General features: G+C 72.9%; 48 protein-coding genes, 1 pseudogene and 1 riboswitch (1 of these 50 running past the window's edge). Of the genes and pseudogenes, 29 read left to right on the forward strand and 20 right to left on the reverse strand.

Features of this window, described 5'->3' with window-relative positions:
* Positions 1 to 448 precede the first annotated feature (448 nt).
* The 3 genes from AB0E02_RS21030 to thiO all read right to left on the reverse strand — a co-directional run bounded on the left by AB0E02_RS21030 (position 449) and on the right by thiO (position 2,727).
* On the reverse strand, positions 449 to 1,291 hold the full coding sequence (locus AB0E02_RS21030) for a thiazole synthase (RefSeq protein WP_362141502.1): 843 nt from the start codon (positions 1,289 to 1,291) through the stop codon (positions 449 to 451).
* Between the two features lie 6 nt (positions 1,292 to 1,297).
* A complete protein-coding gene (thiS, locus tag AB0E02_RS21035) occupies positions 1,298 to 1,519 on the reverse strand; it encodes a sulfur carrier protein ThiS (protein ID WP_362141504.1) in 222 nt (73 codons plus the stop codon).
* The gene (thiO, locus tag AB0E02_RS21040) at positions 1,516 to 2,727 is read right to left on the reverse strand and encodes a glycine oxidase ThiO (RefSeq protein ID WP_362141507.1); all 1,212 of its coding nucleotides are present in this window, start codon (positions 2,725 to 2,727) and stop codon (positions 1,516 to 1,518) included. The genes thiS and thiO overlap by 4 nt, the downstream gene beginning before the upstream one ends.
* A riboswitch (TPP riboswitch) is annotated at positions 2,725 to 2,837 on the reverse strand. It overlaps the preceding gene by 3 nt.
* 155 nt (positions 2,838 to 2,992) lie before the next feature.
* Here thiO and AB0E02_RS21045 point away from each other — a divergent pair.
* The 5 genes from AB0E02_RS21045 (at position 2,993) to AB0E02_RS21065 (ending at position 7,855) form a co-directional block, all read left to right on the forward strand.
* The gene (locus AB0E02_RS21045; protein WP_362141509.1) at positions 2,993 to 4,276 is read left to right on the forward strand and encodes an FAD-dependent oxidoreductase; all 1,284 of its coding nucleotides are present in this window, start codon (positions 2,993 to 2,995) and stop codon (positions 4,274 to 4,276) included.
* A gap of 145 nt (positions 4,277 to 4,421) precedes the next feature.
* Positions 4,422 to 4,787 carry an Rv2175c family DNA-binding protein gene (locus AB0E02_RS21050; RefSeq protein WP_030807602.1) on the forward strand — a complete coding sequence of 122 codons (366 nt, stop codon included), beginning with the start codon at positions 4,422 to 4,424 and terminating at the stop codon, positions 4,785 to 4,787.
* 127 nt (positions 4,788 to 4,914) lie between these two features.
* Positions 4,915 to 5,565 carry a thiamine phosphate synthase gene (gene thiE / locus AB0E02_RS21055; protein ID WP_362141511.1) on the forward strand — a complete coding sequence of 217 codons (651 nt, stop codon included), beginning with the start codon at positions 4,915 to 4,917 and terminating at the stop codon, positions 5,563 to 5,565.
* A gap of 109 nt (positions 5,566 to 5,674) precedes the next feature.
* Positions 5,675 to 6,592 (forward strand): methylenetetrahydrofolate reductase [NAD(P)H], encoded by a 918-nt coding sequence (gene metF, locus AB0E02_RS21060; RefSeq protein WP_310727685.1) that lies wholly within the window; start codon positions 5,675 to 5,677, stop codon positions 6,590 to 6,592.
* Positions 6,593 to 6,628: 36 nt separating this feature from the next.
* A complete protein-coding gene (locus tag AB0E02_RS21065) occupies positions 6,629 to 7,855 on the forward strand; it encodes a hypothetical protein (protein WP_362141514.1) in 1,227 nt (408 codons plus the stop codon).
* An 86-nt stretch (positions 7,856 to 7,941) separates the two neighbouring features.
* Here the strand turns inward: AB0E02_RS21065 and AB0E02_RS21070 are convergent, their stop codons facing one another.
* From AB0E02_RS21070 to AB0E02_RS21090, 5 genes and pseudogenes are all read right to left on the reverse strand, one after another.
* Complete coding sequence (locus AB0E02_RS21070) at positions 7,942 to 9,465, reverse strand: NAD(P)/FAD-dependent oxidoreductase (protein ID WP_362141516.1); 1,524 nt, start codon at positions 9,463 to 9,465, stop codon at positions 7,942 to 7,944.
* Between the two features lie 68 nt (positions 9,466 to 9,533).
* Positions 9,534 to 10,154 (reverse strand): DUF4126 domain-containing protein, encoded by a 621-nt coding sequence (locus tag AB0E02_RS21075; protein WP_362141518.1) that lies wholly within the window; start codon positions 10,152 to 10,154, stop codon positions 9,534 to 9,536.
* Between the two features lie 417 nt (positions 10,155 to 10,571).
* A complete protein-coding gene (locus AB0E02_RS21080) occupies positions 10,572 to 11,195 on the reverse strand; it encodes a TetR/AcrR family transcriptional regulator (protein WP_362141520.1) in 624 nt (207 codons plus the stop codon).
* A 35-nt stretch (positions 11,196 to 11,230) separates the two neighbouring features.
* Positions 11,231 to 13,438, reverse strand: coding sequence for a YhgE/Pip domain-containing protein (locus tag AB0E02_RS21085; RefSeq protein ID WP_362141657.1), 2,208 nt, complete (start codon positions 13,436 to 13,438; stop codon positions 11,231 to 11,233).
* 306 nt (positions 13,439 to 13,744) lie between these two features.
* Positions 13,745 to 14,545 (reverse strand): annotated as a pseudogene (locus tag AB0E02_RS21090) (ATP-binding cassette domain-containing protein); the annotation flags it as partial.
* Here AB0E02_RS21090 and AB0E02_RS21095 point away from each other — a divergent pair.
* From AB0E02_RS21095 to AB0E02_RS21105, 3 genes are all read left to right on the forward strand, one after another.
* Positions 14,544 to 15,059 carry an SAV_6107 family HEPN domain-containing protein gene (locus AB0E02_RS21095; RefSeq protein WP_362141522.1) on the forward strand — a complete coding sequence of 172 codons (516 nt, stop codon included), beginning with the start codon at positions 14,544 to 14,546 and terminating at the stop codon, positions 15,057 to 15,059. The pseudogene AB0E02_RS21090 and the gene AB0E02_RS21095 sit on opposite strands and share 2 nt — an antisense overlap.
* A 247-nt stretch (positions 15,060 to 15,306) precedes the next feature.
* Complete coding sequence (locus AB0E02_RS21100; protein ID WP_030415501.1) at positions 15,307 to 16,062, forward strand: methyltransferase; 756 nt, start codon at positions 15,307 to 15,309, stop codon at positions 16,060 to 16,062.
* A gap of 259 nt (positions 16,063 to 16,321) precedes the next feature.
* Positions 16,322 to 16,717 (forward strand): DUF3040 domain-containing protein, encoded by a 396-nt coding sequence (locus AB0E02_RS21105; protein WP_030415502.1) that lies wholly within the window; start codon positions 16,322 to 16,324, stop codon positions 16,715 to 16,717.
* 936 nt (positions 16,718 to 17,653) lie between these two features.
* On the opposite strand, the gene AB0E02_RS21110 is transcribed toward AB0E02_RS21105, so the two are convergent.
* From AB0E02_RS21110 to AB0E02_RS21125, 4 genes are all read right to left on the reverse strand, one after another.
* Positions 17,654 to 20,104, reverse strand: coding sequence for a DUF3488 and transglutaminase-like domain-containing protein (locus AB0E02_RS21110; protein WP_362141525.1), 2,451 nt, complete (start codon positions 20,102 to 20,104; stop codon positions 17,654 to 17,656).
* Positions 20,105 to 20,186: 82 nt separating this feature from the next.
* Entirely contained in the window at positions 20,187 to 21,575 is a 1,389-nt protein-coding gene (locus tag AB0E02_RS21115) for a DUF58 domain-containing protein (protein ID WP_362141527.1), read from the reverse strand.
* The gene (locus AB0E02_RS21120) at positions 21,575 to 22,594 is read right to left on the reverse strand and encodes a MoxR family ATPase (RefSeq protein WP_030415505.1); all 1,020 of its coding nucleotides are present in this window, start codon (positions 22,592 to 22,594) and stop codon (positions 21,575 to 21,577) included. The genes AB0E02_RS21115 and AB0E02_RS21120 overlap by 1 nt, the downstream gene beginning before the upstream one ends.
* A 243-nt stretch (positions 22,595 to 22,837) precedes the next feature.
* The gene (locus tag AB0E02_RS21125) at positions 22,838 to 23,398 is read right to left on the reverse strand and encodes a carbonic anhydrase (protein WP_362141529.1); all 561 of its coding nucleotides are present in this window, start codon (positions 23,396 to 23,398) and stop codon (positions 22,838 to 22,840) included.
* Positions 23,399 to 23,824: 426 nt separating this feature from the next.
* On the opposite strand from AB0E02_RS21125, the gene rsmH reads away from it, so the two are divergent.
* The 16 genes from rsmH (at position 23,825) to AB0E02_RS21205 (ending at position 42,118) form a co-directional block, all read left to right on the forward strand.
* Entirely contained in the window at positions 23,825 to 24,826 is a 1,002-nt protein-coding gene (gene rsmH, locus AB0E02_RS21130) for a 16S rRNA (cytosine(1402)-N(4))-methyltransferase RsmH (protein ID WP_362141531.1), read from the forward strand.
* Positions 24,823 to 25,518 carry a septum formation initiator family protein gene (locus AB0E02_RS21135; RefSeq protein ID WP_362141533.1) on the forward strand — a complete coding sequence of 232 codons (696 nt, stop codon included), beginning with the start codon at positions 24,823 to 24,825 and terminating at the stop codon, positions 25,516 to 25,518. The genes rsmH and AB0E02_RS21135 overlap by 4 nt, the downstream gene beginning before the upstream one ends.
* A 7-nt stretch (positions 25,519 to 25,525) precedes the next feature.
* Positions 25,526 to 27,529: a penicillin-binding protein 2 gene (locus AB0E02_RS21140; protein ID WP_362141535.1), complete on the forward strand. Its 2,004-nt coding sequence runs from the start codon at positions 25,526 to 25,528 to the stop codon at positions 27,527 to 27,529.
* 18 nt (positions 27,530 to 27,547) lie between these two features.
* Entirely contained in the window at positions 27,548 to 29,335 is a 1,788-nt protein-coding gene (locus AB0E02_RS21145) for a UDP-N-acetylmuramoyl-L-alanyl-D-glutamate--2,6-diaminopimelate ligase (protein ID WP_362141537.1), read from the forward strand.
* A gap of 62 nt (positions 29,336 to 29,397) precedes the next feature.
* Positions 29,398 to 30,849: a UDP-N-acetylmuramoyl-tripeptide--D-alanyl-D-alanine ligase gene (murF, locus tag AB0E02_RS21150; RefSeq protein WP_362141539.1), complete on the forward strand. Its 1,452-nt coding sequence runs from the start codon at positions 29,398 to 29,400 to the stop codon at positions 30,847 to 30,849.
* Between the two features lie 5 nt (positions 30,850 to 30,854).
* Positions 30,855 to 31,919 carry a phospho-N-acetylmuramoyl-pentapeptide-transferase gene (gene mraY, locus AB0E02_RS21155; RefSeq protein ID WP_261957163.1) on the forward strand — a complete coding sequence of 355 codons (1,065 nt, stop codon included), beginning with the start codon at positions 30,855 to 30,857 and terminating at the stop codon, positions 31,917 to 31,919.
* Between the two features lie 41 nt (positions 31,920 to 31,960).
* On the forward strand, positions 31,961 to 33,382 hold the full coding sequence (gene murD / locus AB0E02_RS21160; protein WP_362141659.1) for a UDP-N-acetylmuramoyl-L-alanine--D-glutamate ligase: 1,422 nt from the start codon (positions 31,961 to 31,963) through the stop codon (positions 33,380 to 33,382).
* A gap of 58 nt (positions 33,383 to 33,440) precedes the next feature.
* Positions 33,441 to 34,892: a putative lipid II flippase FtsW gene (gene ftsW / locus AB0E02_RS21165; protein WP_362141542.1), complete on the forward strand. Its 1,452-nt coding sequence runs from the start codon at positions 33,441 to 33,443 to the stop codon at positions 34,890 to 34,892.
* A gap of 6 nt (positions 34,893 to 34,898) precedes the next feature.
* A complete protein-coding gene (gene murG / locus AB0E02_RS21170) occupies positions 34,899 to 35,990 on the forward strand; it encodes an undecaprenyldiphospho-muramoylpentapeptide beta-N-acetylglucosaminyltransferase (RefSeq protein ID WP_030415220.1) in 1,092 nt (363 codons plus the stop codon).
* Between the two features lie 22 nt (positions 35,991 to 36,012).
* Complete coding sequence (locus tag AB0E02_RS21175) at positions 36,013 to 36,828, forward strand: FtsQ-type POTRA domain-containing protein (RefSeq protein WP_362141544.1); 816 nt, start codon at positions 36,013 to 36,015, stop codon at positions 36,826 to 36,828.
* Positions 36,829 to 37,110: 282 nt separating this feature from the next.
* Positions 37,111 to 38,367: a cell division protein FtsZ gene (ftsZ, locus tag AB0E02_RS21180; protein WP_362141546.1), complete on the forward strand. Its 1,257-nt coding sequence runs from the start codon at positions 37,111 to 37,113 to the stop codon at positions 38,365 to 38,367.
* Between the two features lie 14 nt (positions 38,368 to 38,381).
* On the forward strand, positions 38,382 to 39,128 hold the full coding sequence (gene pgeF / locus AB0E02_RS21185) for a peptidoglycan editing factor PgeF (RefSeq protein WP_362141548.1): 747 nt from the start codon (positions 38,382 to 38,384) through the stop codon (positions 39,126 to 39,128).
* Positions 39,125 to 39,859 carry a YggS family pyridoxal phosphate-dependent enzyme gene (locus tag AB0E02_RS21190; RefSeq protein WP_362141550.1) on the forward strand — a complete coding sequence of 245 codons (735 nt, stop codon included), beginning with the start codon at positions 39,125 to 39,127 and terminating at the stop codon, positions 39,857 to 39,859. Before pgeF ends, AB0E02_RS21190 begins: the two co-directional genes overlap by 4 nt.
* A 122-nt stretch (positions 39,860 to 39,981) precedes the next feature.
* A complete protein-coding gene (gene sepF / locus AB0E02_RS21195; RefSeq protein WP_030415215.1) occupies positions 39,982 to 40,602 on the forward strand; it encodes a cell division protein SepF in 621 nt (206 codons plus the stop codon).
* 66 nt (positions 40,603 to 40,668) lie between these two features.
* Positions 40,669 to 40,962: a YggT family protein gene (locus tag AB0E02_RS21200; protein WP_030415214.1), complete on the forward strand. Its 294-nt coding sequence runs from the start codon at positions 40,669 to 40,671 to the stop codon at positions 40,960 to 40,962.
* Positions 40,963 to 41,011: 49 nt separating this feature from the next.
* Positions 41,012 to 42,118 (forward strand): DivIVA domain-containing protein, encoded by a 1,107-nt coding sequence (locus AB0E02_RS21205; RefSeq protein WP_362141553.1) that lies wholly within the window; start codon positions 41,012 to 41,014, stop codon positions 42,116 to 42,118.
* A gap of 230 nt (positions 42,119 to 42,348) precedes the next feature.
* Here the strand turns inward: AB0E02_RS21205 and ileS are convergent, their stop codons facing one another.
* Positions 42,349 to 45,510: an isoleucine--tRNA ligase gene (gene ileS, locus AB0E02_RS21210; RefSeq protein WP_362141554.1), complete on the reverse strand. Its 3,162-nt coding sequence runs from the start codon at positions 45,508 to 45,510 to the stop codon at positions 42,349 to 42,351.
* A gap of 657 nt (positions 45,511 to 46,167) precedes the next feature.
* Here ileS and AB0E02_RS21215 point away from each other — a divergent pair.
* From AB0E02_RS21215 to AB0E02_RS21230, 4 genes are all read left to right on the forward strand, one after another.
* Positions 46,168 to 46,896, forward strand: a complete 729-nt coding sequence (locus tag AB0E02_RS21215; RefSeq protein ID WP_362141556.1) for a TraR/DksA C4-type zinc finger protein — start codon at positions 46,168 to 46,170, stop codon at positions 46,894 to 46,896.
* A 128-nt stretch (positions 46,897 to 47,024) separates the two neighbouring features.
* Entirely contained in the window at positions 47,025 to 47,630 is a 606-nt protein-coding gene (gene lspA / locus AB0E02_RS21220) for a signal peptidase II (protein WP_362141558.1), read from the forward strand.
* Between the two features lie 73 nt (positions 47,631 to 47,703).
* Positions 47,704 to 48,645 carry an RluA family pseudouridine synthase gene (locus AB0E02_RS21225; protein WP_362141560.1) on the forward strand — a complete coding sequence of 314 codons (942 nt, stop codon included), beginning with the start codon at positions 47,704 to 47,706 and terminating at the stop codon, positions 48,643 to 48,645.
* Between the two features lie 130 nt (positions 48,646 to 48,775).
* Positions 48,776 to 50,368, forward strand: a complete 1,593-nt coding sequence (locus tag AB0E02_RS21230; protein ID WP_362141562.1) for a Na+/H+ antiporter — start codon at positions 48,776 to 48,778, stop codon at positions 50,366 to 50,368.
* A gap of 21 nt (positions 50,369 to 50,389) precedes the next feature.
* Here the strand turns inward: AB0E02_RS21230 and AB0E02_RS21235 are convergent, their stop codons facing one another.
* Entirely contained in the window at positions 50,390 to 51,460 is a 1,071-nt protein-coding gene (locus AB0E02_RS21235; RefSeq protein WP_362141661.1) for a mechanosensitive ion channel domain-containing protein, read from the reverse strand.
* Positions 51,461 to 51,570: 110 nt separating this feature from the next.
* On the opposite strand from AB0E02_RS21235, the gene AB0E02_RS21240 reads away from it, so the two are divergent.
* A complete protein-coding gene (locus tag AB0E02_RS21240; RefSeq protein ID WP_362141564.1) occupies positions 51,571 to 52,176 on the forward strand; it encodes a dienelactone hydrolase family protein in 606 nt (201 codons plus the stop codon).
* Between the two features lie 45 nt (positions 52,177 to 52,221).
* Here AB0E02_RS21240 and AB0E02_RS21245 read toward each other — a convergent pair whose 3' ends face one another.
* The 6 genes from AB0E02_RS21245 to AB0E02_RS21270 all read right to left on the reverse strand — a co-directional run.
* The gene (locus AB0E02_RS21245) at positions 52,222 to 53,865 is read right to left on the reverse strand and encodes an alkaline phosphatase D family protein (RefSeq protein ID WP_362141566.1); all 1,644 of its coding nucleotides are present in this window, start codon (positions 53,863 to 53,865) and stop codon (positions 52,222 to 52,224) included.
* A gap of 90 nt (positions 53,866 to 53,955) precedes the next feature.
* Positions 53,956 to 54,906 (reverse strand): thioredoxin domain-containing protein, encoded by a 951-nt coding sequence (locus tag AB0E02_RS21250; protein WP_362141568.1) that lies wholly within the window; start codon positions 54,904 to 54,906, stop codon positions 53,956 to 53,958.
* A gap of 43 nt (positions 54,907 to 54,949) precedes the next feature.
* Complete coding sequence (locus AB0E02_RS21255; protein WP_362141570.1) at positions 54,950 to 55,663, reverse strand: hypothetical protein; 714 nt, start codon at positions 55,661 to 55,663, stop codon at positions 54,950 to 54,952.
* A gap of 102 nt (positions 55,664 to 55,765) precedes the next feature.
* Positions 55,766 to 56,632 (reverse strand): thioredoxin domain-containing protein, encoded by an 867-nt coding sequence (locus AB0E02_RS21260; protein WP_362141572.1) that lies wholly within the window; start codon positions 56,630 to 56,632, stop codon positions 55,766 to 55,768.
* 117 nt (positions 56,633 to 56,749) lie between these two features.
* On the reverse strand, positions 56,750 to 57,409 hold the full coding sequence (locus tag AB0E02_RS21265; protein WP_362141573.1) for a hypothetical protein: 660 nt from the start codon (positions 57,407 to 57,409) through the stop codon (positions 56,750 to 56,752).
* Positions 57,410 to 57,511: 102 nt separating this feature from the next.
* Positions 57,512 to 57,671, reverse strand: the 3' portion of a protein-coding gene (locus tag AB0E02_RS21270) for a DUF2252 domain-containing protein (protein WP_362141575.1). Its footprint extends 1,196 nt past the window's final position; only the last 160 of its 1,356 coding nucleotides appear in the window; its start codon lies beyond the right edge, outside the window; it ends in the stop codon at positions 57,512 to 57,514.

The following is a 57,671-nucleotide window of genomic DNA, read 5'->3' on the forward strand; positions in this document are numbered from 1 at the left end:
GGTGTTTGGGACGTAAAGCGTCAGCAGTCCCAAACACCGGCCCCGGAGGTCCGTCACCGCACCCGACACCCACCCAGCCCGCCGCAGGCGCAACGGCGAACCACACCCGCGGCGGGACGGCCAGGTACATGCGGTGCGCCGCAAAGCGCAACGGCGACCAAGCCCCGCGGCGCAGCAGACGGCTACGTGCGGTGCGCCGCAAAGCGCAACGGCGACCAAGCCCCGCGGCGCAGCAGACAGGTCCATGCGGGGCGCCGCGAAGCGCAACGGCGAGACGCCCCGCGGCGCAGCAGACGGCTACGTGCGGGGCGCCGCAAAGCGCAACGGCGAGACGACCCGCGGCGCAGCAGACGGGTACGTGCGGCGCGCCGCAAAGCGCAACCGCGAGACGACCCGCGGCGCAGCAGACGGGTACGTGGGAGGCGCCGCAAAGCGCGCAACGGCAGGGTCAGAACGCCGGCCGTTCAGGGTCGAGTGCGGCCATCCCGTCCCCGGGGGAGGACGCGACCGCGAAGTGGCGTTGCGGGATGCGGCCCGCGCGGTGCGCCAGGCGGCCCGCCGCCACCGCGTGGCGCATCGCGTGTGCCATGAGGACGGGTTCTTGGGCGCGGGTCACCGCGGAGGCCAGCATGACCGCCGCGCAGCCCAGTTCCATCGCGAGGGCCGCGTCGGAGGCCGTGCCGGCGCCGGCGTCCAGGATGACGGGGACGCCGGCCCGCTCGGTGATCAGCTGGAAGTTGTGCGGGTTGCGGATGCCCAGGCCGGAGCCGATCGGCGAGCCCAGCGGCATGATCGCGGCGCAGCCCACGTCCTCCAGTTTGCGGGCCAGCACCGGATCGTCGTTCGTGTAGGGCAGCACCGTGAAGCCGTCGTCCACCAGGGTCTCCGCGGCGTCCAGCAGCTCGATCGGGTCGGGCAGCAGGGTGCGCTCGTCCGCGACGACCTCCAGCTTGACCCAGTCGGTGCCGAGCGCCTCCCGGGCGAGCCGGGCGGTGAGCACCGCCTCGCCCGCGGTGAAGCAGCCCGCCGTATTGGGCAGCACCCGGATCCCGTGCCGGTTCAGGACGGACAGCACCGAGCCCTGCACGGTCGGGTCCAGCCGCCGCATGGCGACCGTGGTCAGCTCCGTACCGGAGGCGAGCAGTGCCCGTTCCAGGACGTCGAGGCTGGGTGCGCCGCCGGTGCCCATGATCAGGCGGGAGGTGAAGGTGGTGTCGGCGATGGTGAGGGGATCGGAGGTGTCGGTGGGCGGGGTGACGCGCGTCTCGGCGGAGAGGTCGGTTTCGGCCATGGCGGGTCAGCCTCCCTGGACCGCGGTGAGGACCTCGACCCGGTCGCCGTCGCCGAGCGGGGTGGCGGGCCACCGGGTGCGCGGCACCACGACCTCGTTGACCGCGGCGGCCACCCCGGACGGCGCCGAGGACAGGGTCGCGACGAGCCGGTCGAGGGTGAGTCCGCCGGGGATCTCGCGGGGTTCGCCGTTGACGGACACCGAGATGGTGGGGGCGGGGGCGCTCATACGGGCTGCTCCTGGAGGAGGCGGGGGTGCGCGGCCTTCGAGGTGGTGGCGAAGCGCGCGGGGCTGAAGGGGCGGGCCTCGTCGGGGAGGCTCCCGGTGGCCAGCAGTTCGGCCATCACGTCACCGGTGACCGGCGTCAGCAGGACACCGTTGCGGAAGTGGCCGGTGGCCAGGTGCAGGCCGGGCAGTTCGGTCGGGCCGAGCAGCGGGGCGTTGTCGGGGGAGCCGGGGCGCAGCCCGGCGCAGCTCTCCACGAGCGGCAGCTCGGTGATGCCGGGCACCAGCTCGTGCGTGTCCCGCAGCAGCTCGTAGACGCCGCCGGCGGTGACCGTGGTGTCCCAGCCCAGCTCCTCGCTGGTGGCGCCGACGACCAGTTCGCCGCTCTCCCGCGGCACCAGATAGAGCGGATTGCCGCGGACGACGGCCCGTACGGTGCGCGACAGGAAGGCGGGGGAGCCGGCCGGCATGTCCGGCAGCCGCAGCCGCAGCACCTGTCCCTTGACCGGCCGCACCGGCGGCCGCACCTCCTCGGGCACCCCGGCCAGCCGGCCGCTGAAGCTGCCCGCCGCCAGTACGGTCTGGCCGGCCGACAGCCGTGTCCCGTCGGCGAGTTGGGCCCCGCCGGCCCGCCCGGCGTCGACCGTCAGCCGCTGCGCGCGCGTGCGGTGGAAGACCACCCCGGCGCGCTCGCAGGCCACCAGCAGCGCATGGGCCAGCCGGCGCGGATCGACCTGGTGGTCGCCGTCGACCCGTAGCCCGCCACGTACGCCGGGGGCCAGCATCGGCTCCAGGCGGCGGCACTCCCGGCCGGTGAGCCACTGGGAGTCCAGCCCCGAACGGATCTGCAGGGCGTGCAGTTCGCGCAGGTGGGCCCGGTCGTCGGCGTCCAGGGCGACCGCCAGGGTGCCGCACCGCCGGTAGCCGGTCGGCTGCCCGCCGGCCTCCTCCAGCTCCTCGACGAACCGCGGATAGCGGCGGGCCGAGGCGAGGTTGAGGCCCAGCAGGGTCTGCTCGCCGTAGTGGAGCTCGGTGACCGCGGCCAGCATGCCGGCCGCGACGTGTGCCGCGCCGCCGCCCGGTGCGGGATCGGCCACGGCGACGGTCAGCCCGCGGCCGGCCGCCCGCCAGGCGGTGACCAGCCCGATGATGCCGCCGCCGATGACGAGTACATCGGGGTGCTTCGTGGTTCCTGTGGCAGGTGGATGCATGGGCGTCCAGCCCCTCCCTTCGCCGGCATGACCCGGATCAGGTTCGTACGGTCGGAGGCCGGCCAGCCTCCCTCTCAGCCCGGTACGCCCGGGCTCCCGCGAGTGCGTGCATCGGTCACCCTAATACGGGGCCGCGACGGGCCGTAAGGGAACGCGGGGCCACACCGGTGGCCCCGGGGACCGGGACGGCGGTCCGTGACGGTGTGTCAGAGATCTCCTTGCGCGCTGCTGCGAGCCGCGTCGCCGCCCGTCCTAGAGTGATCGGGTGAGCGAGCAGAGCAAGTCCTCCCAGGCCCCTGACCGCACGCTGCGCGTGGTGATCGTCGGCGCCGGAATCGCGGGCGTGCAGACCGCGGTCGCCCTGCGGGAACAGGGCTGGCCCGGCACGATCACGCTGATCGGCGACGAGCCGCACCAGCCCTACGACCGCCCCCCGCTCTCCAAGGCGGTCCTGCTGGGCAAGGCCGACGGCTCCGCCTTCGAGGTCGATTTCGCCGGGCTGAACATCGACCTCCACCTCGGCCGCCGGGTCACCGCCCTGGTCCCGGAGGAGCGCGTGGTCGAGACGGATGCGGGCCGGGTGCCGTACGACCACGCGGTGATCGCCACCGGTGCCGACCCGATCACGCTGCCCGGCAGCGAGGGGCTGCCCGGCGTCCACCTGCTGCGCACCCTCGACGACGCCGAACGGCTGCGGCCGGTGCTCGCCGCCCAGCACGAGATCGTGGTCGTCGGGGCCGGCTGGATCGGCGCCGAGTTCGCGACCGCGGCCCGGGAGGCGGGCTGCGCGGTCACCGTCGTCGAGGCCGCCGACCGCCCGCTGGCCGGTGCGCTGCCCGCCGAGGTCGCCGCCCACATGACCGGCTGGTACGCGGACGCCGGCGCCGAGCTGCGGCTCGGCGCCCGGGTCGCCTCCGTGACGTCCGGGGCGGTCACCCTCGCCGACGGCACGGTGCTGCCCGCCGACGCGGTGGTCGTCGGCATCGGCGCCCGCCCCGCCACCGCCTGGCTTGCCGGCTCGGGCGTGGAGATCTCGGTCGAGGACGGCTCGGTGCTCACCGACGAACGGCTGCGCACCTCCGCCCCCGATGTCTACGCGGTCGGCGACTGCGCCTCCTTCCCGTCCACCCGTTACGGCACCCGCCTGCTGGTCCACCACTGGGACAACGCCCTCCAGGGCCCCCGTACGGTCGCCGAGAACATCGCCCGCGCCGGATCGGAGGGGCTGGTCTACGACCCCGTCCCGTACTTCTGGTCCGAGCAGTTCGGCCGGTTCGTGCAGTACGTGGGCCATCACGTGGACTCCGACGAGCTGGTGTGGCGCGGCGACCCCTCCGGCGCGGCCTGGTCGGTGCTCTGGCTGCGCGGCGCCGGCGGGCCGGGCGGGACGCCGGCCGGCGGGAGCCCCGGGGGCCGGCTGGTCGCCCTGCTCGCCGTGGGGCGGCCGCGGGACCTCGCCCAGGGGCGCAAGCTCATCGAGCGGGGTGTGGCCCTGGACCGGGAGCGGGCGGCGAACGCGGCGGTACCGCTGAAGGCCGCGGCGCTGTAGCCGGCGGGCGGCCGGGGCATCGGGGGCGCCGGCGGGCGCACCGGCGGGCGCGCCGAGGGCGCGTGGTCACTCTCCGGTGTGCCGGAACGGCCCTGACGGGGATGCCCGGCTACCGGCTGTCAGTGCGAGGTGGCAGGCTTGTCCTGTGACCGAGATTGACGCAAAGATCGATGGACTCGTCCCCGCCTGGCTCACCCTCCCCGACATCGCCGAACAACTCGGCGTCGAGGTGACCCGTGTCCGGCAGCTGGTCAAGGAGGGCCAGCTGATCGCGGTGCGCCGCGGCGAGAACCGGGTGCTCCAGGTGCCCGCCGATTTCATCAAGGACGACAAGGTGGTCAAGGGCCTCGTCGGTACCCTCACCCTCCTCAAGGACGACGGCTTCACCGACGAGGAGATGCTGGAGTGGCTGTTCACCGAGGATGAGAGCCTGCCCGGCACCCCGGCGCAGGCGCTGCGCGAGAATCGCGGCACGGAGGTCAAGCGCCGGGCCCAGGCCCTCGCCGTCTGACGCCGCCGCCGCGGCCGCCCCCGGCAGCCGCGGCGGCCTCCGCAGCCACCTCGATCCGTAACCACCTTTCGGGGCGTACGGACCGGAAGACCCGGTCCGTACGCCCCTGACCTGGGGGAATCCGCCCATGAGCGCCGCACGACAGGCCCTGTCCGACGCCCGGCTCTATCTCTGCACGGACGCCCGCAGGAAGCAGGGCGACCTCCCGCAGTTCCTGGACGCGGTGCTCGCTTCCGGTGTCGACATCGTCCAGCTGCGCGACAAGGGCATGGAGGCCGGCGAGGAGCTGCGGCACCTGGAGGTCTTCGCGGACGCCTGCCGGCGGCACGGCAAGCTGCTGGCCGTGAACGACCGGGCGGACGTGGCGCACGCCGCCGGCAGCGATGTGCTGCACCTCGGCCAGGGTGACCTGCCCGTCCCGGCCGCCCGCGCCCTGCTCGGCCCCGACGTCCTGATAGGCCGCTCCACGCACGCCGAGGCCGAGGTGGACGTCGCGCTCACCGAAGCGGGCGTGGACTACTTCTGCACCGGCCCCTGCTGGCCGACCCCCACCAAGCCGGGCCGGCACGCCCCCGGCCTGGACCTGGTCCGGTACACCGCCGCGCGCGCCCCCGAGCGCCCCTGGTTCGCGATCGGCGGGATCGACGCCGGCAACCTCGACGAGGTGCTGACGGCCGGCGCCCGCCGGGTGGTGGTGGTCCGGGCGATCACGGAGGCCGACGATCCGGGCGCGGCGGCCGCCGCACTGGCCAAGCGCATCCGGACCTGGGACGCCTGACGGGCCCCGGCGGGCCGCAAAATGTCCACCCACTGGACATGAACCGGACCAACCAGGCATAACGCCGATGACGGTTGGTGTGAGACCGGCTGCTGGTTAACCTGCCCGTATGGCCCTAGGTACAGCTTCCACCAGGACTGATCGCGCACGGACCGTGCGTGAGCTGCTCGCTTCCGGCAAGCAGTCCTACTCCTTCGAGTTCGCCGCCCCGAAGACCGAGAAGGGTGAGCGGACCCTGTGGAACGCCATTCGCCGGATCGAGGCCGTCTCCCCGACCTTCGTCTCCGTCACGTACGGCGCCGGCGGCACCTCCCGTGACGGCACGGTGCGCGCCACGGAGCGCATCGCCACGGACACCACCCTCACCCCGGTGGCCCATCTGACCGCGGTCAACCACTCCCTCGCCGACCTGCGCAACATCATCGGCCAGTACGCCGACGCCGGGATCCGCAACATGCTCGCGCTGCGCGGCGACCCGCCCGGCGACCCCATGGGCGAGTGGATCAAGCACCCGGACGGCGTCTCCTACGCCGCCGACCTGGTCCGGCTGATCAAGGAGTCCGGCGACTTCTGCGTCGGCGTCGCCGCCTTCCCCGAGATGCACCCGCGCTCGACGGACTGGGACACCGACGTGACCCACTTCGTCGCCAAGTGCCGGGCCGGCGCGGACTTCGCCATCACCCAGATGTTCTTCTACCCGGAGGACTACTTCCGGCTCCGCGACCGGGTCGCGGCGGCGGGTTGCCAGACACCCATCATCCCGGAGATCATGCCGGTCACGAACGTCCGTCAGATCGAGCGGTTCGCGCAGCTCAGCAATGCCGCGTTCCCGCCCGAACTGGCCGAGCGCATCCTGGCCGTCAAGGACGACCCGGCGGCGGTACGCTCCATTGGGATCGAGTACGCGACCGAGGTGTGTTCGCGCTTGATGGCCGAGGACGTGCCCGGGTTGCACTTCATTACCCTCAACCACTCCACGGCGACTCTGGAAATCTACGAGAATCTGGGGCTGCACCAGCGGCCCTGATCACGGTGGCCGGCGAGCGGCGGAAGAGGGGCGTATATGGGCTGGACGATCCTCTACATCGCGTTCGGTCTGGTCGCCCTGTGGCTGCTGGGCGAGGTGCTGCTCCAGTACAAGGCCCGGCTGCGCTGGCGGTTGCTCGCCTTCGTCGGCTTCCTCGGCGTCGTCATCGGCGTCATCATCCCCTCGGTGATCGTGATCGGGGTCGGTCTGATCGCGTTCGCCACCGGCCAGACCAATGTGACGCTCTCCTTCAAACGCGGTTTCACCGAGGGCTGGGCGCTGGGCGGCAAGCCCGGTGAGAGCCGGCGGCGCCGCGGTCGCCGGTCCGGCCCGCCCGCCGCCGAACCGTCCCTGCAGGTCTCCGACGTCGAGGCGGTGCCGCCGGCCGACGGTCCCGGTGGCGGCCCGGCCGACGCTCCGCAGGCCGGCCCCGGCCGGGGCGCGGACGGGGGCCCGGACACCTTCGAGAGCACCGGGGGCTTCCAGAGCCCCGGCTTCCCCGGGCAGGACGGTTACGGCGGCCAGGACCCGTACGCCGCCGGCCAGGATGCCTACGCGGACCGGGACTCCTACGCCGGCCAGGATTCCTACGCCGGCCAGGACTCCTACGCCGGTCAGAACTCCTACGACTCCGCGGCCGACGGGTACGGCGCGGGCGGCTACGGCGGTCCGGACCCGTACCAGGACCCGCAGGACCGGAGCGTGTTCGCCACCCAGGCCTTCGACGCCACCACCGTCTACGCACCGCAGCCGATGCCCGAGGAGACCGGCCAGTACGGCATCTACAGCCCGGACGCCCGAGCCCCGCAGAGCAGCGACTACAGCGACTACGGCGGCTACGACGCGTACGGGGCCACCACGGACGGCACCGCGGGCAGCGGCGCCGGTGACGCCAACGGCTATGGCTACGGCGGCAGTTACGGCACGCCCGCGGCCGGCCAGGACCCCTACGGCGACCCGTACGCGGCCTACGGCGACGGCTCCGGCCAGGCCGGCTACTCCGACCCCTACGGCGGCCAGCAGTACGCCGCGCCCTACGACCCCTACGCCCAGCCCGACCCCTACGGCCAGGCGTCCTACGGCGGGCAGCAGTACGGCGACCAGGGCCAGCCGGCGGGACAGAACCCCGGCCAGGGCTACGGCGAGACCCCGCCCGGCGGGGTCTGGGTCCCGCAGCAGCGTGGTGACGAACTCCCGCCCGAGCAGCAGCCCTACCCGCCGTACCAGCAGCAGGACTACGACGGCCGGCCGTACCGCTACTGACGGTGCCGAGAGCCGCAGGCTCGTTCCGGCCCGCCGCCGGGTCGCTCCGACCGCCCCTGACGTCCCCCGACCACCCCGGCCCGGCCCTACGTGGAGCCGTGCCAGTCGTCGCCGTGCACGATCAGTCCCGCGACGAGCGCCCCGGACATCCCGGCGTGCGCCAGACCGCCGCCCGGGTGTGACCAGCCGCCGACCGCGTACAGCCCCGGTATCCGGGTGCGGTTCCCGGGCCGCAGGAAGCGGCCCTCCCGGCCCGGCAACGCGGGGGCCGGTATCGCCTCCCCGTCCGCCGGCGGCAGCACCTCACGCCACAGCACCCGCTCGCGCAGCCCCGGCACCGCGGCCTCGGCCACCGTCGTCAGCCGGTCGGCCGCCTCCTCGACGGCCGCACCGTCGAGCCGGTCCACCGGGCCGTGCGGCGCGACCGTCGCGGACAGCGTCACCGCCTCGTGCTCCCCGTCGGGCCGCGTCGTGGGGTCGTCCGGGCGCAGCACCGTCACCGTCGGCCGCGCACAGGGCGTCCGCGGACCCCCGCTGCCGTCCCCGAACACGCCCGCCAACTCAGCGGCGCGGTCCGGGGCATGGACCACCGTGCGGTGTACCGCGCCCGCCTCGCGGGGCCCGCGCAGCGCCAGACAGACCGTCAGCCGTCCCGGGGCACGGTCCGCCGGGCCGGTCCGCGGCCGCACCTCGTCCGCGTCGTACGGCTCGCGGCCGCCCAGCAGCCCGGGCAGCCGGGCCGGGTCGAGGCCCGCGACCACGAAGGCGGCCTCCTCCCGCCGGCCGTCGGCCAGCTCGACGCCCGCCACCCGGCCGCCCTTCTCGGCGATCCCGGTCACCTCCGCACCGAAGGTGAACTCCACCTTGCGGGCCAGACAGCGCTCGTACAGCGCGTCGGCCAGCGCCCGCACACCGCCGCGGGGGTACCAGCTGCCGAAGGTCTGCTCCATGTACGGCAGCACCGCGGCGCTCGCCGGGGCCCGGCGCGGGTCCAGGCCGTACGCCAGCGCATGGCTCTCCAGGAGGGCGACCAACCGGGGGTCGGCCAGCTCGCGGCGGGCGATCTCGGCGAGGGTGGCCGTCGTCGGCCCCTTGTCGCGCCGGCCGAACAGCCCGCGCCGGCGCACCGCCGGATACGGATCGCGCCCCAGCACCCGCCAGTCCTGCCACAGCGGCTCCTCCAGAAGCGGCCGGCGGGCGGCGTCCCAGGCCTCGCGGGCGCGGCCCACCAGCTCGCTCCAGCGCTCACCGGCCCCCGCGCCCAGCGCCTCGTCCAGCGCCGCGAGGACCCCGGCCCGCGAGGCGTTGGGCAGCGACACCGCCGTACCGTCGGCGAAGACATGGCGGCTCGCGGGATCGACCTGGGACAGCTCCAGGCAGCTCTCCAGCGGCTCGCGGCCGGTTTTGATGAACAGGTCGCGGTAGACCGCGGGCAGATGCAGCAGGCCCGGGCCCGTGTCGAAGGTGAAACCGTCCCGTGCCAGCTGCCGCACCGCGCCGCCGTGCGTCGCGGCACGCTCGAACACCGCCACCCGGTGGCCCGCGACGGCCAGCCGGGCAGCGGCCGCCATCGCGCCCATCCCGGCGCCGATCACCGCAATCCGTGCCATGCCTGCGACTTTATCCGCCGCCACCGACAACGCCGGAACGGGCGGGTGCGGTCGCGGCCGGGGCCCGCTCAGCCCGCCGGCGGCACCCCGGCGCCCGCCGCGGCCAGTCGCTTCTCCTCGCGCCGGGCCCGCCGCCGGCGCAGGTACCGGCGGATCCGCGACCACAGAAGGACCACCACCACGATGCCCGTGAGCAGCAGCAGTGCCGCGATGGACCCGGCGATCAGCGGATGGAAGACCGCGAGGACCACGATCCCGGCCACGCCCAGGTCCTCCAGCAGGCTCAGCACGATGTTGCTGGCCGGCTCCGGCGAGGTGTTCACCGCGATCCGGGTGCCCGCCTTGACCAAGTGGCTCAGCAGCGCCGTGGAGCCGCCCACCGCGCCCGCCGCCAGCTGGGGCAGCGACCCGTCGTGCCCGGCCAGCAGCGCCGCCACCACGCCGCCCGCGACCGGCCGGACGACCGTGTGCACCGCGTCCCAGACCGAGTCGAGGTAGGGGACCTTGTCGGCGATCGCCTCCACCAGGAAGAGCACCCCGGCCACGATCAGCACGTCGGGGCGCTGCAGCGCGGCGGGGACGTCGTCGGTGACGCCGGCCGTGCCGAGCAGGCCGAGGAGCAGGACGACGGCGTAGGCGTTGATCCCGCTCGCCCAGCCACTGGTGAAAACCAAGGGAAGTACGGACACGACGCAGATCGTAGGCCGCCCGTGGGGCCCGGTGCTCAGTTTTGAGTATCCGTACTCAGACGGCCAGATGAGTAGGTACGCGGATGGGCCGGCGGCCGCCCGGACGGAAGAGTGGGGGCCACGGAAGGGAAGCGGCGCCGCACCGCCGACACGGGGCGGCGGAGCGGCGCGGCTCCCGGACGTGACGGGGGAGGACGGGGGAACGACGGGGGAGTACGGGGGCTCCACGGGGGAGCACGGGGGAAACGCCGCCCTGGTCGGATCGGAGGGGGAACGATCCGTGCCAGGGCGGCGCACTCTCCGGTGCGGGCCCGCGGGGGAACACAAAGGGGTGCGCGCCGTACCTGACCAATACGGCGCGCACTCATCCATTTCTGCGGTCGGTCCGCAGCTACCCGCTGTTGTTGTGGCCGGTCGTCACCGGCCTTCCGCGGAACGGCCGCTGACCCGGCCCTGGAGCAGCCGGGACAACGCGGCGTGCACCTCGTCGATCGACCGGTCCGGCTGGTACGACTGCCAGTCCAGGGCCGCCACCAGGACCATCCCGAACAGTGCCGAGGCGGTCAGCGGAATGTCGATCTCCTCGCTCAGCTCCTCCTGGTCGACCGCCTCGCGCAGCACGTTCTCGACGACCGTGATGGCCCGCTCCCGCACCACCATCAGCGTCGACTGCCAGGCGCGGTTGGTGCGCCACAGCTCGGCGACGTAGAGCTGGGTGAGCGCCGGGTAACGGGAGATGAAGTCCAGCCCGGCCCGGATCATCGCGTCCAGTGCGTCGATCCGGCGGCCGCCCCGGTCGATGACCTCGTCGGCGGCCGCCTGCAAGGAGGTCGCCAGCAGCTCTATGCCGTGCCGCAGCAGCTCCTCGAAGAGAACGTTCTTGCTCGCGAAGTTGTAGTAGACCGTGCCCTTCGCGACCCCCGCCCGTTCGGCGATCTCGTCCACCGTGGTGGAGGAGAAGCCCTGTTCGGCGATGAGTGTGACCGCGGCTTCGAAGAGCTTGCGCCGGGTGGCGTCGCGGCGTGTGTTGGAGCTGTCCATGGAGGGGATTGTGCCGCTCTCCGGGGTGTGCGTGCTCACAGGCTCAGCTCCGGGTGGAGGTCCTTCATCCGGACCACCTGGCGGCCACGGGCGGTCAGCGAGGTCAGCAGGAGCGCGCCGACGGTGAAGGCCGCCAGTACCGCACTGCCCTGCCATACGGGCGTGAGGTCGCCCCCGGTGATGAGCCGGCGCAGCCCCTCCACGATGTAACTCATCGGCAGATACGGGTGGATGGCGCCGAAGAAGCCGGGGCTGGTCTGCACCGGGTACGTGCCGCCGGCCGAGGTCAGCTGGAGCATCAGCAGCGCCAGCACCAGGATCCGGCCGGCCGGCCCGAACTGTGCGTTCAGCCACTGCACGATCGCCGAGAAACAGGCCGTGACCAGCGCCAGGAAGCCGAGCGTGCCGGCCGCCCTGGCCATCTGCAGGCCGAGCCCGAAGTGCAGTACGGACATCAGGGCCGCGGTCTGCAGTACGCCCACGCCGACCACCGGCAGCCAGCCGGAGACCGCCACCCGCCAGGAGGAGGCGCCCATCGCCAGCGCCCGCCTGTTGAGCGGCTGGATCAGCATGTACGCCACCATGGCGCCGACCCACAGCGACAGCGGGATGAAGTACGGCGCGAAACCGGTGCCGTAGTTGGGCGCCTTGTGGGCGGCGCCGGAGGCCAGCTGCACCGGGTCGGACATCACCAGGGTGCGGGCGTCGCGCTCCCTCTTGCCGTAGTCGGGGATCCGCTTCGCCCCGTCGTGCAGGCCGCCGGCCAGCTTCTGCGAGCCGTCGGAGAGCTTGAACATGCCGCCGTCCAGGGTTTGCGCGCCGTCCTTGAGCTTGCCCACCCCGGAGTCGAGGTCCTGCATCCCGGCCGCGGCCCGGCCCGTGCCGTCGTGCAGCTGGTGCGCGCCGTCGTTCAGCCGGTCCGCGCCGGCGGCCAGCTGCGCATTGCCCGCGGCCAGCTTGCGGGCGCCCGCGGACACCTTGTGCGCACCGTCGTTGAGGTCGTTGATCTTCTTGACCGCGGCGTCCATGTCGGCGCCCAGGGTGGGGCCGCGCTGCGCCAGCTCGCTCGCCAGGGAGTGCAGGGTTTCCAGGTCCCGGCCCAGCCGGTCGAGGTTCTTCTGGTCGTGGACGTAGCCGCTGACCTCCTCGGCCTTGTCCGCCGCGGTGGCCGCCTGGTCCTTGATGCGCTTCAGTTCGGCGCAGGAGGTGTCGAGGGTGACCCCGCTCTCACAGCGCAGCCGGTAGTAGGTGGCGAGATGGTCGGAGATGCCCCGGGAGAGCTTCGCCCCGGTGGCGGCCGCAGCGGGCAGCTTGTCCAGGTGGTCGTGGACCGCCTGCGAGCCGTCCGCGACGAGCTGGGCGGCCTCGCCGATCTCCTTGCCGTGCGCCCGGACGAACGGTCCCACCTTGCCGACGACGCCGTTGACGGTGTCCGCCAGTTGCTGCGTCCCGTCGGCTACCTGCCCGGCGCCGTCGGCCAGTTGGCGCGAGCCGTCGGCGGCCGTACCGGCGCCGCGGGCGAGGTCGCCGCTCCCTCGGGAGAGCCGCCCGGCGCCCGCGTTCAGGTCACCGAGGCCGGTGACGAGCCGGCCGCTGCCGTTCTTGGCGCCGCCCAGACCGTCGGCCAGCTTGCCGGCGCCGTCCTCGGCCTGCCCGATGCCGTCCCGGAGGCGGCCCGCGCCGTCCGCGGCCTCCTGGGTCTTGTCGTGCAGGGTCGAGAACGAGACGAAGATCTTGTCCAGGAACGTGCGGGACGCCTTCTTCGAGGCCGCCGCGCGCACCTCGGAGAACACCGTCCGGGAGATCTGCCCGACGATGTAGTTGTTCGCGTCGTTCGTGCGCACCTTGAGGGCGCCGGTCTCCGGGTGGTCGCCCGAACTGGAGGCGATCCGCCGGCTGAAGTCCTTCGGGATGGACAGCGACAGGTAGTACGTGCCGTCCTCGATGCCCCGGGCGGCCTCCGCGGCGCCCACCGGCTGCCAGTCGAAGGTGTGGCTGTCCGCGAGGCCGTCGACGATGCTGTCGCCCGCGGAGAGGTGCTTCCCGCCGACCTCGGCGCCCTTGTCCTCGTTGACCAGCGCGACCGGTATCTTGTCCAGCCGCCCGTACGGGTCCCAGAAGGACCACAGGTAGAGCGCGCCGTACAACAGCGGCAGGAGCAGCAGCGCGGCCAGTGCGGCGCGCGGCAGCTTCCCCCTCCCGAACCGCTTCAGCTCAAGCGCGGCCAGCTTCGGCGAGCGCATCGGCCGCCCCTCCTCGTCGTCCTTCGCGTCGTCGTCCTTCGCCTCGCCGTCGCCGTCCCCGGCGGCCGGCTCCTCGGACCCCTGCGCGGGGGGCTGCGCGCCCGTGTCCCGCGCGCCTGCGGCGGCCTGTCCGGTGGTCCGCACCGGGCGGTTGCCGGTCCGGACCAGCACCACGTCCGCGCCGTCCCCGGGCGGCTCGCTGCACACCGCGAGGACGGTCGTGCCGGCCGCGGCGATGCCGCGCAGCATCTCCCAGGCGGCGGTGCGCTCCTCGTCGGACAGCTTCAGGTCGGTGTCGTCGACGGCCAGCAGCCGGGGCCGGCCGATCATCGCGAGCGCCACGGAGAGCCGCAGCGCCTCCAGCCGCTCCAGGTCGCGCACCGACGTGCGGATCCCCTTGGGCAGCGCCGCGAGGTCGAGCCCGGCCGTCGCCAGCGCGTCGTCCACCAGGGCGCGGGCCTCGGCCCGGCGCTCCCGGCGCGGCCGCAGCAGGGCGCGCAGCGAACCGCCGAACCGGCCCTGCAACAGGGCGCGTTCGCGCAGGTGCTCGCCTACGGTCAGGGCAGGTTCGAGATCGGCGATCCCGGGCACATGCGCGAGTGCGGTGACCGACCGGACCGCGGCCTTCTTCTTGGGCAGTGCCAGCCCGCCGATCCCTGCGGTGCCCTCGGCGGACTTCATCCGGCCGGTGAGCGCGAGCAGCAGGCACGTACGGCCCGAGCCCGACGGGCCCTGTACGGCGATCAGCGAGCCGGGGCCGGCCGTGATGTCGACGTTCCGGAACGCCCAGCCGCGGGGGCCCTTGACCCCGAACCGCTCGGCCGTGACCGCCGCCCCGTGCGGGGTGCTGTCCACGATCCCTCCCTTGTACTGACTGGTCAGTACAAACACTATGCCGCATCCCACCCCGCCCTCCGCAAGGGGGGCCGGCGAAACGGTTCGCGCCGGGAATCGCCCGCGCTTGCCCCGCTCCGCGCGAAATCCGCCGTACGGCCGGCGAATGTGCAGGTCAGGGCCGATTGTCAGTGGTCTGCCGCACGATGGGGTCAGACGGGCCGAATCAGCGTTCGGCCCCGAACCGGCATGTGACGACAGGAGGTTCGTCATGGCAGCTCGTCCCACCGGGGCCAGTTCCGCTGCGTACGGTCCCCCGAGCGATGTCCACCCCGTCCTGCGCCGGGCGGCCGCACCACCCGCCGCCCTGGCCCTGCTCGCCCAGGCCCAGCAGGGCCTCGAAGAAGCGCGCACCCTGGAAGCCCCCAACGAGCGGTTCGCCACCGCCCATCTGGCCGCGCTGCGCACCGCAGCCGCCGTCCTCGCCGCGCGCGCCCGCCCGGAGCCCACCCTACGCCGCAGGCCGGGGGCCGCTACGCGGCGCGGCCGCCGGGAAAGCATCCGCAGCGCCTGGGACCTCCTCCCCGAGGTCGCGCCCGAACTCACCGAGTGGAGCGCCCTGTTCGCCTCCGGCGCCGCCCGCCGGGCCCGGGCCGAGGCCGGGATAGCCGGCGCGGCCAGCAGCCGGGACGCCGACGACCTCCTGCGGGACGTCGCCATGTTCCTGCGCCTGGTCGAACGGATGCTGCTCCTCCAGCCGCCGCTGCCGCCCCAGCGGGCGGGGTGAGCGGGCCACCGCAATGAGCGGGCCATCGCAAGGGAAGCCCGGGGTCCGCACCGGCGGAGTGAGTGCGCCGCCGGCGGCGGGGCCCGGGGCTCCGCGGAAGAGCGTCAGGGACGGGCCGCGAGGCCCGGCGGGGCGGGTGAGCAGGCCCTCACCCGCTCCGCGGGGCTCCGTGGACGGCGGACGGCGCGGGACGGAATAGGGTGGTGGACGACTGGATGTTCATGCCCCCGCCGAGGAGCCACCCGCCGTGTCTGACCCGCTGCGCCCGCGCGCATCCCTTCGTACCGCCGTGGTCTGGGACGTCCTGAAGGACGCCCTGGAGCGCCGGGTCAAGGCGGCCGGGCGCGACGCCCTGGACGTCCTCGACACCGGCGGCGGCACCGGCAACTTCGCCGTGCCGGTCGCCCGCCTCGGCCACCGCGTCACGGTCGTCGACCCCAGCCCCAACGCCCTCTTCGCCCTGGAGCGCCGGGCCGCGGAGGCCGGCGTCGCCGACCGGATCCGGGCCGTCCAGGGCGACGCCCACGGCCTGTTCGACGTGGTCGAGCGCGGTGGCTACGACACCGTGCTCTGCCACGGCGTGCTGGAGTACGTCGACGACCCGGCCGAGGGCATCCGCAACGCCGTCGACGCGCTGCGCCCGGCCGGCACCCTCAGCCTGCTCGCGGCCGGCCTCGGCGGTGCCGTGCTCGCCCGCGCTCTGGCCGGCCACTTCACCGAGGCCCACCAGGCCCTCACCGACCCGGCCGGCCGCTGGGGCGAGGGCGACCCGGTGCCCCGCCGGTTCACCGCCGAACAGCTCACCGGCCTGGTCTCCGCCACCGGCCTGCAGGTCGGTGCGGTGCACGGGGTCCGGGTCTTCGCCGACCTGGTCCCGGGCGTACTCGTCGACACCGAGCCGGGTGCCATGGACGCCCTGCTGAAGCTGGAGGCGGCCGCCGCCGAGCAGCCCGCCTTCCACGCCGTCGCCACCCAGCTGCACGTCCTCGCCGAGCGCGACTGACCCGGGAGCGGGCCCGGCCGGCTGCGTGCGGTCGGCCACAGGCCACCCGATCGGCCCCTTGGCCCCGTATGATCGGTGTACGACGTTCCGGCATGACGGACAGGCGGGTGGGGAATGCAGGCAGCATCACCCCCGGCCGCCACGGCGGCCCGGACAGTGAACTGGCGTCGAGGGGCGGGTTTCACGGGGGCGATTCCCTGCCTATCCTGAAAGGGTCGCACCCCGGTCGCCCCCCGCGACCGACGAGTAGGAGGACTCCGTGCCGCTCTCGGAGCACGAGCAGCGCATGCTCGAGCAAATGGAGCGAGCGCTGTACGCCGAAGATCCCAAGTTCGCGACAGCGCTTGAGGGAAGCGGGCTGCGTACGTACACCCGGCGACGGGTCTACCAAGCGGTCGCGGGCTTCCTGGTGGGTATCGCCCTGCTCATGGCCGGCATGGTCGCGCAGCAGATCTGGATCAGCGTGGTCGGATTCCTCGTGATGCTCGGTTGCGCCGTGTTGGCGGTCACCGGGTGGCGCAAGGCGCCCAAGCCCGGTGAACAGCGCGCCGGCGCCGAGGGCCCGGCGCGGCGTCAGGCCCGGCCGCGGCGTTCGATGATGAACCGCATCGAGGACCGCTGGCAGCGCCGCCGCGACGAGCAGCAGGGCCACTGACCCCGCTCCGAACGTCCTCCCCCTGACGCGCCGTCGCCGCGTCCCCGGTCTTTCCGTGCTGTGGCCGCCCGATCCCTTCGGGCGGCCACAGCACGTTCTGCTGCCACCGGCAAGTTTTTGCTCCCGCCGGCACGTTCTACTGCCGCCGGCATGTCCTGCCGAGGCAAACAGGCTTTGCTGCCGGCTGCGCGCCGTGCCAGCCGGCGGTACGGCGGCGACGAGCCGGCTGGGTACGGGGCCAGCGGGGCCGGGCATCGTGGCCGTGCCGGCCGTGCCGGCCGTGCCGGCCCCGTACCCAGCCGGCCGGCCGTGACGGCCATGGCCGGGCGTGGCGTTGTCGCCGTGTGCCAGCGCCGGGCGCCGTGCGCCGTGTGCTGGGGCCGGGCGCCGAGGTCCTGACGGGCGCCGAGGCCGTGCCGGCCGTCGCGGTCCTGCCGGGCGTTCCTGCCCCCACCGGGCACCCCAGCCCCACGGGGCACCCCCGGCCCCTGACCCTGCCGGAGTCACGGACCGTCGTACACCGCCGCCGGGCCCGCCCAACGGACCCGCCCCACGCCCTGGACCCGCCCCAGCCCGGGACGCGCCCCACGTCCTGGGCCCACCCCACGCTCCGGACGCGCTCCACGCCCTGGGCCCGCCCCACGCTCCGGACGCGCTCCACGCCCTGGACCCGCCCCATGCTCCGGACGCCAGGCCCTGGACCCGCCCCGCGCTCCGGCCGCGCCCCACGTCCCGGGCCCGCCCCCACGTCCCGGGCCCGCCCCACGCCCCGGGCCCCGCCCCACGCCCTGGACCCGCCCCACGCTCCGGACGCGCCCCCGACCCGGGACGCGCCCCACGCCCGCACCACACCGCGGATCCGCCCCACGCCCCGGACGCCCCCGGTGCCCGGAAGCCGCTCCTGCGCTTTGCTCCCTGCTCCCTGCGCCCCGCGACCTACGCCCGCTGCCGACGCCCCCGCCGGAGCGCGGACGTCGCTCGTCGTAGTGCGGTCACCGGGGGGCTCGTACGGCAGCGGACGCGCAGGGACGCCCAGCGGGCTGCGCCGGCGCGGCGGAGGCGGGCGGCCGAGCGCGGGGCGAAAAGGGCCCGCAGTCGCAGTCGACGGGGCGCACCGGCCCGCAATCCGGCCAGCACCTGCCGAACGTCGCCGGCCGGCCCGGTCACCGGCCGAGGGCGGGGGGCGTAGAGGATCTGCTCAACCGCCTCCGCGACCCGGTGCGCGGCGGCGGCGGGCTCCGGTTGCAATTCCCCGACGCGAATGATCCGGGCGGCCGCCCTGCGCGGGGTCAGCGACTCGTCCGGGACGATCCCGAAGTCCCACGCGGTGTCCAGCAGCTCCTGCCAGGCCGTCAGCACGGCCGCAGCCCCGCCGGCGTCCGTCGTGCCGCTCCCGCCCGGGCCGCTGGGCGCCAGTCGCCGGGAGCGCAGCCGCAGCCGCCACAGCAGCGGGACCACGGGCAGGAGCAGGACGAGCAGTGCGACCAGCCCGAGAGCGGCCACCGCCCAGGGGGACGGGCCACCGCCCGACGGACGGGCGCCGGACTGCGCGGGCAACGCCGGACAGTCCGCTCCGCTGCCCGGCGGATGTTCATCCGGGCCGCACGAGGGCGTCGCCGACGGGCCCTGTGTGGGCGGTGCGGGCCGGGCCGGCGCGGGGTCCGGGCGGCCCGGCTCGGTGCTGCCCGAGGTGTCGGGATAGGCGTAGTCCGGGATGCTGCCGCGGCTCGGCGTGGGCTCGAAACGGGTCCAGCCGATGCCCTGGAAATACAGCTCGGGCCAGGCGTGCGCGTCCTTGAGGCTGACCGAGGTCGTGCCGTCGGGCTGCTTCGTCCCGGGGGTGAAGCCGACCGCGACCCGGGCCGGGATGCCCAGCGTGCGGGCCATCGCCGCCATCGAGAACGAGAAGTGGACGCAGAAGCCCTCCTTCTGCCGCAGGAACCGGGCTATCGCCTCGGCGCCGCTGCCGGCCCGGACCTCGGTGTTGTACGTGAAGCCGCCGTACAGCGCGAACCAGTCCTGGAGCTTGACGGCCTTGGCGTAGGCGGTCGAGGCGCCCCGGGTGACCCGGCGGGCGGTGGACCGGACGACCGGGGGGAGCGAGGCGGGCACCTTGGTGTACTCGCGCAGCAGCTCGCCGGGCGGTGCCGGGGCGGTGGCCAGCTGCTGGGAGGTGGGCCGCACCTGGAGGCTCTCGACCTGGTACTGCAGATCGCGGGTGTTCTGCCCGCGGTCGCCGACCAGCGTGCGGCCCTGCGGCTCGAAGCGCCAGCGGCCGGAGATGTCCACCCGGGACGCGGGATAGGGGAGCGGCAGCCAGTTCTGCGCGTACCACCCGGCGGTCGAGATCGAGGTGTTGATCCGCTCGCGGCCGACCGCGGAACTGAGGCCGGGCGGCTCCGGCAGCCGTTCGGGCACGTCCGTGACCGTGCGCTCGGACGGCTTCCAGGTCGTGCCGTCGAACTGGTCGAGGGCGACGATCCGCAGATACAGATCGCGGGTATCGGCGGCGGTGGTGCGGTAGTTGAGGACCTCGCGGTCCTCGGGCTGGTTGAGGCTGTCCTGCAGCGACACCAGCGGGTTGACCGCGGAGATCGTGCCGCCCCCGCCGCCGCGGCCCGGGCCGCTGCCGGTGGGGCCGAGCAGCCCGTCGCCGAGGGAGGGCAGCGCGGCGGGCACCACGACGGCGATGCCGAGGACCAGGGCACCGATCCGCCGGCCCGTACGGACCGGCGCGGTGGCCGGTCCGCCGGCCGCGGAACCCGGTCCGCCGCCGGGCCGGCCCGGTCCCGCGGCGCCGAAGACCCGGCCCCACTGGGAGAGCCGGTCGCGGCCCTCGGCCAGCAGGAGCAGCAGATAGCCCGCCGCCGCGATCAGGAACCACAGCCAGCCCGCACCGCCCTGGGCCAGCCCCGCCGCGACCGAGTAGAGCGCGAGCAGCGGCAGACCCGCGGGCGCGGCACTGCGGTACGTCACCGCCAGGGCGTCCACGATCAGGCCGATCAGCAGAACCCCGGCGACCAGCAGCAGCCGGATGCCGGGGGTGACCGGGGCGGGGATGGCGTACCGGCCGACGTCCTGGACGCCGCTCCGCAGCAGCCGGCCGAACGCGGCGACCGCGTCCGGGCCCGGCAGCAGGCCGAGCACGGCGTCGGTCGGCACGAACAGCACGGTCAGCAGCAGGACCAGGACCACCAGCTGGGCGGCGATCGTCAGCGGTCCGGCGAGCGGGACCCGGCGGGCCAGCGCGCCCACCCCCGTCATGATCGCCAGCAGGATCGCCGCCTGGAGGATCCAGCTGACCGGATCCACCAGCGGCAGCAGTGCACAGGCCGCACACAGGGTGGCCAGCGCGGCACACAGCGCGAGTCGTGCCCGGCCGCTCATCCGTCCGCCTCCCCTCGCGCGAGACCGTGCCCGTACGCATCCCCGTACGCGTGGTGCTTCCGCACCGGCCGCCCGCTCCCGTTCATGGCCGTCCCCCCGTTACCGTCTCCGCGGCGCCGTCCGGCCCCGGCTCCAGGCGGCCCGGCGCCGTCCCGGTCTGGTCGGCGGCGGCCCGCCACAGATCGGCGAGCGCGTCCCCCGGCGTCACCGGCAGCGCGGTCCAGCCCGCCCGCCGCAGCAGCCGCAGCCGTTCGTCGAGCGGCACCTGGCCGGTGGCGAACCGGATGCCGCCGGGGCCCCGGCTCCAGGCGTCGCCGTCCAGGACGAACGCGATCGCGGTCCCGCAGCGCCGGCGCATCTGCCCGGCGATCGCCGCCTGTTCGGTGTCCAGGTCGCCGAGGAAGGCGATCAGCAGCCCCTCGCTGCCGCCGCGCAGCACCTCGTACGCCGCCGACAGCCCCTCCTCCTCGGAGTGCTCGACCACGGCGAGGGTGTCCAGCATCAGGCCGGCGGTGTCGGCGGAGCCGGCGCTGCCCGGGAAACCGCCGGCACCGTCCGGGCCCGGGACCGAGCTGCCGGTGTCGGTCAGCAGCCGGACCGCGAAGCCGCGCTCCAGCAGATGCACCGCCGTCGAGGCGGCGGCCGACACCGCCCATTCGAAGGCCGAGTCCGGTCCGGCTCCCGGGTGGGCGAGGTCGCGGGTGTCCAGCAGGACCGTGCAGCGCGCCTTCTGCGGCTGCTCCTCCCTGCGGACCATCAGCTCGCCGTGGCGCGCCGTGGACCGCCAGTGGATCCGCCGCAGGTCGTCGCCGTGGCGGTAGCCGCGCGGAATGACGTCGTCCTCGCCGGCCAGGGCCAACGAGCGGTGCTGTCCGTCGCCGTACCCCGCGGCCTCGCCGGTCAGCCGGACGGCCGGCAGCGGCTCGACCCGCGGCACCACCATCAGGGTGTCGAAGGTCTGGAAGGAGCGGGTCAGCTCGCACATCCCGAACGGGTCGGACAGCCGCAGCTGCAGCGGCCCGAGCGGATAGCGGCCGCGCAGGTCCGAGCGGACGCGGTAGGTGACCTCCCGGCGGCCGCCGGCCTCCACCCGGTCCAGGACGAAGCGCGGCCGCGGCCCGAGGACGTACGGCACCCGGTCCTGCAGCATCAGCACGCCGGTCGGCAGCCGGGAGACGTTCTCCATCAGCAGCCGGACCCGGGACTCGGTGCCGGCCGGCACCCGGGCGGGCGAGAGGGCGCGGCTGCCCGCGACGCGGTAGCGGGTGCGGTGCAGGACCAGGACGCACACCAGCGGCAGGGCGGTGAGGAGCAGCCCGACCCGCAGCAGGTCCGGCTGCCCGAGCAGATACGAGCACACCGCGGCGGCCACCCCGGCGGCCAGGAACGACCGGCCCCGCGTCGTCATCCCCCCGAGGGCCGCCCGCAGCCCGCCCGGCTCCGGCGTCCCCTCGCTCCCCCCTCCGCTCATCACAACCCCCGGACCCCGGGCGGCTGCCGGCCGTGCGTCCGCCACGGCTGCGCGGACGGCTCGGGAACGGGGACGCGCTGGAGGATCTCCACCACGATCTGCTCGGCCGATCTGCGGCTCAACTGCGCCTGGGCGGTGGGCAGCAGACGGTGCGCCAGCACCGCGACCGCCAGCGACTGGACGTCGTCCGGCAGGGCGTACTCCCGCCCCGCGAGGGCCGCGGCGGCCTTGGCGGCGCGCACCAGATGCAGCGTCGCCCGCGGTGAGGCGCCGAGCCGCAGCTCGGGGTGGTGGCGGGTGGCGGACACCAGGTCGACGGCGTACCGCCGGACGGCCTCGGCGACATGGACCTCGCGGACCGCGTCGATCAGCTTGAGGATCTCGTGGGCGTGCGCCACCGGCTGGAGGTCGTCGAGCGGGGAGGCGCCGCCGTGCACGTCCAGCATCTGGAGCTCGGCGGCCGGGCTGGGGTAGCCGATCGACACCCGGGCCATGAAGCGGTCGCGCTGGGCCTCGGGCAGTGGGTAGGTGCCCTCCATCTCGACCGGGTTCTGGGTGGCGACGACCATGAAGGGGCTGGGGAGTTCGTAGGTCTGCCCGTCCATCGTGACCTGGCGCTCCTCCATGGACTCCAGGAGCGCGGACTGGGTCTTGGGGGAGGCGCGGTTGATCTCGTCGCCGATCACGATCTGGGAGAAGATCGCGCCGGGCTTGAACTCGAAGTCGCGCTGCTGCTGGTCGAAGATGCTGACGCCGGTGATGTCGGAGGGCAGCAGATCGGGCGTGAACTGGATGCGCCGCACCGAGCAGTCGATGGAGCGGGCGAGCGCCTTGGCCAGCATGGTCTTGCCGACGCCGGGCACGTCCTCGATGAGCAGATGGCCCTCGGCCAGGAGCACCGTCAGCGCGAGCCGTACGACCTCCGGCTTGCCCTCGATCACGCCTTCCACCGACCGGTGAACCCGCTCCGCGGTGGTGGTCAGATCGGTGAGGCTCGCTCGTTCGTCATACGTCGTCACTCGGCCCTCCTCGGCCCTGTGCCACGGGCCGACACCCCCTTGTACGGAACCGGCCCACCCCGAAAATGCACGCCGGGCCCGGCCACCGCCGGCACGACGTCACCTACGCATTCTTGCCGCCCGCGCGCTCCGGCGTCATGACCTGTGGATAACTCAACACCTCGTGCCCCGGCGTTCCGGGCGAACCCGGCGATTCCGGCGCGGGCCGGCCCGGAAAACCGGGCCGGCCCGCGCTCCGGACGGTCAGTCCTGGGGGTCGATCTCCCGCAGCAGACCCGTCTTGACGTCGAAGACGAAGCCGCGCACGTCGTCGGTGTGCGGCAGGAAGGGCGAGGTGCGCACCCGCTGCATGGACTGCCGGACGTCCTCGTCGAGGTCCTTGAACGCCTCGACCGCCCATGTCGGGCGCTGGCCGACCTCGGCCGCGAGCTCGTGGCGGAAGTCCTCGGTCAGATTGAGCAGTCCGCATCCGGTGTGGTGGATGAGGACGACGGAGCGGGTGCCGAGCGCCCGCTGGCTGATGGTCAGGGAGCGGATGATGTCGTCGGTGACCACACCGCCGGCGTTGCGGATGGTGTGGCAGTCGCCGAGCTCCAGGCCGAGCGCGGCGTGCAGGTCGATACGGGCGTCCATACAGGCCACCACGGCGACCTTGAGGACGGGCCGGGCGTCCATGCCGGGATCGGTGAAGGCGGCGGCATAGCGCTGGTTGGCCTCGACCAGGCGGTCGGTGACCGTGCCGCCGGAGCGCACGGCCGCACTGTCGAGGGACGGGGACGACGGCTGCGATGCAGGTATGGGCATGCATTCACCGTAATAGTCACCGGCCGTTCCGGCGCCGTGGGAGGCCGGGCATAGGGGGCAACATCACCCCTTGTGAGGTAATCCACAGCGCCGACCGGGCAGCCCCCACACGGGTGAAAACCCCGCCGGGACGGCCCCGGCGAACCCGTCGCGGGACGCGCGGAACCAGTTGATTGACCGGGGCAGCCGGTGGACTAAAGTGGCGCGAAGTGGGAGGCGTGACGCTCTCCTTGGATACCGAATTCCTCGCGTGCGCGCATCGTACGTACGGCTCGGCCTCCTCCCGCTCCCATGGACTTCCGACGTCACTTCCCCGTCGCCGGAGGGCCACTTCCCCTTCAGAGCGGGCGGGGACCAAGCGGTACGTGCGGCATCCCCCAGCCAGCGGCCGGGGACCCACCTGCCGCCCACCCCATCGGAAGGCGCATGAGTAATACCCGCCACGTACCCGTCATGCTCCAGCGGTGTCTGGACATGCTCGCCCCTGCGCTCGCCGAGCCCGGTGCGGTCGTCGTCGACTGCACCCTCGGCCTCGGAGGGCACAGCGAGGCGCTGCTCACGGCCTTCCCGGCGGTCCGGCTGATCGCCCTCGACCGCGACCCGGCCGCCCTGAAGCTCGCCGGCGAACGGCTCGCCCCCTACGGCGACCGCGCCACCCTGGTGCACGCCGTCTACGACGAGCTCCCCGAGGTGCTCGACCGGCTCGGCGTCCCCCGGGTCCAGGGCGTGCTCTTCGACCTCGGCGTCTCCTCCATGCAGCTCGACGAGGCCGGCCGCGGCTTCGCGTACGCCCAGGACGCCCCGCTGGACATGCGGATGGACCAGACGACCGGCATCAGTGCGGCGGAGGTCCTCAACACCTACCCGCCCGGGGAGCTGGTGCGGATCCTGCGCACCTACGGCGAGGAGAAGCAGGCCAAGCGCATCGTCTCGGCCATCGTCCGCGAGCGCGCCAAGGAACCGTTCACGAACAGCGCGCGGCTGGTCGAGCTGATCCGGGACGCGCTCCCGCAGGCCGCCAAGCGCACCGGCGGCAACCCCGCCAAGCGCACCTTCCAGGCCCTGCGCATCGAGGTCAACGGCGAACTCGCCTGCGTGGAGCGGGCCGTCCCGGCCGCCGTGGACGCGCTCGCGGTCGGCGGCCGGATCGCCGTGCTCTCGTACCACTCCCTGGAGGACCGGCTGGTCAAGCAGGTCTTCGCGGCCGGCGCCACCAGCACCGCACCGCCCGGCCTGCCGGTCGTGCCGGAGCAGTACCAGCCCCGGCTGAAGCTGCTCACCCGCGGTGCCGAACTCCCCACGGAGGAGGAGATCGCGGAGAACCGCCGGGCCGCCCCCGCCCGGCTGCGCGGCGCGGAGCGCATCCGCGAGAACGTCGGGGACGGCAGGAACGGCAGGAACACCCACCACTCGGTGGGCACCCCGTGAGAGGCCAGGGGCGGCCGCGCAGCGCGCAGAAACGGCTCTCCGCGCTGTTCCCGGCCGCCCCGACCGCCCCCGGCACCGCCGCGCGCACCCCGTTCGTCCTCCTCATCGTGGTCCTCCTCGGATCCGGGCTGATCACCCTGCTGCTGCTCAACTCCGCGCTCAACCAAGGGTCGTTCGAGCTGAGCCGGCTGGAGAAGAAGACCGACGAGCTGACCGACGAGCAGCAGGCGCTGCAGCAGGAGGTGGACGGCTACTCCGCACCGGGCGCCCTGGAGCGGCGCGCCCGGCGGCTCGGGATGGTGCCCGGCGGCGCTCCGGCGTTCCTGCTCCCGGACGGCACGGTCCGCGGCAAGCCCGGCGTGGCCGGTGCCGACGGTGCGCCGCTGAGCACCTCGGCCGAGCCGTCCGCGTCCGCCCTCCTGGGCACCACCGCGCGCGGGCCGGCCACCCCGCGCCTCCCCGCGGCCGCACCGGTCGTCGCGCCCTCCGTCGAGCCGCCGGTCCCGGCCGGCTCCGGGACACTCGGCCCGCAGAGCACCCCGCGCCCGGGCGCCGCCCCGGGCCACCCGGCCCCGGCCCCCGCCGCGTCCCCGGCCTCCGGCCCCGCGCGCGTCCCCGCCCGGGCCGCCGCCCCCACCGCCCGCCCCTCCGGCTCCGCGCCAGCCCCCGCCCCGACGACCCCCGGCAGGTGACCGCGGTATGACCGAGCCCAGGGACCCCCGCCGGGTTCCGCGCCCCGCCCGGCGCGGCGGTCAGCCCCAGGACCGCACCGGCCGCCCGCCCGCCGCCCGGCGCCCCGCGCCGCGGCCCGGCGCGCCCCGCCCGGCCGCCCGCCGCTCCGGCCCGGCCCGGCCCGGCTCCGGCGCCCAGGCGCTCCGCCTCGGCAGCCCGCGCCCCCGGCTCCGCCTGGTCTCCCTCGGGTTGACGCTGATCATGCTGGTCTTCGTCGTACGGCTCTTCCAGGTGCAGGCCGTGGACGCCGGGGCGTTCGCCGCCCGGGCCAACGAGAACCGCTACGTCCCGGTGAAGCTGGCCGCCGAGCGGGGCGACCTCACCGACCGCAACGGCGTGGCGCTGGCCACCTCCGTGGACGCGTACGACATCACCGCCGACCCCAGCCTGCTGGCGCCCGCCAAGACCAAGATCCGCGACGCCCCGCAGCAGGCCGCCGCGCTGCTCGCGCCGATCCTGCACATCGACAAGGCCGCGCTCACCGAGAAGCTCGACCGGCCCGGCTCCCGCTACGTGCTGCTCGCCCGGCAGCAGACCCCCCAGGTGTGGAAGCGGATCAAGGACCTCCGCAAGACCCTCGACGCCCGGGCGGCCGCCGCCCCCAAGAGCGCGCCCCGCCCCGACGTGCTGGTCGGGATCTTCGCCGACAAGCACAGCAGGCGCGTCTACCCCAACAAGGACCTCGCCTCCGGCGTCCTGGGCTTCGTCAACAGCGTCGGCAAGGGCGGCGGCGGCCTGGAGGCCCGGCTGGAGACGCAGCTCGCCGGCAAGGACGGCAAGCTCGTCTACGCCCAGTCCGGCGGCCGCCGGGTGCCCACCGCCGCCACCCAGGAGCACCCCGCCGTCCCCGGCGCCGACATGGAGCTCACCCTCGACCGCGACATCCAGTGGGCGGCCCAGCAGGCCATCACCAAACAGGTGGCGAAATCCGGTGCCGACCGCGGCTACGTCGTCGTCCAGGACACCCGCACCGGCGAGATCCTGGCCCTGGCCAACGCCCCCGCCTTCGATCCCAACGACGTCACCAAGGCGGAGCCGGAGGCGCTCGGCAACGCCGCGCTGTCCGACGCGTTCGAACCGGGCTCCACGAGCAAGCTGATGTCGATGGCCGCCGTACTGGAGGAGGGTGTCGCCACCCCGTCCACCCGGGTCACCGTCCCCAACCGGCTGCACCGCGGCGACCGGCTCTTCGCCGACGACGTCGACCACGAGACCTGGCACCTCACGCTCAACGGCGTGCTCGCCAAGTCCAGCAACATCGGCACCATCCTCGCGGCCGGCCAGCTCGGCCGGACCCAGCCCGAGGCCAACCGGGTCCTCTACTCCTACCTGCGCAAATTCGGCATCGGCCGGCCGACCGGGCTGGACTTCCCGGGCGAGACCGACGGCATCCTGGCCAAGCCGCAGGCCTGGAACACCTCACAGCAGTACACGATCCCGTTCGGCCAGGGACTGTCCCTCAACGCCGTACAGGCCGCCTCGGTCTACTCCACCATCGCCAACGGCGGCGAGCGGATCGCCCCCACGCTCGTCCGCGGCAGCACCGGGCCCGACGGCCGCTTCGTCCCGGCGCCCAGGCCCGCGAAGACCCGGGTGGTCAGCCAGAAGACGGCCCGCACCCTCGCCACCATGCTGGAGTCGGTGGTCGACGACGAGGAGGGCACCGGCGCGAAGGCGAAGATCGACGGCTACCGGGTCGGCGGCAAGACCGGCACCTCCAACCGGGTGGACCCCAAAACCGGCCGCTACCACGGCTACACCGCATCCTTCGCCGGATTCGCCCCCGCGGACAAACCGCGCATCACGGTCTATTGCGCCGTGCAGAATCCCACCAGGGGCAGCTACTTCGGCGGCCAGGTCTGCGGCCCGATCTACCAGCAGGTCATGGCCTTCGCGCTGAAGACCCTCCAGGTACCGCCGACCGGCGCCGAGCCCCCGCGCCTGCCGGTCACCTTCAGGCCAGGCCAATGAAATCGAGGCAATCCCGCCGTGACGACCATCACCCCCGACGGCCTCCCCGAGCCCGCCGACCGCGCCCCCACACGGCCCTCACTTCGCCCCGGGCCCGATCGGCCCGGTACGCTCACCGCCGTGTCACAAGCTGATCAGTCCCCGAACGCCCCGCACGCTCAGAAGGGTGGTCCCGGTACGTACCCGGGAGCGCCCCGCCCCGACCACGTCCGCCCCACCCCCCTGGCGGACCTCGCCGAGCAGCTGGGCACCCCCGCGCTCGCACCCGAGCATGCTGAGGCCCACGTCACCGGCATCACGCACGACTCCCGGGCGGTCCGCCCCGGCGACGTCTACGCCGCCCTGCCCGGCGCCCGGCTGCACGGTGCCGACTTCGTCGCCCAGGCCGCCGACCTCGGCGCCGCGGCGATCCTGACCGACCCGTCCGGCGCCGACCGCGCGGCCGCGACCGGCCTGCCGGTCCTCGTCGTCGACAACCCGCGCGGACGGATGGGCGCCCTGGCCGTCTCCATCTACGGCGCGCCGGGCGAGGACCTCCTCCAGATCGGCATCACCGGCACCTCCGGCAAGACCACCACCGCGTACCTCATCGAGGGCGGGCTGCGCGCCGCCGCGGCGAAGCGTCCCGAAGAGGGGGGCCTGTGCGAAGCGCAGACCGACCAGGGTGGTGGCGGGCGACGGGCGGGCGGGCTGACCGGTCTGATCGGCACCGTGGAGACCCGGATCGGCGACGAGCGGATCAAGTCCGAGCGCACCACCCCGGAGGCCACCGACCTCCAGGCGCTGTTCGCCGTGATGCGCGAGCGCGGCGTCCGCGCCGTGGCCATGGAGGTCTCCAGCCACGCCCTGGTCCTCGGCCGGGTCGACGGCTGCGTCTTCGACGTCGCGATCTTCAACAACCTCAGCCCGGAGCACATGGAGTTCCACTCCGGGATGGAGGACTACTTCCAGGCCAAGGCCCAGCTGTTCACCAAGGCCCGCAGCCGGGCCGGCGTGGTCAACCTCGACGACGAATACGGCCGGCGGCTGGCCGAGGGCGAATCCGAGGTCCCGGTCACCACCTTCTCGGCCGAGGGCCACCCGGACGCCGACTGGCGCGCCTCCGACGTCGAGGTCGGCGCGCTCGGCTCCACCTTCACCGTGCACGGCCCCGACGGGCAGACGCTGCGCGCCGCCTCCCCGATCGCCGGCCCGTTCAACGTGGCCAACGCGCTCGCCGCGATCACCGCGCTGGTCGTCGCCGGCATCGACCCGCAGACCGCGGCCGACGGCGTCGCCGCGGTGCCCGGCGTCCCCGGCCGCCTGGAGCGCGTCGACGCCGGCCAGCCGTACCTGGCGGTGGTCGACTACGCCCACAAGACCGACGCCGTCGAGTCGGTCCTGCGCGCGCTGCGCAAGGTCACCGACGGCAAGCTGCACGCCGTCCTCGGCTGCGGCGGCGACCGCGACCCGCACAAGCGCGCCCCCATGGGCGCGGCGGTCGCCCGCCTCGCCGACACGGCCGTCCTGACCTCCGACAACCCGCGCGGCGAGGACCCCCTCGCGATCCTCGCCACCATGCTGGCGGGCGCCGCGGAGGTGCCGATCCACGAACGCGGCACGGTGCTGGTGGAAGAAGAGCGGGCCGCCGCCATCGCCGCCGCCGTCGCCCGCGCCGAGCCCGGCGACACCGTGATCGTCGCGGGCAAGGGCCATGAGCAGGGCCAGGACATCGCCGGAGTGGTACGCCCCTTCGACGACCGTCAGGTGCTGCGCGAGGCCATCGAGGCTTCCTTGACGTCACCGCACCCGAAACACCAGGGATGACACTCCGCCATGCGCGCACAACCGATTCCCCGTCACCGACCGCCGCTCGCCGGGGGTGACCTGTGATCTCCCTGTCCCTCGCCGAGATCGCGAGCATCGTCGGCGGACAGCAGTACGACATACCGGACGCCGACCGCCAGGTCACCGGACCGGTCGTCGCCGACTCCCGGGCGGTCCGCCCCGGCGGCCTGTTCGTGGCCTTCGCCGGGGAACGCGTCGACGGCCATGACTTCGCCCGCGGCGCCGTCGAGGCCGGCGCGGTGGCCGTACTGGCCGCCCGCCCGCTCGGCGTCCCGGCGATCGTCGTGCACGACGTCACCGCCGCGCTCGGCGCACTCGCCCGCGCCGTCGTCGAGCGGCTGGGCACCACCGTGGTGGGGCTGACCGGCTCGGCCGGCAAGACCAGCACCAAGGACCTGATCGCCCAGCTGCTGCAGCGGCACGGCCCGACCGTCTGGCCCGAGGGCAACCTCAACAACGAGATCGGGCTGCCGCTCACCGCGCTGCGCGCCGATGCGACGACCCGTCACCTCGTGCTGGAGATGGGCGCCCGCGGCGTCGGCCACATCCGCTACCTCGCCGCGCTGACCCCGCCCCGCATCGGCGTGGTGCTCAACGTGGGCTCCGCGCACATCGGCGAGTTCGGCGGCCGTGCGCAGATCGCGGAGGCGAAGGGCGAACTCGTCGAGGCGCTGCCGGCCGCCGAGGACGGCGGGATCGCGGTGCTCAACGCCGACGACCCCTACGTGCGCGCCATGGCGGCCCGCACCAAGGCCCGCACGGTGCTGTTCGGCGAGGCCGAGGACGCCGCCGTACGCGCCGAGAATGTCCGGCTCACGGAGCTCGGACAGCCCGCCTTCACGCTTCACACACCCTCCGGGTGCAGCGATGTGACCATGCGGCTGTACGGTGAGCACCACGTGTCGAACGCGCTCGCCGCGGCCGCCGTCGCCCATGAGTTGGGCATGCCCGTGGACGAGATCGCCACCGCGCTCTCCGAAGCCGGCACGCTCTCCCGCTGGCGCATGGAGGTCACCGAGCGCGCGGATGGCGTGACGGTCGTCAACGACGCCTACAACGCGAACCCCGAGTCCATGCGAGCGGCGCTGCGTGCGCTGGTCGCGATGGGCGCCGCCGCCAAGGCGAAGGGTGCTCGTACGTGGGCGGTGCTCGGTGAGATGGCCGAGCTCGGCGAGGAGTCACTCGCCGAACACGACGCGGTCGGGCGGCTGGTCGTCCGGCTCAACGTCAGCAAGCTCGTGGCGGTCGGCGGCAGGGAAGCGGCCTGGCTCGACATGGGCGCCAAGAACGAGGGTTCGTGGGGTGAGGAGTCGGTGCACGTGTCCGACGCGCGGGCGGCGGTCGACCTGTTGCGCAGCGAGCTGCGGCCGGGAGACGTCGTGCTGGTGAAGGCGTCCAGGTCGGTGGGGCTGGAGCGGGTGGCCGCAGCACTGCTGGATGACGCAGGGTTGTCGGGCGCCGCGGGCGCCGAGGGTGGAGCCGCGACCCGATGAACTCGATGAAGCAGATCCTCTTCTCCGGAATGATCGGGCTCTTCCTGACCCTGATCGGCACCCCGCTGCTGATCAAACTGCTGGCCAAGAAGGGGTACGGGCAGTTCATCCGCGATGACGGCCCGCGCACCCACGGCAGCAAGAAGGGGACGCCCACCATGGGCGGTATCTCCTTCATCCTGGCGACGATCATCGCCTACGTCATCACGAAGGTGATCACCTCCAGCGACCCCACGTTCTCGGGCGTGCTGGTGCTCTTCCTCTTCGCGGGGATGGGCCTGGTCGGCTTCCTCGACGACTACATCAAGATCGTCAAGCAGCGCTCGCTGGGCCTGCGGGCCAAGGCGAAGATGGCCGGCCAGCTGATCGTCGGCATCGCCTTCGCGGTGCTCTCGCTGCAGTTCGCGGACCTGCGCGGACAGACCCCGGCCTCGGACCGGCTGTCCTTCACCCAGGACTTCGGCTGGCAGATCGGCCCGGTGCTCTTCGTCATCTGGGCGCTGTTCATGATCCTGGCGATGTCCAACGGCGTGAACCTCACCGACGGCCTCGACGGCCTGGCCACCGGCGCCTCGGTGATGGTCTTCGGCGCGTACACCTTCATCGGCATCTGGCAGCACCAGGAGTCCTGCGCCAACCAGATCACCGCGGGACCGGGCTGTTACGAGGTCCGCGATCCCCTCGACCTGGCGGTCGTGGCCTCCGCCTTGATGGGCGCCTGCTTCGGCTTCCTGTGGTGGAACACCTCGCCCGCGAAGATCTTCATGGGCGACACCGGCTCGCTGGCCCTGGGCGGCGCGCTCGCCGGCCTGGCCATCTGCTCCCGCACGGAGCTGCTGCTCGCCCTCCTGGGCGGCCTGTTCGTCCTGATCACCATGTCCGTGGTCATCCAGGTCGGCTCCTTCAAGATGACCGGTAAGCGGGTCTTCCGGATGGCGCCACTACAGCACCACTTCGAACTCAAGGGGTGGTCCGAAGTCCTTGTGGTGGTCAGGTTCTGGATCATCCAGGGCATGTGCGTCATCGTGGGACTCGGCATCTTCTACGGCGGCTGGCAGGCAGCGAAGTGACCACGCACGACCCGGACCGGATCCCCGAGGGGTTCGCCGGCATGGACATCACCGTCGCCGGCCTCGGCGTGAGCGGCATCAGTGCCGCCCGCGCCCTGGCCGGCCTCGGCGCCCGCGTCACGGTCGTGGACGGCGGCGCGGGCGAGAAGCAGCAGGAGTCCGCGCGCGAACTGGAGGCGGCCGGGATCGCCGTCCGCCTCGGCGACGGCGAGACCCTGCCCGAGGGCACCGATCTGGTCGTCACCTCGCCCGGCTGGAAGCCCGACAGCCCGCTGTTCGCGGCGGCCGCGGCGGCCGGTGTGGACGTCGTCGGCGACGTGGAGATCGCCTGGCGGCTGCGGGGCCCGGACGCGGCCGACTGGCTCGCGGTCACCGGCACGAACGGCAAGACCACCACCGTCCGGATGCTCGCCGCCATCCTGGCGGCCGAGGGCCTGCACACCATGGCCGTCGGCAACATCGGCACCCCGATCGTCGACGTCGTGCTGAACCAGGGCAAGGACGGCGCCCGCCCCTACGACGTGCTCGCCGTCGAGCTCTCCAGCTACCAGCTGCACTGGGCACCGTCGCTGCGCGCGCACTCCGCCGCGGTCCTCAACCTCGCCCCCGACCACCTCGACTGGCACGGCTCGATGGCGGCCTACGCCGCCGACAAGGGCCGGATCTACGAGGGCAACCGCGTCGCCTGCGTCTACAACGTGGCCGACAAGGCGACCGAGGACCTGGTGCGCGAGGCCGACGTCGAGGAGGGCTGCCGCGCCATCGGCTTCACCCTCGGCACCCCCGGTCCCTCCGAACTCGGCGTCGTCGACGGCATCCTCGTCGACCGCGCCTTCGTCGAGAACCGGCAGAAGCAGGCCCAGGAGCTCGCCGAGGTCTCCGACATCGCCCCCGGCGCGGGCCCCGCCGCCCCGCACAACGTCGCCAACGCCCTCGCGGCCGCCGCGCTGGCCCGGGCCTACGGCGTCGCCCCGGCCGCGGTGCGCGACGGCCTGCGCGCCTTCCACCCGGAGGCCCACCGCATCCAGCACATCGCGGAGATCGACGGCGTCCGCTACATCGACGACTCCAAGGCCACCAACACGCACGCCGCCGAGGCGTCGCTGGCGGCGTACGAGCACATCGTGTGGATCGCCGGTGGGCTGGCGAAGGGCGCGACCTTCGACGAGCTGGTGAAGACGGCGGCGGCCCGGCTGCGCGGCGTGGTGCTGATCGGTGCCGATCGGCCGCTGATTCGCGAAGCCCTGGCGCGACACGCCCCCGAGGTCCCGGTCGTCGACCTCGACCGGACCGACACTGGGGCGATGCCCGAGGCCGTCCGGGAAGCGACCCGTCTGGCCGAGCCCGGCGACACCGTCCTGCTGGCTCCGGCCTGTGCCTCGATGGACATGTTCGTCAATTACAACAAGCGGGGCGACGCCTTCGCCGATGCGGTCCGCGAGCTGACCGCGAGGGACCAGTAGACCGTTTCTCCCCGTGGCCGCCGGCAGCCGGCGGCGAGCGCACTTGGAGGGGACGAGGATGACGGCCCGATCGGCGGACGCGGGGAGAGCGGGCGGGGGATCTTCTGCGGGAGCGGGCGGCGGATCGTCCGCGAGGCCGCGTACGGGATCCCCGGCGCGAGCCGGCGGGCGGGTCTCCGGCACCGCGCGCCCGCCCCGCCGGCCCGCAACGGCGCGCCCGGCACGCGGCGGCGGCCGTCCGCCGGCCGGCGGCCCGCGGCGGCTGCTGGACCGGCTGAAGCGCGCCTGGGACCGTCCGCTGACCGCGTACTACCTGATCCTCGGCGGCAGTCTGCTGATCACCGTCCTGGGCCTGGTGATGGTCTACTCGGCGTCCCAGATCAAGGCACTGCAGTCCGGTCTCGCCCCGTCGTATTTCTTCCGCAAACAGCTGCTCGCGGCCGTGCTCGGCGGCGGGCTGCTGCTGATCGCCACCCGGATGCCGGTCCGGCTGCACCGTACGCTGGCCTATCCGCTGCTCGCGGTCTCGGTCTTCCTGATGTGCCTGGTGCAGATTCCGGGCATAGGGGTCGCGGTCAACGGCAACCAGAACTGGATCAATCTCGGCGGCCCTTTCCAGATGCAACCGAGCGAGTTCGCCAAACTCGCGCTGGTCCTGTGGGGCGCCGACCTGCTGGCCCGCAAGCACGACAAGAAGCTGCTGGTGCAGTGGAAGCACCTGCTGGTGCCGCTGATCCCGGTGGCGTTCCTGCTGCTCGGCCTGATCATGCTCGGCGGCGACATGGGCACCGCGATCATTCTCACGGCGATCCTGTTCGGGCTGTTGTGGCTGGCCGGTGCGCCGACCCGGCTCTTCGTCGGCGTACTGGGCACCGCGACGGTGATCGGCGCGCTGCTGATCAAGACCAGCGCCAACCGGATGTCCCGGCTGGCCTGCATCGGAGCGACCGATCCGGGCCCCGGTGACCAGTGCTGGCAGGCCGTGCACGGGATCTACGCCCTGGCCTCCGGCGGATTCTTCGGTTCCGGCCTCGGTGCAAGTATGGAAAAATGGGGCGAACTCCCTGAACCACACACCGACTTCATCTTCGCCATCACCGGGGAGGAACTGGGTCTGGCGGGGACGCTGTCGGTCCTCGCCCTCTTCGCGGCTCTAGGCTATGCGGGTATCCGCGTGGCCGGACGCACGGAGGACCCCTTCGTACGGTACGCCGCGGGAGGCGTGACCACCTGGATCACGGCCCAGGCCGTGGTCAACATCGGTGCGGTGCTCGGCCTGCTGCCGATCGCCGGTGTCCCGCTCCCGCTGTTCTCCTACGGAGGCTCCGCCCTGCTGCCGACGATGTTCGCCGTCGGGCTGCTGATCGCCTTCGCGCGTGACGAGCCCGCCGCACGGGCGGCGCTGGCCATGCTGGCTACGCGGAAGCCGGTTTTCGGCAGGAAACCGGCTGGGGTGAGATGGAAGACGATGAGACGGCGCGTCAAGAAGCGACCGTCCGGAGAGCGGTGAATTTCGGTGCATGTCGTACTCGCCGGTGGGGGGACCGCCGGCCACATCGAGCCCGCGCTCGCCCTCGCGGACGCACTGCGGAGGCAGGACCCCACCGTGGGGATCACGGCACTCGGCACGGAGAAGGGGCTGGAGACCCGGCTCGTCCCGGAGCGCGGCTATGAGCTGGGCCTCATCCCGGCCGTACCGCTGCCGCGCAAGCCCACCCCCGAACTGATCACCGTCCCCGGGCGGCTGCGCGGCACGATCAAGGCCGCCGAGCAGATCCTGGAGCGCACCAAGGCCGACTGCGTGGTCGGCTTCGGCGGCTACGTGGCGCTGCCCGGCTATCTGGCCGCCAAGCGGCTCGGGGTGCCGATCATCGTCCACGAGGCCAACGCCCGCCCCGGCCTGGCCAACAAGATCGGTTCGCGGTACGCGAAATTCGTCGCCGTCAGCACCCCCGACAGCAAGCTGCGCGGCGCCCGCTACGTCGGTATCCCGCTGCGCCGCACCATCGCCACCCTCGACCGGGCCGCGGTCCGCCCCGAGGCGCGGGCCGCCTTCGGCCTCGACCCCAACCTGCCGACCCTGCTGGTGTCCGGTGGTTCCCAGGGCGCCCGCCGGCTGAACGAGGTCATCCAGGCCGCTGTGCCGGCCCTCCAGCGCGCCGGCATCCAGGTGCTCCATGCGGTCGGCCCGAAGAACGAATTGCCGCATGTGGACAACATGCCCGGGATGCCGCCCTATGTCCCGGTACCGTACGTGGACCGGATGGATCTCGCGTACGCCGCGGCGGACATGATGCTCTGCCGTGCGGGCGCGATGACCGTCGCCGAGTTGTCCGCCGTCGGGCTGCCGGCCGCGTTCGTCCCGCTGCCCATCGGCAACGGCGAGCAGCGGCTGAACGCCCAGCCGCTGGTCAACGCCGGCGGGGGCCTGCTGGTCGACGACGCCCAGCTGACCCCGGACTGGGTGCAGGGCAATGTGCTCCCGGTCCTGGCAGATCCGCACCGGCTGTACGAGATGTCCCGCGCGGCCTCCGAGTTCGGCCGCCGGGACGCCGACGAGCTGCTGGTCGGCATGGTGTACGAGGCGATCGAGCAGCACCGCAAGTAGCGCACGAGAGAAGGCAGGGAGCGTGGCCGGACCGACGACCGCCCGGCGCGGCGAGAAGAAGTCAGCGTCCGGCCCGCCCTCCTCCGCGGAGGTGCGCGGGCGAAGACTCCGCTGGGTGCGCCTGCCCCGTCGCGCGCCGGGCCGCCGCGGTCTGATCATCATCCTGGTCCTCGCGGTGCTGCTCGGCGCGTTCGGCGTCTGGGCGCTCTACGCCTCCGACTGGCTGCGGCTGGAGCGTGTCCGGGCCACCGGCACCGACGTCCTGACCCCGCGTGAGGTCGTCGCGGCGGCGCACGCCCCGGTGAACTCCCCACTGATCTCGGTGGACACCGACGCCCTCGAACACCGGTTGCGGGCCCGGCTGCCGCGCATCAAGAGCGTTGACGTGGAACGGTCCTGGCCGCACACCATCAGTCTCAAAGTGACGGAAAGAACCCCGGAACTGCTGATGCAAACGGGCGGAAAGTTTGCCGAAGTGGACGTCGAAGGCGTCCGGTTCGCCACCGTCAGCGCCGCCCCCAAGGGCGTTCCCCTTCTGGAAATGTCCGTTTTCGACTCCCCGAGTCTGCGCCGGTTCGGTCCCGACCGGTTGCGGCGCGCCGCGGTCGAGGTCGCTCAGGATCTGCCCCCAGTCGTACGCAAAGACGTACGCAAGGTCCGAGTGCGGTCATATGACGCCATCAGCGTCGAACTGGCCGGCGGGCGCACGGTCGCCTGGGGTAGCCGCGAACAGGGCGCCGAAAAGGCGAAGGTGCTGGTCGCACTGCTGAAAGCGGCCCGTACCGCCCGGCACTTCGACGTCTCGGTCCCCAGCGCCCCTGCGGTGTCCGGGAGTTGACGTACCAAGTCGCAGGCCAGCACCCTGGATGGCTACGACTATGGGTGATCACATAGGGTGAAAAGAAAAACGGGAGGTTCGGCGTGTTCGTTGAACGGGCGCGCCTTGTCGACTTAGTGTCTCGTTCCAAAGGGACTATGGAACCAAGGAACACAGGCACAGGTAACCCTAAACTTCAACGTTAGGGTTCGGGTCGGCGATACGGACCGTCCCATCGGCATCAGTCGGCGTCCACACGCAAGTGCGGCGACGACACGTAACTCGAGGCGAGAGGCCTTCGACGTGGCAGCACCGCAGAACTACCTCGCAGTCATCAAGGTCGTCGGCATCGGCGGCGGTGGCGTGAACGCCATCAACCGGATGATCGAGGTCGGGCTCAAGGGCGTCGAGTTCATCGCGATCAATACCGATGCGCAGGCGCTGCTGATGAGCGACGCCGACGTCAAGCTCGACGTCGGCCGCGAAATGACCCGCGGCCTCGGCGCCGGCGCCAACCCGGACGTGGGGCGCAAGGCGGCCGAGGACCACCGCGAGGAGATCGAGGAGGTCCTCAAGGGGGCCGACATGGTCTTCGTGACCGCGGGCGAGGGCGGCGGCACCGGCACCGGCGGCGCACCGGTCGTCGCCAACATCGCCCGCTCGCTGGGCGCCCTGACGATCGGTGTGGTCACCCGGCCGTTCACCTTCGAGGGCCGCCGTCGCGCCAACCAGGCCGAGGACGGCATCGCCCAGCTGCGCGAAGAGGTCGACACCCTCATCGTGATCCCCAACGACCGGCTGCTGTCCATCTCGGACCGCCAGGTGAGCGTGCTCGACGCGTTCAAGTCCGCGGACCAGGTGCTGCTGTCGGGTGTCCAGGGCATCACCGACCTGATCACCACGCCCGGCCTGATCAACCTCGACTTCGCCGACGTCAAGTCCGTGATGTCGGAGGCCGGCTCGGCCCTCATGGGCATCGGCTCGGCGCGCGGCGACGACCGCGCGGTGGCCGCCGCGGAGATGGCGATCTCCTCGCCGCTCCTGGAGGCGTCCATCGACGGTGCCCGCGGCGTGCTGCTGTCCATCTCCGGCGGCTCCGACCTCGGCCTGTTCGAGATCAACGAGGCCGCCCAGCTGGTCAGCGAGGCCGCCCACCCGGAGGCCAACATCATCTTCGGCGCGGTCATCGACGACGCGCTGGGCGACGAGGTCCGGGTCACCGTCATCGCCGCGGGCTTCGACGGCGGCCAGCCGCCGGCCCGCCGCGATGCGCAGGCCACCCTGTCGTCCCCGAAGCGCGAGGAGCCGGCCCCGGCCGCCGGCCGTCCGGCCGCCCCGCCCGAGCCCCGCACCCCGGCCTCGTCGTTCGGCGGCCTGGGCTCCGTCCCGGTACGGGACGCCGGGGCCTTGGCGGACCGTGGCGAACCGGCCGCCGAGCCGTCGTCCTCGCTGGGCGAGTCCGCATCCACCCCGTCGAGCGGGCCGCAGGTTCCCCCGGCCCGTCCGTCGTACTCCGACAGCGCGGCCGAGGAACTCGACGTTCCCGACTTCCTGAAGTGACGTAAAGCACCGAAGTGATAGGGCAACAGCACCACGAAAGCGGCGCGCACTTCGCCTTCACCGACAGGTGGGGCGGGGTGAGCGCCGCTCCGTATGAGCAGCTCAACCTGGGGGGCGCGGTCGGCGACGACCCGCAGGCCGTCCGCACCAACCGCGCCCGCGCGGCCGGCGCGCTCGGTCTCGACCCGGCCGCGGTGGTCTGGATGAACCAGGTCCACGGCCGGGACGTGGCGGTGGTCGACGGACCCTGGCGCGACGCCGACGTCCCGTGTGTGGACGCGGTGGTGACGGCCCGCCGGGGTCTCGCGCTCGCCGTCCTGACCGCCGACTGCACCCCGGTGCTCCTCGCCGACCCGGTCGCGGGCGTCACCGGGACGGCACACGCCGGCCGGCCGGGCCTGGTCGCCGGCGTCGTACCGGCGGCCGTCGAGGCGATGGCCGAGCTGGGCGCGGAGCCGGCCCGCATCCTCGCGTACACCGGCCCGGCGATCTGCGGGCGCTGTTACGAGGTGCCCGACCGGATGCGGTCCGAGGTCGCGGCAGTGGTGCCCGAAGCGCACGCGACGACCAGCTGGGGCACCCCGGCGGTGGACGTCATCGCAGGCGTACGCGCCCAACTCGCCGCGACGGGCGTGCCGGTGCGTGACGATCCCCACATCTCGGACGTCTGCACGCGGGAATCCGCGGATCACTTCTCCTATCGGCGCGACCGCACGACCGGGCGGCTCGCGAGTTACGTGTGGCTGGACGGCGAGCTGTGACGGACGACCGTAGAACGGAACTGGCGACCAACCTGGCGCGGGTGGAGGATCGTATCTCCGCCGCCTGCGCCAAGGCCGGCCGGCCGCGGGACGAGGTGACGCTGATCGTCGTCACCAAGACCTACCCCGCGAGCGACGTCCGGCTGCTGGCGGAACTGGGGGTGCGGCAGGTCGCCGAGAATCGTGACCAGGAGGCGGCACCCAAGGCCGCCGAATGTGCTGATTTGCCGCTTACTTGGCACTTCGTCGGTCAGTTGCAGACCAACAAGGTGCGGTCCGTGGCGAGTTATGCCGGAATTGTGCAGTCGGTCGACCGGGCGCGACTGGTCACCGCCCTCTCCAAGGAAGCGGTCCGCGCGGGCCGCGAGCTGGGGTGCCTGATCCAGGTGGCACTTGACGCCGAGTCGGGTGCGGGCCGGGGGAGCACCGGTGACCGGGGCGGTGTGGCACCGGACGGCGTCCCGGCGCTGGCGGAGGCGATCGCCGGAGCCGAAGGGCTGCGGCTGGACGGCGTGATGACGGTCGCGCCGCTGGCCGGGCCGTACGCCGGCCGCCAACTGGCCGCGTTCGAACGGCTCATGGAAATCTCAACCGACCTGCGCGCCACCCATCCTGCTGCCAACATGGTGTCAGCAGGCATGAGCGCGGACCTTGAGGACGCCGTGGCGGCCGGAGCGACACATGTGCGCGTCGGTACCGCGGTACTCGGAGTCCGACCACGGCTCGGGTAACGTCGCCAAGCAAGTCGGACCACAGCACAATATATGGTCATTTCCGCAGAAAGCGGGGAGGCCGCGTGGATCCAAGGCCCTGGTGACGGAGCCGATCCACCACAGAGCGGAGGACGCAGAGAATGGCCGGCGCGATGCGCAAGATGGCGGTCTACCTCGGCCTCGTGGAGGACGATGGGTACGACGGCCGGGGGTTCGACCCCGACGACGAGTTCGAGCCCGAGCTCGACCCGGAACCCGACCGGGGACGGCGGCAACAGCACCAAGTGCAGGCCGAAACACGCCCGGAACGGGACGAACCCGTCCGTGCCGTGACGCCCCCGGCGCAACGCGAACCCGCCCCGCTCGCCCCGGAAAACGGACGACCCGCGCGAATCGCCCCCGTGTCATCCATCACACCCGACCGTCCGAATCTGGAGAAGAACGCACCGGTGATCATGCCCAAGGTTGTGTCCGAGCGGGAGCCCTACCGCATCACCACGCTGCACCCCCGGACCTACAACGAAGCCCGTACCATCGGGGAACACTTCCGCGAGGGCACTCCGGTGATCATGAATCTCACGGAGATGGATGACACCGATGCGAAGCGACTTGTCGACTTTGCTGCCGGTTTGGTGTTTGGTCTTCACGGCAGCATCGAGCGGGTGACGCAGAAGGTGTTCCTGTTGTCGCCTGCTAACGTCGATGTCACGGCGGAGGACAAGGCCCGTATCGCAGAGGGCGGGTTCTTCAACCAGAGCTGAGACGCAACACCGGGCACACCGAGGCCGTAGGGCCGACACAGAAGCAAGGGGAGAGGGACGCGCGAGATGAGTGTCGCTGGTCAGGTGATCTATATCGCGCTGTACTGCTTCCTGATCGTGTTGATCTTCCGGCTGGTGATGGACTATGTCTTCCAGTTCGCCCGTTCATGGCAACCCGGCAAGGCGATGGTGGTCATTCTGGAGGCCGCCTACACTGTCACTGATCCGCCACTCAAGCTTCTGCGGCGGGTCATTCCGCCGCTGCGTCTCGGGGGCGTGGCGCTCGACCTGTCCTTCTTCGTATTGATGATCATCGTCTACATCCTGATCACCGTCGTGAGGTCGGTGTTGTTGGTGTGAACGATACGGTCTTGCCGATTGCCGACGACTACGTTGAGGTGAAGTAGAGATGCCGTTGACCCCCGAGGACGTGCGGAACAAGCAGTTCACGACCGTCCGCCTCCGAGAAGGCTATGACGAGGACGAGGTCGATGCCTTCCTCGATGAGGTCGAAGCCGAACTGACCCGGCTCCTGCGGGAGAACGAAGACCTGCGCGCCAAGCTGGCCGCCGCCACGCGCGCCGCCGCGCAGAACCAGCAGCAGCAGGGGCTGCGCAAGGGACCGGACCAGCAGCAGGAGCAGCAGCAGCGTCCGGGGGCTCCCGTGCCCGCCGCCATATCCGGTCCGCAGCCGGTCCCGCCGCAGCAGCAGGGGATGGGTGGCCCGCCCCAACTGCCCGGTGGTGCACCGCAGCTGCCTCCTGGTCCCGGTGGCCACGGCCCGCAGGGCCCGCACGGTCCCGGTCCGATGGGCCCCGGCGGCCCGATGGGTGGCCCGATGGGCGGCCCCGGTGGTCCGCAGCAGCTCCAGCAGGGCGGCCCGCAGGGCGGCCCCGGTGGTGACAGTGCCGCACGCGTGCTGTCGCTGGCGCAGCAGACCGCCGACCAGGCGATCGCGGAGGCCCGTTCCGAGGCCAACAAGATCGTCGGTGAGGCGCGCAGCCGTGCCGAGGGTCTGGAGCGGGACGCCCGCGCCAAGGCCGACGCGCTGGAGCGGGACGCGCAGGAGAAGCACCGCGTGGCGATGGGCTCGCTGGAGTCGGCCCGCGCGACGCTGGAGCGCAAGGTCGAGGACCTGCGCGGCTTCGAGCGCGAGTACCGCACGCGGCTGAAGTCCTACCTGGAGAGCCAGCTGCGTCAGCTGGAGAACCAGGCGGACGACTCGCTCGCCCCGCCGCGGACCCCGGCTGCCGCCTCGCTGCCGCCGTCCCCGTCGATGGCGTCGGCCGGTGCCGGCACGATGGGTGGCAACCACACCATGGGTGGCGGTCAGACCATGGGCGGCAACCACTCGATGGGCAACGGTTCCAGCGGCGGTCCGTCCTACGGCGGTCAGCAGCAGATGTCGCCGGCGATGACCCAGCCGATGGCTCCGGTGCGGCCGCAGGGCCCGTCGCCGATGCAGCAGACCCCGTCGCCGATGAGGGGCTTCCTCATCGACGAGGACGACAACTGACGCCCGCCTGAGGCGTACCGTCGGCAATCAGGGCCGGGCCCCGAGGGACTTCCCTCGGGGCCCGGCCCTTTTGTGCGGTGGGCCGGCCCTGTCGGGGCGCGCCCCGGCCGGCCGGGGCGACCGGCGTCCCTCTCGACAAAGCGGCCCCAACTGCCCATCTCTGTACGGAAATGACGAATGCCCCGGTGTGGTGCACACCGGGGCATTCAGGGGAGATCGGGCCTCGCGGATTACGCCTTACGGAGGTGGAACGTCAGTGCCAGTGCCTCGTCGGTGAAGGCCGGGCCGTACCCGCCGTCCGGCTCGCCGGGGGCGAAGTCCGTGGCGAGGACCTCCTCGGCGATCAGGCCGGCGTGCTCGGCCAGGGCCGTACGGACCTCCTCGTCGGACGACGCCCAGCGCAGCGCGATCCGGTCGGCGACGTCCAGACCGCTGTTCTTCCGGGCCTCCTGGATCAGCCGGATCGCGTCCCGGGCCAGACCGGCCCGGCGCAGCTCGGGGGTGATCTCCAGGTCCAGGGCGACCGTGGCGCCCGCGTCGGAGGCCACCGACCAGCCCTCGCGGGGGGTTTCGGTGATGATGACCTCGTCCGGGGTGAGGGAGACGGTCTCGCCGTCGACCTCGACGCTCGCCGTGCCCTCCCGGAGCGCGAGCGAGAGCGCCGCGGCGTCCGCGCCGGCGATCGCCTTGGCGACCGCCTGGACGCCCTTGCCGAACCGCTTGCCCAGCGCACGGAAGTTGGCCTTCGCGGTGGTGTCGACGAGCGAGCCGCCGCCCCCTCGACCAGAGGAAGATTCTGCGAGGGATGCCAGCGAGCTGACGTTCAGCTCCTCGGCGATCTGGGCGCGCAGGTCCTCGGGCAGCCCGGCGAAGCCGTGGGCCGCGACCAGCGCGCGGGACAGCGGCTGGCGGGTCTTCACACCGGACTCGGCACGGGTCGCCCGGCCCAGCTCGACCAGCCGGCGGACCAGCGCCATCTGGGCGGAGAGCGCCGGGTCGATCAGCGACTGCTCGGCGACCGGCCAGCTGGAGAGGTGGACGGAGTCCGGGGCGTCCGGGGTGACCGGGGCGACCAGGTCCTGCCAGACCCGCTCGGTGATGAACGGGGTGAGCGGCGCCATCAGGCGGGTGACCGTCTCGATGACCTCGTGGAGGGTGCGCAGCGCGGCCGCGTCGCCCTGCCAGAAGCGGCGGCGCGAGCGGCGGACGTACCAGTTGGACAGGTCGTCGACGAAGGTGGACAGCAGCTTGCCGGCGCGCTGGGTGTCGAAGGACTCCAGGGACTCGGTGACCTGCGCGACGAGGGTGTTCAGTTCACCGAGCAGCCAGCGGTCCAGCAGTGGCCGCTCGGCCGGGGCCGGGTCGGACGCGGACGGCGCCCACCGGGACGTCCGGGCGTACAGCGCCTGGAAGGCGACGGTGTTCCAGTACGTCAGCAGGGTCTTGCGGACGACTTCCTGGATGGTGTTGTGGCCCACCCGGCGGGCGGCCCACGGCGAACCGCCGGCCGCCATGAACCAGCGGACCGCGTCCGCGCCGTGCTGGTCCATGAGCGGGATCGGCTGGAGGATGTTGCCCAGGTGCTTGGACATCTTCCGGCCGTCCTCGGCGAGGATGTGGCCGAGGCAGACCACGTTCTCGTACGACGACTTGTCGAAGACCAGGGTGCCGACGGCCATCAGCGTGTAGAACCAGCCGCGGGTCTGGTCGATGGCCTCCGAGATGAACTGCGCCGGGTAGCGCTTCTCGAAGAGCTCCTTGTTGCGGTACGGGTAGCCCCACTGCGCGAACGGCATCGAGCCGGAGTCGTACCAGGCGTCGATGACCTCCGGGACGCGGACCGCGGTGTGGGCGCAGCCCTCCTCGGGGCAGCCGAAGGTGATCGCGTCGATGAACGGGCGGTGCGGGTCCAGGCCCGACTGGTCGGTGCCGGTCAGCTCGGTCAGCTCGGTGAGCGAGCCGACGCAGGTGAGGTGGTCGTCCTCGCAGCGCCAGATGGGCAGCGGGGTGCCCCAGTAGCGGTTGCGGGACAGCGCCCAGTCGATGTTGTTGCTCAGCCAGTCACCGAACCGCCCGTGCTTGACCGACTCGGGGAACCAGCTGGTGTTCTCGTTCTCCCGGAGGAGGGCGTCCTTGATCGCGGTGGTGCGGATGTACCACGACGGCTGGGCGTAGTAGAGCAGTGCGGTGTGGCAGCGCCAGCAGTGCGGGTAGCTGTGCTCGTAGGCGATGTGCTTGAAGAGCAGGCCGCGGGCGTCCAGGTCGGCCACCAGCGTGCCGTCGGCCTTCTTGAAGAACTGGCCGCCGACCAGCGGGAGTTCGTCCTCGAAGGTGCCGTCGGCGCGGACCGGGTTGACGACCGGGAGGCCGTACGCCTTGCAGGTCTTGAGGTCGTCCTCACCGAAGGCCGGGGCCTGGTGGACCAGACCCGTGCCGTCGTCGGTGGTGACGTACTCGGCGTTGACGACGAAGTTGGCGCCGTCCAGCTCGACCAGGGAGAACGGGCGCTCGTAGGACCAGCGCTCCATCTCGCGGCCGGTGAAGGACTGGCCGGTGGGCTCCCAGCCCTCGCCCAGCGCCTTCTCCAGCAGGGGTTCGGCGACGACCAGCTTCTCCGTGCCGTCGGTGGCGACGACGTAGGTGACGTCCGGGTGCGCGGCGGCGGCGACGTTGGAGACCAGGGTCCAGGGGGTCGTCGTCCAGACCAGGAGCGCGGCCTCGCCGGCCAGCGGGCCGGAGGTCAGCGGGAGGCGGACGTAGACCGAGGGGTCGACGACGGTTTCGTAGCCCTGCGCCAGCTCGTGGTCCGACAGGCCGGTGCCGCAGCGCGGGCACCACGGGGCGACGCGGTGGTCCTGAACCAGCAGGCCCTTGGTGAAGATCTGCTTCAGCGACCACCACACCGACTCGATGTAGTCGGGGTCCATGGTGCGGTACGGGTTGTCGAGGTCGGTCCAGTAGCCCATCCGCGTGGTGAGCTCGGCGAAGGCGTCGGTGTGCCGGGTCACCGATGCGCGGCACTTGGCGTTGAACTCGGCGATGCCGTACGCCTCGATGTCCTTCTTGCCGTTGAAGCCCAGCTCCTTCTCCACGGCCAGCTCGACCGGGAGGCCGTGGCAGTCCCAGCCGGCCTTGCGGTCGACGTGGTAGCCCTGCATCGTGCGGAACCGGGGGAAGACGTCCTTGAAGACGCGGGCCTCGATGTGGTGCGCGCCGGGCATGCCGTTGGCTGTCGGGGGGCCCTCGTAGAAGACCCACTCGGGCCGGCCCTCGGACTGCTGGAGGGTACGGGCGAAGACCTTCTGCTCCTGCCAGAAATCGAGCACGGCGTGCTCAAGGGCGGGCAGGTCTACCTGGGCGGGTACCTGGCGGTACAAGGGCTGCTCACTCATCGGGGGCTTCCTCCGGCGGACAACATCTGCTGCTTCTCCGTCCGGAGGGACGAGAGCCCTGGCTCCCGCGGTACCACCCTCCTTGGCGGTGCACGCTGCACCGCCCCCTCATTGGGGTCGCGCTGCCGGTTCTACTCGCCCTGGGTGGCCCGGGGTCCAGCGGGCCACACCCACTGTCCGAGCCCGTGGGCCACGCCCACTGTCCAGAGCTTTCTTCCGGCGGCTCCGGGGTGATCTTCACGCCGCGCACGCCCCCGGGCTTCCACCGTCCCCGGGTCGCTGCTGGCTGCGTACGGCGCTACTCGTCCCATCACTGCCTCTCGCTGGGCCCAGTGTACGGGGCGCCACCGACAGCGGCCGACCGGATTTCCGGCGGGGGCGTACGGGGGCGGGCGCGGGGTTCGGTACGGAGTGCCGGCGGTGGCGCGGAACGGGGGCGCGCGACCGGGCCGTGACCCGAATGGCCAGCGGCCGGGTGCCGGACGGCCAAGCGGATTACCGGGCGGGCAGCGGGGCACAACCGAGGCAGACCGGACTTCCGGGCCGGGTGGCAGGACCCGATGGGGCGGTGCGTCCCGTTGCCGCGTGCTCTGTGGCGATTTATCGTTCCCGTCACGATTCGCGAATAAAAGTCACATATGTGAAGGGGTCGCGGCCATGGTGGCGAAGAAGACCGCCGCGGAGAAGAGCACGACGCCTGCCGGCGAGGCCGTCGCGAAGCAGCCCGCACCGAAGAACAGCACTCCGAAGAAGGCCGCTCCGAAGAAGGCGGCCGCCCGGAAGACGACGGCCACGAAGACCACGGCCACGAAGACCACGGCCAAGAAGACGGCGGCCGCGAAGACCGCGAAGCGGGCTCCGGCCACGAAGGCCGCGGTGCCCGCGAAGAAGACGGGAGCCAAGACGGTGGTGGCGAAGAAGACGGCGGCCGCGACGGCCGGGGAGCACGGCAACGACTCCGCGGTGCCCGTGGCCCGGACGGCCGCGGCGCCCGGCGAGCTCGCGGTCCGGCCCGGCGAGGACCCCTGGACGGCCGCCGAGGTCGGCGAGGCCCGGTCGGAACTGATGGAGGAGGTCGGGCGGCTGCGGCTGGAGATCACCTCCGCCGAGGACGCCATCGCCGGGCTGATGCGCGACTCCGGCGACGGCGCCGGTGACGACGAGGCGGACACCGGCAGCAAGAACATCACCCGTGAACACGAGCTCGCGCTCGCCTCCAACGCCCGCGAGATGCTCCACCAGACCGAGCGGGCCCTCGGCCGGCTGGACGCGGGCACCTACGGGCTGTGCGAGAACTGCGGCAACCCCATCGGCAAGGCACGGATGCAGGCATTCCCCCGGGCGACGCTGTGCGTGGAGTGCAAGCAGAAGCAGGAGCGCCGCTGAGCCGGCGCCCTCGGACCGGTCGTCGTGGGCGGCCCCCGGACCGCCCGCGCCCGTACGTGTGTGCCGTACTCTCGTGGTTCAGCCAGGCACGGCCTGGCCGCGGACACGACGGGCTGAGGGACTCACACGTGGCAGAGGCGGAACGCATCACCGGCACGCCGGAACCCGAGCCGGGTACCGGAGCGGATTCCCCAGTGGATCCCGCAGCGGACGCACCGGCGGAGGCGGAGCAGCGGGGCGCCGGCCGCGGCAAGCGGCGGATCGCCGCGCTGCTGCTGGTGGCGTGCGTGGTCTACCTGCTCGACCTGGGAAGCAAGCTGCTGGTCGTGGCCAAGCTGGAGAACCACGAGCCGATCCAGGTGATCGGCACGCTGCTGCAGTTCAGTGTGATCCGCAACCGCGGCGCCGCCTTCAGCATCGGCGAGGCGCTGACCATCTTCCTGACGATCATCGCGGCGGCCGTGATCCTGGTCATCGCCCGGGTCGCCCGCAAGCTCTACAGCCTGCCCTGGGCCATCGCCCTCGGGCTGCTGCTCGGCGGCGCCTTCGGCAACCTCACCGACCGGATCTTCCGCTCGCCGGGCGTCTTCGAGGGCGCCGTGGTCGACTTCATCGCCCCCGCGCACTTCGCCGTCTTCAACCTCGCCGATTCCGCCATCGTCTGCGGCGGCATCCTGATCGTGATCCTCTCGTTCCGGGGGCTGGACCCCGACGGGACGCTCCACAAGGACTGACCTCAGCAGGGGTCGGGGTCCGGGCCCCCGGCCGCCGGGCAGGACACCATGGGGCAACTGCCATACTCGTGGGGTGAGCACGCTTCCCGAGATCCGCACCCTGCCCGTACCGGACGGCCTGGAGGGCGAGCGCGTCGACGCCGCGCTGGCCCGGATGTTCGGCTTCTCCCGTACGAAGGCGGCCGAGCTGGCCGCCGCCGGAAAGGTCCGGGTCGACGGGTCCGAGGTGATGAAGTCCGAGCGGGTGCGCGGCGGTGCCTGGCTGGAGGTCGAGATGCCGCAGGCCGCGGCGCCCGTGGAGATCGTGCCCGAGCCCGTCGAGGGCATGGAGATCGTGCATGACGACGACGACATCGTCGTGATCGTCAAGCCGGTGGGCGTGGCCGCGCACCCCAGCCCCGGCTGGACCGGCACCACCGTCATCGGCGGACTGGCCGCGGCCGGCTACCGCATCTCCACCTCCGGTGCCGCCGAGCGCCAGGGCATCGTGCACCGCCTCGACGTCGGCACCTCCGGTCTGATGGTGGTCGCCAAGTCCGAGCGGGCGTACACGTCCCTCAAGCGGCAGTTCAAGGAGCGCGTCCCCGACAAGCGCTACCACGCCCTGGTCCAGGGCCACCCGGACCCGATGAGCGGCACCATCGACGCCCCCATCGGCCGGCACCCGCAGCACGACTACAAGTGGGCGGTCACCGCCGAGGGCAAGCCGTCGGTCACGCACTACGACCTGATCGAGGCGTTCCGCGCGGCCAGCCTGCTGGACATCAAGCTGGAGACCGGCCGCACCCACCAGATCCGGGTGCACATGGCCGCCCACCGCCACCCCTGCGTCGGCGACCTCACCTACGGCGCGGACCCCACCCTCGCCAAGCGGCTGGGCGTCGGCCGGCAGTGGCTGCACGCGGTCCGCCTCGGCTTCGAGCACCCCTCCGACGGCAGCTGGGTCGAGTTCGCGTCCGCCTACCCGGACGACCTCCAGCACGCCCTGGACACCGTGCGGGACGAGAGCAGCTGACCGGGCCGCGTGACGGCGCGCGGCCGGCGGAACGCGGCGCCGCGCGGACCGGCACGGCGGTCAACCTCGGCGGGCATGGCACCCTTGGTCGGAAAGTGATCGAATCCGACCGCTTCGGAGCGTAGCCACCGTGGATCAGCTGGCTCTGCTGTTCGTCCTTCTGCTCGGAGCCGTGGTGATGGTTCCGGTCGGCGACCGGCTGGGACTGCCGTCACCGGTGCTGATGACCCTGGCCGGGGCCGTCCTGGCGCTGCTGCCGTTCGTCCCCAACGTCGAGGTACCGCCCGAGTTCATCCTGCCCGTGGTGCTGCCGCCGCTGCTCTACGCGGCCGTGCAGCGCACGTCCTGGCGGCAGTTCACCGCCAACCTCCGGCCGATCTTCCTGCTCGCCGTCGCGCTGGTCTTCGCCACCACGGCCGCGGTGGCCGCGGTCGCCCAGGCGGTGGTGCCCGGGATGCCGGTGGCTGCCGCGGTGGTGCTCGGCGCGCTGGTCGCCCCGCCCGACCCGGTGGCCGCGACCGCGGTCGCCGGCAAACTCGGGCTGCCCCGCCGGATGGTCTCCATCCTGGAGGGCGAGGGCCTCTTCAACGACGTCACCGCGATCGTGCTCTACCACGTCGCGCTCGCCGCGGTGGTCAGCGGCAGCTTCTCGGTGCCCGGCGCGCTCGGCTCCCTGGTCCTGTCCGCCGTCGTGGCCATAGCGGTCGGTCTGGCGATCGGCTGGGTGACCAACAAGCTGATGGGCCTGCTCGGCGACCCCACGCTGCAGATCGGGCTGACGCTGCTGGTGCCGTTCGTGGCGTACGTGCTCGCCGAGGAGTTCCGCGGCTCCGGGGTGCTGGCGGTGCTGACCTGTGCGCTCTTCCTCGCCGAGTACGCGGTCGACCCGGACGACGTGATGGGCCGGCTCGCCGGTTACACCTTCTGGGAGGTGGTCGACACCCTCGTCACCGGTGTGGCCTTCGGGCTGATCGGCCTGGAGCTGCACAACATCTTCGGGGCCGCCGCACACCGCTGGGGCCAGCTGATCGGCGCCGGCGCCGCGGTCGTGGCGGTCGTCGTCGGCGTGCGCCTGCTGTGGCTGCTGCCCGCCGCCTGGCTGGCGAAGCGGATGCACAAGCGCCGCGACTACGACGAGGACATCCCGATGAGCTGGCGCGAGACGCTCATCATGTGGTGGTCGGGGATGCGCGGGGTGGCCTCGGTGGCGCTGGCGCTGGCCATTCCGTTCGGCGTGGACGGCGGGCCGTTCCCGGCCCGGAACGACATCCTCTTCATCGCGTTCGCGGTGGTCCTCGCCACCCTCCTCGTCCAGGGTCTGACGCTGCCCTGGCTCGTGCGCAGGCTGCGGGTGCGGGCCGACACCGATGCCGTGGACGCCCTGGAGCGGGAGCTGGCGGTCCGGGTGATCAAGGCGTCCAAGCGGCGGCTGAAGGAGATCATGGAGGTCGAGGAGCTGCCCGACGAGGTCAGCGACCAGCTCTCCCGCCGGGCCTTCGACATCGGCGCCCGGATCGCGCCGGACATCGTCGACGACGAGCGGCGCGACCTCTTCGAGAAGCGGATCAGCCGGCTGAAGAAGGTGCAGCGCATCCAGGGCGAGATGCTCTCGGCGGCCCGCCACGAGGTGCTGGCCGCGCGCAGCGAACCGGGCGCCGACCCGGAGATCGTCGACCGGGTGCTGCGCCACCTGGACATGCGCAGTCTGCGCGGCGCGCCCTGAGACGCCCCCGGGCCCCCGGGGTCAGTCGCGCGTGCGGCCCGCGTCCGGCGGCCCGTCCAGCTCCGCCGGTGCCGTGCTGATCCGCGGCAGCGCGTAGGCGTGCTCGGTCCGCAGCCATTCGAGCATCCGCTCGCGGACCTCGCAGCGCACGGACCAGATCGCGTCCGCGTCCCGGGCGGTGACCAGCGCCCGCACCAGGATCGTGGTCGGCGTGGTGTCGGTGACCACCAGGCTCCAGGAACGGCCGTCCCAGTCCGCGCACTCCTGGAGGACCTCCAGCAGGTGCTGCCGCATCTTCTCCACCGGCGCGCTGTGGTCGAGGTGGAAGAAGACCGTGCCGGTCATCTGGGCGCCGCCGCGCGACCAGTTCTCGAAGGGCTTGCCGGTGAAGTACGACACCGGCATGGTGATCCGCCGCTCGTCCCAGGTCCGCACGGTCAGGAAGGTCAGGGTGATCTCCTCGACGGTGCCCCATTCGCCGTCCACCACGACCGTGTCGCCGATCCGCACCATGTCGCCGAAGGCGATCTGCAGCCCGGCGAAGAGGTTGCCGAGGGTGGACTGGGCGGCGATACCGGCGACGATGCCCAGCAGCCCGGCGGACGCCAGCATGGATGTGCCGACCGTCCGCATCTCCGGGAACGTCAGCAGCATCGAGGCGGCCGCGACGACGGTCACCACCGCCGTCACCACCCGCTGGATCAGCGTCACCTGGGTACGCACCCGCCGCACCCGCGCCACGTCCCGGGCACTCGCCGCGTAGCGGGAGTACGACGACTCCACTATCGCCGCCGCGGCACGGATGGCCAGCCAGGCGGTGGCCGCGATCAGCACCAGGCTGAGCGTCTGGCCGATCCCCGCCTCGTGGTTCTCGACGGTCTTCAGCCCGGTCTCGTCGTACGCGCCGCGCAGCAGGGCCGCGCACAGCGCCACCTGCAGCGGTATCCGGCAGCGCCGCAGCAGCCCCCACAGGGGGGTCTCGGGGTGCGCGGCGTCCACCCGGCGCAGGGCCCGGTCGGCGAGCCACACCAGGACGAGCGTGATGACGACGGAGCCGCCCAGGACGGCGATGGGGCGCAGCACGTCCTCCACGGACACGGATTCCTCCTCGGCTGGGATGCGCTGTCTGTGCGGGTACCCGGTCCTGCCGACCGTAACTGGCAGGATGGAAGGAGAGCGATCCGATCAAGGGAAGTGATGCAGTGCCGGCCACCAGCGAGCCCGCGACCAGCGGCGTTTTGACGATTGTGCTGTTCCACTCGGTGTGCGGGCTGCGCCCCGCGGTGCACGCGGCCGCCGACCGGCTGCGCGCCGCGGGACACGAGGTGATCGTCCCCGACCTGTTCGACGGGCGGACCGCCGACTCCGTGCCGGACGGCATCCTGATCAAGGACGAGATCGGCAAGGAGGAGCTGCTCAAGCGCGCCATCACGGCCGTCGCCCCGTACTCCGAGCGCGGTCTGGTCTACGCCGGGTTCTCCTTCGGCGGCGCGGTCGCCCAGAACCTCGCGCTGGGCGACGAGAAGGCCCGCGGGCTGCTGCTGATGCACGGCACCTCGGACATCGCCGAGGGCGCGGCCGTCGACGAGCTGCCGGTGCAGCTGCACGTCGCCGACCCCGACCCGTTCGAGCCGCACGACTGGCTGACCGCCTGGTACCTGCAGATGCGCCGGGCCGGCGCGGACGTGGAGGTCTTCCGCTACGCCGGCGCCGGCCACCTCTTCACCGACCCCGACCTGCCGGACTACGACGCGGAGGCGGCGGAGAGCGCCTGGAAGGTGGCGCTGGGGTTCCTGGCGGACATCTGAGGACTGCGGGCCAGGAGGGGCGCCCCCTGGCCCGCCGTCCCGGTCCTAGCCCGCCGGCCGGTCCGCCCGCTCGATCTGCTGGGTGCCGCTGCGGGTGCGGTAGGAGCGCAGCAGGCTGCTGGTCGCGTTCGGGTCGGTCTTGTCGGAGATGCCGTAGTAGTCCATCTGGGTGCGCTCGGCCTGGACGTCCAGGACCCCGTAGCCGTGCGAGTCCATGTCCAGCCACTTCACGTGCCGGTTGGCGGCCCGGATGGCGGCGACCCCGGCCAGCGAGACGGTGTGCGGGGCGACGTGCAGGAAGTCGTCGACGTTGTCTGAGGTGACGGAGGTGACCACGAACTCCGTCGCCACCGGCCGGGTGGCGGGGTAGGTCGCCGCCTTCAGCGGGACGTCGTTGGCCCAGGCCATGTGGATGTCGCCGGTCAGGAAGACGGTGTTGTCGATCCCGCGGTCGCTGAGGTGGCCGAGCAGTTCGCGCCGGTCGTCGGTGTAGCCGTCCCACTGGTCGGTGTTGATCGCCAGGCCCTCCTTGGGTATCCCGAGGATCTCGGCGAGCGGGCCGAGCAGATGCGCCGGTATGGAGCCGAAGGCGACCTGGGAGACCATCACCGAGGTGCCGACCAGCCGCCAGGCGGTGTCGGAGCGTTCGAGACCGGCCTTGAGCCAGTCCAGCTGGGCCCGCCCGGTGATCGTCCGGCCCGGGTCGTCGACCGCGCCGCTGCCCGGTGCCGCCTGCTGGTCGCGGAACGACCGCAGGTCCAGCAGGTGAAGGTCGGCGAGGTTGCCGAAGCGCAGCCGGCGGTAGGTGGTCCCGGCGACGGACGGCCGCACCGGCATCCACTCGAAGTACGCCTGCTTCGCCGCGGCCATCCGGGCGGACCAGGAACCCTCGGTGTCCGGCTGGTGGTTGACCGCACCGCCCTTCCAGGCGTTGTCGGCGAACTCGTGGTCGTCCCAGATGGCGATGACCGGGTGGGTGGCGTGCATCGCGAGCGCGTCCGGGTCGGTCTTGTGGACGCCGTGCCGGATGCGGTAGTCGGCGAGGGTGAGCAGTTCGTGGGCGGGGGAGTGCGGACGCACGACGTACTTGAAGTCCGGGTACTCGCCGGACTTGTACTCGTAGAGGTAGTCGCCGAGGTGCAGCACCGCGTCCAGCTCGGTGCGGGCCGCCAGGTGCCGGTAGGGCGAGAAGTACCCGGATTCCCAGTTGGCGCAGGAGACCACGCCGAAGCGGACGTTGCCCGGCGCGGCGTCGTGCGCGGGGGCGGTGCGGGTGCGGCCGACGGGGGAGTGCTGCCCGCCGGCGGTGAAGCGGTAGTAGTAGGTGGTGGCCGGCCGCAGGCCGCGGACGTCCGCCTTGACGGTGTGGTCGTGGGCCGCCGAGGTGGTCACCTTCCCCCGGGCGACGGCCGTGCCGAAGCCCTTGTCGGCGGACACCTCCCAGGCCACCTCCGTGGCCGGGCCGCGGCCGGAGCCCGGCGTGGCCGACGGGGCCGGGGTGACCCGGGTCCACAGCAGTACGCCGTCCGGCAGCGGGTCCCCCGAAGCGACCCCGTGCTGGAAGAACGAGCCCTGGCCCGGGCCCTGTTGAGCGTGGGCGGCGGTGGCACCGGCGAGCGGCAGGAGGGCGGCGGTGGCGGCGACGGCCGTGACGGCGGTGCGGCGCGAGATCTGGTCGTGATCGGTCACGGGCGATCACCCTACTGGCCGGTAGAGCGTCAACGGGAGGGCGGTGCAAGGGAATTACCGGAATTCGCCCTCCCGTCGTCGGACGTCCGCTCAGTGGGAGCCGGTGGGGTCCTTCTCGCCCTCGCGGATGCCCTTTCCACCGCTCTTGCCGGAATCCCCGCCGGGGTTCTTGCCGGCGTCCGCCCCGGCGCCCGCGCCCTTCGCCGGGCCGAACTCCTTGTCGATCATCTTCTCGAAGGCGGCCTTCGCCAGCCGGTCGTACTGCGCCTGTGTCATCCGCGGGTCCTGCGGGATCTGGGGCATCACCAGCTTCTTGTCGCCGTGCATGAACGTCGGCGTGCCCTTGACGCCCTTGCGGCCGAACAGCGCGGTCATGTCCATCGCCCAGCGGTCGTAGGTGCCCTTCTTGACCGCCGTCTCGAACGCCTTGTTGTTCTTCAGCTCCGGCACGTCGGCCGCGACCTTGAGCAGCTCGGAGTCCTTGGCGTAGAGGTCCTCGCGCTCGTCCGGGTGGTACTTCCCCGAGTACAGCGCGGACTTGTACTTCAAGAACGCCTCGGGGCTGACATCGAGCGCGGCGCCCAGCGCGCTCAGCGCGTTCTTGGAGCCCTCGCCGCCCTGCATCCCGTCGATGAAGGTGTACATCGTGAAGCGGACCTTGTAGCGGCCGTCGTGGAGGTCCTTCAGGAGCGCCGAGCCGCTGCTCTGCTCGAAGGCCGCGCACGCCGGACAGCGGACGTCCTCGAAGACCTCCATGGTCTCCTTGGCCTTCGGGTCGCCTATCAGGATCTCGGTGTGGTCCTTGCCCTGGGTGTGCGCCGGGGCGACCTGCCGGGCCTCCTTGGCGGCCTCCCAGCCGGTCGGCTCGTTGGCCTTGACGACGGCGAAGCCGATCCCGCCGGCCACCGCGAGCACGCCGACCACGGCGCCGGCCACGATCAGCTGCCGGCGCAGCCGCTCCTTCTTCTTCTGCCGCTCGCGCTCGGCGCGGATGCGCTCGCGGGCCGCCTGCTTGTTGCCCTGGCTGTTGCGGTTGCTCATGTGGGGGTCCCCTCGAAGGTGGTGTGGTGGTGCGTACGGAAGGTCAGACGGCGGCCGGGCGGGGCGGGCCGCGGCGCCGGACGCAGTGCACGAGGAGGGGGAGCGGACGGGCCGGCGGCAGCGGGCGCGGCGGACGGACCCGGCGGCGGGGCGGGAGCAGGGCCGCCGCGGTCACCGCGGCCGCGGTCCGCAGCGGGCGGAAGGTGGCGGCCGCCGCGGCGCGCAGCAGCGCGTCCAGAGCGGCGTCCCCGCGGTGCAGCCAGCCGGCGGCGAGCAGGCCGACCGTGAGGTGGGCGGCCATCAGCAGCCAGGGCGCGGCGGCCGGTACGGCCGGCGGCAGCGGACCGCCCGGGTGGACCGCCAGCCGGGCCAGCGGGGTGCCCCACTCGCCGCCCCGGCACAGCAGATCGACGCCCACCGAGCGCAGCGCACCGGCGAGCGGCCCGCCGGCCGGGCCGTAACAGGTGTGCTGCCCGGTGGTGAAGACGGTGTCGGCGGCCAGCTCCAGCGGCACCAGCAGCCCGGCCACGGACCGGTAGCCGCGCTCCCGGCCGGTCAGCGGATAGGCCGCGGCGAAGACCCCGGCGCAGATCGCGGCGACCGCGGCGGGCGGCAACGGGGCGTGTGAGAGCAGCACATGGGAGGCCGTGGACAGGGTGGTGCACAGGGCGGTGAACAGCGCCGCCCGCACCACCCTGAGCTGAACCGCCGGTGCACCCGCCGGCCGGGCGCCCGGGCGCACTCCCGTCGCCTGCACGGTCGGGAGTCTGCCATGTGCACGGCATCCGGCCGGGTCAAGATTTGGCATCGGCCGGCGTGCGGACCGCACGCCGGCCGGGAAACACCACAGACCGTCAGGTCAGTGCTTGAGCTCCTTGTCGACCATCGAGTTGAAGGCCGCGACGGTGGACGGCGCCACCTTGCCCTGCGGGCTGTCCGTGCCGATGACGGTGTCGTTGACCTTCAGGGTCGGGGTGCTGGTGACGTCCTTGTGGGAGTTGAACTCGGTGGACATCTCCAGCGCCCACCGGTCGTACGTCCCGGCCTTGACGGCCTTCTGGAACGCCGCGTTGCCCTTCAGGGCCGGGATGGTGTCGGCGACCTTGATCAGGTAGCTGTCGTCGGCGAACTTGTCCGGCCCGGTCTCCTCCGGGTGGAACTCCTTCGAGTACAGCGCGTACTTGTACTTCAGGAAGGCGTCCGGGCTGACGTTGAGCGCGGCGCCCAGCGCGGACAGCGCGTTCTTGGAGCCGGTGCCCTTGAGGTTGGCGTCGAGGAACGTGCCGAGGTGGTACTCCGCCTTGTACCGGCCGTCCTTGATGTCCTTCTCGACGGTCGCGCCGACGTTCTGCTCGAAGGCCGCGCAGCCCGGGCAGCGCGGGTCCTCGAAGAGGCCGAGGGTGTTCTTGGCGTCCGGCTTGCCGACGACGACGGTCGTGCCGTTGGCGCCGGTGGTGTTCGCGGGCTTGACCAGCTTGGCCTTGGCGGCCTTCGCCCAGGCCTTGCTGTCGCCCGCACTGGCCGCGGCGTCGCCGCCGGAGGAGCTGCCGCCCCCCGAGGTGGCGACCGCGACCCCGATGCCGCCGGCGATCGCCAGCACGCCGACGATCGCGCCGCCGACGATCAGCTGCCGGCGCATCCGGTCCTTCTTCGCCTGCCGCTCGCGCTCGGCGCGCAGTCGCTCGCGGGCTGCCTGCTTGTTGGCCTGGCTGTTGCGGTTGCTCATGACTTCCTGCTCCGTGGGGTCCGTGGGACGGGTGTGCGTGCTGCGGGAGGCGTACGCGGCGCGGGTGAGCGTACGCGTACGGCGCGGCCGGGCCGCGCGGGCCGGGGAGAACCGGCCTCAGGCGGCGAGCACGCAGGGCGGCCCGCGGCGCACGACGCAGTGCACGAGCAGCGGGACGGCGCGGGCCCGCGGCCCGGCCCGTACGGAGGCGGGGACCGGGCGGGGCCGGGCGGCCGTGGCGCCGATGACCGCGACCGCGATCAGCAGCGGGCGGAACGCGACCGCGCAGACCGCGCCGAGCAGCTGGGCCAGCGCGGCCTCGCCGCGGCGCAGCCAGCCGGCCGCCAGCAGCCCGACGGCCAGGTGCGCCGCGAGCAGCAGCAGCCAGGCCGAGGCGGGCACGGAAGGCTCGTCGGTCAGCCGCAGGAAGGGGGCGCCCACGCTCCCCCCGCCGCAGAGCAGGTCCACCCCGAGCGAGCGCAGCGGGCCGGCCACCGGGCCGCCCGCCGCGCCGTAGCAGGCGTGCTGACCGAGGCTGAAGACCAGGTCGGCGGCGAGTTCCAGGGGCAGCAGCAGCGCCGCGATCCGCCAGTAGCCGCGCTCCCGGCCGGCCAGCGCGTAGGCGAGCGCGAAGACGGCGGCGCAGAGCGCGGCGACGGTGGTGAGTGGGAGCGGCATCCGGGACAGCAGCACGTGGGAGCCCGCGGACAGCGTCACGCACAGCGCCGTGAAGAGCGCCGCGCGCAGTGCCCGCAGGTGTGCCGCCGAGATGTCCATCGTTGCCGAGTGTGCCATGCGCGGGGATAAGCGGCGCCTAAGGGGAGCGGCCCAGGGGACAGGTCCCGACCAGGCATGATCGGGACCCGTCCGCTCCGCCGGCTATGCCTCCGTCAGGCCCGGGATCCGGCCGTTGCGGAAGAGGTCGACGAAGATCTGGTGGTCGGCGCGGGCCCGGGCGCCGTAGGAGTGCGCGAAGTCCACCAGCAGCGGGGCGAAGCCGTCCTCGTCGGCGGCGATCGCCGCGTCGATGGCCCGCTCG

This window comes from Streptomyces sp. NPDC048196, from assembly GCF_040652715.1.
GTDB classification, from domain to species: Bacteria; Actinomycetota; Actinomycetes; order Streptomycetales; family Streptomycetaceae; genus Streptomyces; species Streptomyces siderophoricus.

What these genes read in the sequence shown, in the direction of transcription:
- AB0E02_RS21085 (WP_362141657.1), bottom strand. Translation starts at nt 13,438, where the DNA reads ATGCGCTCGCCGAAGCTGGCCGCGCTTGAGCTGAAGCGGTTCGGGAGG.
- metF (WP_310727685.1), top strand. Translation starts at nt 5,675, where the DNA reads ATGGCCCTAGGTACAGCTTCCACCAGGACTGATCGCGCACGGACCGTG.
- AB0E02_RS21205 (WP_362141553.1), top strand. Translation starts at nt 41,012, where the DNA reads ATGCCGTTGACCCCCGAGGACGTGCGGAACAAGCAGTTCACGACCGTC.
- AB0E02_RS21080 (WP_362141520.1), bottom strand. Translation starts at nt 11,195, where the DNA reads ATGGACAGCTCCAACACACGCCGCGACGCCACCCGGCGCAAGCTCTTC.
- thiO (WP_362141507.1), bottom strand. Translation starts at nt 2,727, where the DNA reads ATGCATCCACCTGCCACAGGAACCACGAAGCACCCCGATGTACTCGTC.
- mraY (WP_261957163.1), top strand. Translation starts at nt 30,855, where the DNA reads ATGAAGCAGATCCTCTTCTCCGGAATGATCGGGCTCTTCCTGACCCTG.
- murD (WP_362141659.1), top strand. Translation starts at nt 31,961, where the DNA reads ATGGACATCACCGTCGCCGGCCTCGGCGTGAGCGGCATCAGTGCCGCC.
- AB0E02_RS21260 (WP_362141572.1), bottom strand. Translation starts at nt 56,632, where the DNA reads ATGAGCAACCGCAACAGCCAGGCCAACAAGCAGGCAGCCCGCGAGCGA.
- rsmH (WP_362141531.1), top strand. Translation starts at nt 23,825, where the DNA reads ATGAGTAATACCCGCCACGTACCCGTCATGCTCCAGCGGTGTCTGGAC.
- AB0E02_RS21095 (WP_362141522.1), top strand. Translation starts at nt 14,544, where the DNA reads ATGGCAGCTCGTCCCACCGGGGCCAGTTCCGCTGCGTACGGTCCCCCG.
- AB0E02_RS21250 (WP_362141568.1), bottom strand. Translation starts at nt 54,906, where the DNA reads ATGAGCAACCGCAACAGCCAGGGCAACAAGCAGGCGGCCCGCGAGCGC.
- AB0E02_RS21070 (WP_362141516.1), bottom strand. Translation starts at nt 9,465, where the DNA reads ATGGCACGGATTGCGGTGATCGGCGCCGGGATGGGCGCGATGGCGGCC.
- sepF (WP_030415215.1), top strand. Translation starts at nt 39,982, where the DNA reads ATGGCCGGCGCGATGCGCAAGATGGCGGTCTACCTCGGCCTCGTGGAG.
- AB0E02_RS21030 (WP_362141502.1), bottom strand. Translation starts at nt 1,291, where the DNA reads ATGGCCGAAACCGACCTCTCCGCCGAGACGCGCGTCACCCCGCCCACC.
- AB0E02_RS21265 (WP_362141573.1), bottom strand. Translation starts at nt 57,409, where the DNA reads ATGGACATCTCGGCGGCACACCTGCGGGCACTGCGCGCGGCGCTCTTC.
- AB0E02_RS21115 (WP_362141527.1), bottom strand. Translation starts at nt 21,575, where the DNA reads ATGAGCGGAGGGGGGAGCGAGGGGACGCCGGAGCCGGGCGGGCTGCGG.
- AB0E02_RS21215 (WP_362141556.1), top strand. Translation starts at nt 46,168, where the DNA reads ATGGTGGCGAAGAAGACCGCCGCGGAGAAGAGCACGACGCCTGCCGGC.
- AB0E02_RS21200 (WP_030415214.1), top strand. Translation starts at nt 40,669, where the DNA reads ATGAGTGTCGCTGGTCAGGTGATCTATATCGCGCTGTACTGCTTCCTG.
- AB0E02_RS21125 (WP_362141529.1), bottom strand. Translation starts at nt 23,398, where the DNA reads ATGCCCATACCTGCATCGCAGCCGTCGTCCCCGTCCCTCGACAGTGCG.
- ileS (WP_362141554.1), bottom strand. Translation starts at nt 45,510, where the DNA reads ATGAGTGAGCAGCCCTTGTACCGCCAGGTACCCGCCCAGGTAGACCTG.
- AB0E02_RS21140 (WP_362141535.1), top strand. Translation starts at nt 25,526, where the DNA reads ATGACCGAGCCCAGGGACCCCCGCCGGGTTCCGCGCCCCGCCCGGCGC.
- thiS (WP_362141504.1), bottom strand. Translation starts at nt 1,519, where the DNA reads ATGAGCGCCCCCGCCCCCACCATCTCGGTGTCCGTCAACGGCGAACCC.
- AB0E02_RS21065 (WP_362141514.1), top strand. Translation starts at nt 6,629, where the DNA reads ATGGGCTGGACGATCCTCTACATCGCGTTCGGTCTGGTCGCCCTGTGG.
- ftsW (WP_362141542.1), top strand. Translation starts at nt 33,441, where the DNA reads ATGACGGCCCGATCGGCGGACGCGGGGAGAGCGGGCGGGGGATCTTCT.
- thiE (WP_362141511.1), top strand. Translation starts at nt 4,915, where the DNA reads ATGAGCGCCGCACGACAGGCCCTGTCCGACGCCCGGCTCTATCTCTGC.
- AB0E02_RS21110 (WP_362141525.1), bottom strand. Translation starts at nt 20,104, where the DNA reads ATGAGCGGCCGGGCACGACTCGCGCTGTGTGCCGCGCTGGCCACCCTG.